The following is a 57,671-nucleotide window of genomic DNA, read 5'->3' as shown; positions in this document are numbered from 1 at the left end:
TGGTTGCCGTGTTTATCGGCGTCCGGCTGGTGCACGGCGACATGGCGCTTGAGGCCGGACTTCTGGCGCTCATCCTGGCCCCCGACTGCTACCTGCCGCTCCGGGAACTCGGCACTGCACACCACGCGAGCGACGAAGGCCGGGCCGCGCTCGCCGAAACCACCGCGGTCCTCGCGGATCCGGGAGCCTCGCCGCTGATCCCGGCTCCGGCCGCCGGAGCCGCCGCAGGAGCTGAGGGACAGTCCGCTGACCTGACCGCGGCTGGCGTCCCGGCCGGAGGGCCGCCTGCCGTCGCCGTGGACGGGCTGACGGTCCGTTTCGGCGGACGCAGGGAAGCCGCCGTCGGGCCGCTGAGCTTCACCGCAGATGCTGGCCGTATCACGGCCCTTGACGGCCCCAGCGGCGCCGGAAAGAGTACTGTCCTCGGTGTCCTCGCGGGCACCGTCGGGACGGGCGCAAGCACCGTCGTGTCGGGGCGCATCGGAGGATTCACGACGGCGGAGGTCGCCTGGGTGCCACAGCACCCTGTCATGGTGGCACCGACCGTACTGGACGAGGTCCGCCTGTACCTCGGCATTCCCGCCTACGGACCCGACGCCGCCGCGGCCGGCACTCCGGGCAGTGCTGCTACGGCCAGAATGTCCGTGAGGACTCCGGCGGGTACTTCTTCTGCCAATCCTCCGGCTGGTTCGGAGGGCGATGCGGCGGCACTGCGGTGCCTTGCCGCCGTGGCCGCGGAGCATCTGGCGGCCAAACACCCTGCCGAGTTGAGCCCGGGGGAGCTGCGGCGGGTGGCGCTGGCCCGCGGGCTGGCGCGGATCGAAGCCGGCGCCACCGTACTACTCCTGGACGAGCCGACTGCCCACTTGGACCGGAGTTCCGCCTCAGTGGTTACCGGGGCCCTCGCCGGGCTCCGCGGACGCGCCACCGTGCTCCTCGTTGCGCACGACCGGCAGACCCGGGAGCTGGCCGACAGGCTCGTCGCGGTTGCTCCACACGGCGGAGGGCACCGCGGCATTGAGCATACGGATGGCGTGGCGCCGACGGCATCCGCGGGGGGAGACACGGACATGCACGCTGCAGCAATCGTGCCGCCGTCGACCGTCCGTGCTGCGGCGGCAGCGCCTGTTGCGGTATCGGCGTCGACGGCGGCGACTGTGCCGGACCGGAGGACCGTGCCGGCCGCAGCAACCAGCATCGGACGGGCCCCGGTCGCCGAACCGGACCCGATGCGGACCGGAGCGGCGCCCGGGACGCCGGCCGCCCCATCAGCCGAGTCAGCCCCGCACGCCGGCTCGGTCGTGGCCCGGCTGCGCCGGCTGCTGGCACCGGTGGCGGGCCGTTTTGCCGCCGCCGGAGCCGTGGGCACGCTGGCGGCCCTCTTCGCCGTCGCCCTCGCCGGCCTGTCCGGCTGGCTGATCATTCGTGCCAGCGAACAGCCACCCATTCTCTACCTGCTGACGGCGATCGTCGGCGTGCGGTTCTTCGGAGTCGGCCGGGCGGGCCTGCGGTACGGCGAACGGCTGCTCCTGCACGATGCGGTCTTCGCCGCCCTGACCCGGCTCCGGGGCCGGCTTTGGGAATCGCTGAGCCGCCGCGCCCTGTCCTTGCGCCGGCTTCTGCAGGGCGGCAACGTCCTGGGCACGGTGGTGGACGACGTCGACACCCTCCGTGATCTCCTTCCCCGCGTCGTCCTGCCGCCCGTTACCGCTGTCGCTGTCGCCGTGACCGCAGTGGTCGGCATCGGCTTCCTGCTCCCGGCGGCGCTTCCGGCCGTGGCCGCAGCGGCGCTGCTGAGCATTATCGTGGCCCCCGCCCTTGCACTGGCGGCCGACCGTATGTCCGCCGGCACCGAACAGCAGCTCCGCTCCGGCGTGCTCCGAGACGTCGCCGCCGCCCTGGACGCCCGCGCAGAACTCCACGCCAACGGAGTGACCGCTCCCGTGCTGGGTGCGATCAGCAGGGCCGACCGGTCCGCGACCGGAGCATCGCAGCGGTCGGCCTGGGCGGAAGGCCTCGGCCAGTCGCTGACGGTTATGGCCTGTACCGGCGCAGCGCTGGCCAGCGCCGTATTGGCCGCCCCGCTGGTCCTTAGCGGCGCGGTCGAACCGGCGACGGTCGCCGTCGTCGTGCTCGTGCAACTCGCCTTGGTGGACCCCTACGCGGCCATCACAACGGGCGTGCGGCAGTTCCCGGCGCTGCGCGCCGTGTTGCGGCGCATCAGCGAGGCAGGAGTCCTGGACGCGGGGGCTGACAGCGGACCGGAAGGCGGCGAAGTCGCCGACGGCGGGCTGGTTCCTAGGGCGGCACGGCCCGACGGGGAGCCCGGGATCGAGCTGGTTGAACTCGAAGCCGGGTGGCCTGGCGGCGGCAACGTCTTTACCGGGCTCACGGCCGCGGCCGGCCCGGGACGGTGGCTTGCCGTCACTGGCGCATCCGGATCAGGCAAGTCCACGCTGCTCGCTGTGACCCTGGGTTTCCTCCCGGCAGCCAGTGGCCACCTGTTTTTGACCGGCCGCGCGGCCTGGTGCCCGCAGGAGGCCCATCTGTTCGACTCCACCATCCGGGGCAACCTTCTGTTGGCGCGGCCAGGGGCGGCTGTGGAGACAGAGTCCGGCCGCGGCAACACGTTTGGAGATGCCGCGCGGGGCCGGGAAGCCGCCGCGCCCTCAGGAGGCGCCGCGGCCGCCGGCGGCGGAGCGCCAGCCGGAAGTGACGAGCAGATGCGGGCTGCGCTCGACGCCGTGGGGCTCGGACCGGTGCTGGCCCGGCTTGAGGACGGCCTGGACACCCGGATCGGACCGGGCGGGGCGTTCCTCAGCGGCGGGGAACGCCAGCGCTTGGCCGTCGCACGGACGCTCATGACCGGGGCCGATGTCATCCTGCTCGATGAACCGACGGCGCACCTCGACGCGGAGGCCGGACGGCTCATGCTGGCCGAGTTGCGGGACGGCCTGAAGGACCGCACAGTGGTCCTCGTAACGCACAACCCGGACGATATCGATGTCGCTGATATCCGTCTGGACCTCGACGCCGCGGCTGCCCTTGGCAAGAATCCGGCCGCGGCGGCGGTGCTGGCGCGGGGGTAGGGAGCCCGTTAGCCTGTTGCCATGAACCGACAAGGCGATACCCTGGCCCCGCTAGATTCCCGGCTGGTTTGGCGGGCGGCAGAACAGCAGGACCTCGATGAGTGGGCCGGACTGATCGCCCGGACCGCCGCCGTGGAGCAGCCCGTCTGGTTCGAGCGCCGCGCCGATCTGGAGCAGATCCTGGAGTCGAAGAACAACCCGGTGGCGGCGAACACCATCCTCGGGTTCGATCCGCAGGGCATTGACCGGGCGTACGCCAGGGTCACCAAGAACCGCGACGGGGATAAGGCGACAGGGTCCGGTTGCGTGGATCCTGCGTGGCAGGGGAGTGGAATCGGCACCGAGCTGTTGGGCTGGATGGAACAGCGGACCAGGGAGCGCTTCGTGGAGGATGCTGCAGCGGCAGGCGGCGTGGCGGAGGCCGGAGCGGTGGAGCCGCATCCGAGGCTGCGGCTCTACATGGAGGAGAAACATCAACACCAGGCGGCTTTGTTCGCGGGCTCCGGCTACACCATTGTCCGCTACTACAACGAGATGCACCGGCCACTGAACCAGGCCTTGCCCGATGGTGTCCTGGACCCCGGACTGGAGCTCCTGACCTTCGGGCCAGCGCTCCACGAGCCCGTGCGGCTGGCGCACAATGACGCATTTCGGGACCACTGGGGCAGCGAGCCCCGGGACGAAGAGGGATGGGGTTTTGTGGTGAACGATCCGCAGGCCCGGCCGGACCTCAGCGGCGTCGTGCTTGAGCGTTCCACGGGAACGGTGGCGGGCTACCAGTTGGCCACCTACGACGCCGAGGGCGCCTTGGCCCGTGGCTACCGCGAGGGGTACACGGAGCTGCTGGGAGTGCGGCGGGATTTCCGCGGCCGTGGCATCGCGCAGGTCCTCCTGGCGGATGCCATGCGCCGCTTTGCCGCGGCCGGAATGGACGTGGCCTCCTTGGACGTCGATTCAGAAAACCCCACCGGAGCCCTCGCGCTGTACCTCAAGATGGGCTATTCGGCAGTCAACCGCAGCATGGCGTGGGACAAGGATCTGTAGTCGGCCGTGGGTTAGGGGGCGTCTGCTCGGGGGACTGCACTTGGGGCCCAGCTAGCGGACCGCGGTGCCAGCGCTAACCGTCGAGGGGCTAACCGTCCACATCGTGGAGGTGATGGACGACGTCGTGCAGGAAGTACTGCGCAAAGGTCAGGACCGTGAATACTGAGCCGTTGCTCCGGGTCCCCTTGCGGTCCCAGTCCTCCTCCGTGACGCGGGCGAAGGACGCAGCAATCTGCTCGCCCTCGGCGGTCAGTTCGGCGCCGACTTCGGCAGGATCGGCGTTGGCGTAGTCCTGTTCGATGGCTGTCCGGTCTTGGTCCCAGTCATCGAACCGGGCGTCGTCCTCGCCCAGCATGAGCGCCAAACGGTGATCGAAGAGTGTGAAGACGTCCCGGACGTGGCAGCCGTACTCGAGAACGGACCAGGTGGCCTCATCGGGCCGCTCCGCCGCGTCCGGCCGGCGGAGGGCGGCGCGCCACCGCGGGAGCATGGTGGTGATGATCCCTGGCACAGTGGCCGGGGTCGCAACGGAGGCATCGAAACCACACTCGGGGCAGGGCCGCGACAGGACCCAAGTCCAGTCCTTGGTATCCGGGATGATAGGCATTCCAGCAGTGTAAGTGCATTTGTGCCGTCGGGCATCCCTGTCACGTGCGGCATCCCGAAGCCTTGCAGCCTCCGGGGCAAAGCTCGGAAGAATCGCGACCCACTCGCGGAAGCCACTCACGGGGTTGGAATTTGGGTTCGCGCTAAGAATGTCAGACCCCCGGAGGAGACTGGTTTCATGGAAGCCGCCAGGGATTTCATTCCGTTCGGGGACGACGGGCAGGGCACGGATCGGTGCGCCGGTCGCGCTGCAGGCTGCGGCGCGGATCCCGGCACGGACCGCGGCGCAGGCGGCGGTTCGGGTCCGGCCGGGTGGTCGGGTGTGGATGTTGCCCTGGCCGCGTTGGAGGCTGTGGGGTCGACGGCGGTTCAGGATGCGGCGTTGTGGGATTTCCGGGCCGCGTCGGACTTCGCCGGGCGTGTGGAGGAGCTCTCGCGCCGGGCGGAGTTTTTGCAGCTGGTGGCGGCCGGTGCGGTGGACCGGACCAGGACGCAGTCCGCGGCGGCGGCCGCGAAGACGGGCACGTCGTGGACGACGGGCTGGCGCGACGACGCCCCCGGAACCGCGGCCGCCAGTGGCGCACCGTCCGGTACGGTGAGTGGTGCTGTGGCCGATGACGTGATCGACGGCGGGAGCGACGGCGTGCCCGGTTCCGCGGCTTCGCCCGACGCGCTCACGGGCGTGACAGCGCCCGGTGCAGTGGCTTCGCCCGATGCGCTGACCGGGGAGGGTGTGCCGTGGGATGCGGCCGGTGACGCGGCGGTGGTCGATGACGGGTACCGGAACACGGCGGAGTTCCTGCGGGCGCGGCTGCGGATCAGCGCGCCGGAGGCCAAGCGCCGGCTCGCCCTCGCCGGGGGTCTGTTGCCCCGCCGGGGACTCACCGGCCAGCCCGTCCCGGCCGTGCACGCGGAACTGGGTGCGGCGGTCGCGGCCGGGCAGGTCGCGTCCCGGGCCGCGACGATCATCACGGCGGCGCTGGAGAAGGTCCGGCACGTCTGTGACGCCGGGGCCCTGGGGCGGATGGAGCACGCCCTGACGCGCACGGCCGCGGAGAACGACGCGGACTTCCTGGCCCGGGTGGCCCGGGCCTGGGCGGATGCGCTGGATCAGGACGGCGCCGAGCCCTCCGAGGAGCTGCTGCGCCAGCTTCAGGGCGCCTTCATCCGGCGCCCGCGCCACGGACTGCACCATCTTGAGATTTTCGCGACCACCGAACAGTTCGAGTACCTCCTCACCGTCATGAACACCGGCACCAACCCCCGCACCACGGACACCGCCGGCACGACAAACGCCGCCGGGACCACGAATACTGCCCGGGCCGCCGTTGAGGGCGCGCCCGCGTCTGAGGGCTCCGCCACAGGTGGCGCTGCGGCCTCTGGCGGTTGGGCCGCCGAGCCTGCCGGCACGGCTTTCGCCGTGGGGTGGGCTCCCAGTGCGCCCGCCGGCGAGTGGCCGGCCACGAATGCCGGCGCCGGCGTGCCGACCTGTAATGCCCGGGCCGTCGGCGTGTCGACTCACGCGGATGTCCAGGCTCCCGCCCCGGTGACTCATGCCGTTCCGGACGATGACCCTGCCGGAGCGGGGCAGCCGGTGTGCGAGGAGGATCCGGGGGCGGCGGGGCTGGATCCCCGGTCCCGGCCCCAGCGGCTGCTCGACGGCCTGGTCGGTGCCTGCGGGATCGCCCTCGCGACCGGGGGCCTGCCCGCCGCGGGCGGGCTCCGCCCCCAGGTCATGGTCACCATCGACTACCGCGACCTGCTGGCCCGGCTCGGCACCACCACCGACCGCACTGCCGCCGGTGAGGCAAGCACGGCCTGCGCGGCGGGCGAAGCCGGCGCGGCGGGCGAAGCCGGTGAGGCCGCCGGCCAGAGCGGCCCGGCAGAAGCTCAGGAAACGGCCGGTGCGGCGTTCCGGCCCGCGGGAGCGGTGCGGGAAACGGGATCGCTGCTGTTCACCGGACCCGTCACCGCCTCCACCATCCGGAAGATCGCCTGCGACGCCGACATCATCCCCGTCCTGCTCGGGGGTGAGGGACGGATCCTGGACATCGGCCGGGCCTCCCGGCTCTTCCCGCCCCACCTCCGCAAAGCCCTCATCGCCCGGGACCTCGGCTGCGCCTTCCCCGGCTGCACCATCCCCGCACCCTGGTGCGAAGCCCACCACATCACGTACTGGTCCCGCGGCGGGACCACGGGCACGGAGAACGGAACCCTGCTCTGCTCCCATCACCATCACCTGATCCACAAGGAGGCGTGGACCATCCGGATCCGGACCGGGATTCCCTGGTTCATCCCGCCACCCCACATCGACCCCGGCCAGAAGCCCCGCCGCAACCACTACTTCACACCCGCCCGACCCGCCCGGGCCGCATAACCGCAACCCGGACAGAGACGGCATGATCGCGGCGATGATGCCAGCCGTGTAATCACGGACCCGGCAATGACGGCAGCGCCCGCTGCCGTTCGCGGTGGCCACGGCCCCATGACGGCGACCCGGTTGGCGACGGCGGCTCCTCATGACGCCCGCACAACCGAGTCCCGCCCGGTGGCCAGGGATCCTCACCACGGCCGCATGACGGCGGCTCGAGCAGTTTAATGAAACGGCCCCCGGGCGCGCTCGGTGGACGGGGCGAGCCGCTGGCAGTCACCGGAAATCCTGCTTCAGTTTCACGGGTACGCGCGGCGCCCGGAGGAGTAAAATTCCTTCCGGGGGGCGGGCCTGGAAAGAGAATAGCCATGCTCAAGGATCAGCAAGTCGGCGCTGTGCTACCGGCGGCGGATATCGCCCGTGCACGGGGTTTCTACCGCGACAAGCTCGGGCTTGAACCCGACAACCCGGATGCCGAGGACAACCTGCAGTACACGTGCGGCGGCGGAACCCGGTTCCTCCTGTACCAAACGCCTAACGCCGGCACCGCCAAGAACACGCAGATCGGCTGGATGGTCGACGACCTGCCGGCTGCCGTTGCGGAACTCCGGGCCAATGGAATCGTCTTCGAGGAATACGACTTCCCGGGCCTGAAAACCGAGGACGGAATTGCCACCACTCCGGACGGGAGTTCGGCCGCATGGTTCCTGGACACCGAGGGCAACATCTTGAGCCTCAACCACATGGCGTAGCCCCTACTCCACGGAACCTTGGAATGGCGCCTGCGGAAAGAGAGATTGCCGGACGCCAATCCTTCAGGTCAATCCTTCACACCGGGTCCGGCGACGGCGCCCGAGCTTATGGATCGGACGTAAAGCCCGATTGTAAGGAGCGAGCACAAAGCCCGGTCGGGCCGCGGTTTCGCGGCCCGCCCGGGGTATGTGTGGTCAGACGGCTACACCTCTGTCACGGACTGCTGACATGCGGACTACGAAACCACGGCCCTCGGAAACTGCGCGCACCTTGCGAACCAAGACGGCTACGCGTCCGTCCCGCCCGGGGTCCCGGCGGAGGCCGCAGGCACGGCCCCGGCCTCCGGTTCCTCGGACCACGCCATGCTGGGGCCAATGGCGTCGATGGCCTGGGACAGGGGGATTCCGGAACCGTCGCGGCGGCCGTGCTCGCCCGGGAGGGAGCGCGCCACGCCCGCCGAAGAGGAAGCCTTGGCGGGACCGTGGCCGGCCCAGCCGAGGAGCAGCGTGTCCTCGCCCTTGAGGAAGCGGTGGGCCCGCACTCCGGCCGTGGCCCGGCCCTTGGCCGGGTATTCGGCCAGCGCGGTGACCTTGGCAGCCCCGGGGGCGGTGCCCGGCAGGGCCCCTTCGGTCCCAGCAATGGTCACGACTACGGCGGCGGCGTCGGCGGCGTTGGCGGTCCCGAAGAACAGAACCCGGTCCCCGGCGGCCAGCTTGATTCCGGCCATGCCGCCTGCGGTCCGGCCCTGCGGGCGGACCGCGGAAGCACTGAAGCGCAGCAGTTGGGCCTGGCGCGTGATGAAGACGAGGTCGTCGTCGTCGGACCCGGCGGACGTAACACCCACCACGGTGTCCTTGTCCTTGAGCGCGATCACTTCCCAGTCCTCGCGATTCAGCGGATAGTCCGGCTGCACCCGCTTGACTACGCCCTGGGCGGTTCCGATTGCGAGGATCTGGTCCAGGGGAACGAAAGCCACAAGCGACTCACCCTTGAGGAGGGTGATGAAGTCCTTGGCCGGTACGCCGCCAGCCATGTTCGGAGTGCCCGACGTCGGCGGGAGCACGGGCATGTCCATGACCTGAAGGCGCAGCATGCGTCCCTGCGACGTCACGGCCGCGATCTCGCCGCGGGCCGATGTCTTGACCACGGAGGAGAAAACGTCATGCCGGGTCCGGGGGCCTGCCTCGGCCAGGCTTTCCTGGTTGGACGTGCGAGCGATCTGACCGGACGCCGTGAGGATGGCCCAGCAGGGATCGTCCGCGATCTCCAGCGCCAGCGGCGCCGCCTTGCCCTTGGCCCCGGTGACGGCGCCCGCGGCGCCCGCGGCGGCCGCGACGGTGGGGGAGACGGCCTCGGATTCCAGCAGCACTGTCCGCCGCGGGGTGCCGTACTTCTCCGCGATCTCGCCGAGTTCGTCTGAGACGAGGCCACGCAGCAGCGCGGGGGAGCCCAGGATGGCCTCGAGCTCGGCGATTTCCCGGCGGAGCTCCTCCTGCTCCTTCTCCAATTCGATCCGCGAGTACTTGGTCAGCTGCCGCAGCCGCAGTTCCAGGATGTAGTTGGCCTGGATCTCGGTGAGGTCGTAGATGGACATCAGCCGGGTCCGGGCCGCGGCAACCTCGTCGGAGGAGCGGATGATCTGGATGACCTCGTCAATGTCAACGATCGCGATCAGGAGGCCCTCGACCAGGTGCAGGCGGTCCTTCTTCTTGCCCAGCCGGAAGGCCGTGCGGCGGCGTACAACGTTAATCCGGTGGTCCACATAGACCGAGAGCAGCTGCAGCAGCCCGAGGGTCTGGGGCTGCCCGTCCACGAGCGTGACGTTGTTGATGCCGAAGGAGTCTTCCATCGGGGTGTAGCGGTAGAGCTGCTGGAGCACCGCATTGGGATTGAAGCCGTTCTTGAGCTCAATGACCAGGCGCAGGCCGTGCTTGCGGTCCGTGAGGTCCACGATGTCGCTGATGCCGGTGAGCTTCTTGCCGTTGACGGCGTCCTTGATCTTCTCGATCACCTTCTCCGGCCCCACCATGTAGGGCAGTTCCGTGACCACCAGGCCGGTGCGGCGGGCCGAGAGTTGCTCGATCTCCACCTTGGCTCGGGTCTTGAAGGAGCCGCGGCCCGTGGCGTAGGCGTCGCGGATGCCGTCCAGGCCAACGATCCGGCCGCCCGTGGGCAGGTCCGGGCCGGGGACGAACTTCATGATGTCCTCGAGCGTGGCGTCCGGGTTTTCGATCAGGTGCCGCGCGGCGGCGATGACCTCCACGAGGTTGTGCGGGGCCATGTTCGTGGCCATGCCGACGGCGATGCCCGTGGCGCCGTTGACCAGCAGGTTGGGGAACGCGGCCGGGAGTACGTCCGGCTGGGTCAGCTGGTTGTCGTAGTTCGGAACGAAATCGACGACGTCCTCGTCGAGGTGGTCCGTGAGGGTCAGGGCCGCAGCCGCCAGCCGGGCCTCCGTGTAGCGGGGCGCGGCCGGGCCGTCGTCGAGCGAGCCGAAGTTGCCATGTCCGTCGATCAGCGGCAGCCGCAGGGAGAAGTCCTGCGCCATGCGGACCATGGCGTCGTAGATCGCCGCGTCGCCGTGGGGGTGCAGCTTGCCCATGACCTCGCCCACGACGCGGGCGCTCTTGACGTGGCCCCGGTCCGGGCGCAGCCCCATGTCGCTCATCATGTACAGGATGCGGCGCTGCACGGGCTTCAAGCCGTCGCGGGCGTCCGGGAGGGCCCGCGAGTAGATCACCGAATAGGCGTATTCGAGGAACGAGCCTTCCATCTCGGACGTGACATCAATATCGACGATGTTCTCTACGAATGTTCCTGCGGAATCTTGGCTGGCGTCCCCTGCCGGGGGCGTGGTTTGGCGGCGTGCCATGGGGCTGGTGGGTCCTTCTGAGGGGGTGCTGAACGGGTACTGCGTAAGTTTATGACTAGGCTAAGCCTATGGTGGATCAGCCCTCGGACGGCGTATATCCGGAATATTGGGAAGCCGATGTTGTCCTGCGCGACGGCGGCACAGCACATTTGCGCCCCATCCACCCCTCCGATGCGGACGCGGTCCAGGCCTTCCACGTGGGCCAGTCCCAGAAGTCCATCTACATGCGCTTCTTCGCCTTCAAGTCCCGGCTGACCGGCAAGGAACTCAAGCGCTTCACCGAGGTGGACTATAAGGACCGGGTTGCCCTGGTGATCACCATCGGCGGCGAGATCCTGGGCATCGGCCGTTACGACCGGCTCAACGACCCGGAGGAAGCCGAGGTCGCCTTCAACATCGCCGACGCCCACCAGGGCCGCGGGATCGGCTCGATCCTGCTTGAACACCTCGCGGCCGCCGCCCGCGAAAACGGGATCCGCAAGTTCAGCGCCGAAGTGCTCCCGGAAAACCGCAAGATGCTCATGGTGTTCTCCGACGCCGGCTATGACGTCAAACGGCACTTTGACGACGGCGTGGTCAGCCTCGAGTTCAACATCGATCCCACGGACAAATCCCGGGCCGTGATGGAATCCCGCGAGCACCGCGCCGAGGCCCGCAGCATCCAGGAACTGCTGGCCCCGTCCTCCGTGGCCGTGATCGGGGCGAGCCGCAAATGGGGAACCGTGGGCTACCAGTTGCTTGAGCACATCATCGAAGGCGGGTTCCACGGCCCGGTGTACGCCATCAACCCGGAGGCCCTGGAACTGGCGGGCATGCTGTCCTTCGCCCGGCTCTCTGAGGTGCCGGGTCCGGTCAAGCTCGCCATCATCGCGGTCCCGTATGACGAAGTCCCCAAGGTCGTCGAGGAATGCGGCGCCGCCGGCGTGAAGGGAATCGTGGTCGCCACCGCCGGGTACGCGGACGACGGCGAACGCGGACTGGCCCGCCAGCGCGAACTCGTGCGGCAGGCCCGCGCCAACGGCATGCGCGTGATCGGGCCGGCCTCGCTGGGCATCGTCAACACCAACCCGGCCGTGTCCCTCAACGCCTCGATGGCGCCCGCGCTGGCCCGCCGCGGCGGCCTGGGGCTCTTCAGCCAGTCGGCCGCCATCGGCGTAGCCCTCTACGCCGCCTCCAGCCGCCGCAGGGTGGGCATCTCGACCTTCCTCTCCGCCGGCAACCGCGCCGACGTCTCCGGCAACGACCTGATGCAGTACTGGGAGGACGACGCCGACACCACGGCGGTGGGGCTGTATCTGGAATCGATCGGCAACCCGCGCAAGTTTTCCCGGCTGGCGCGACGCCTGGCCCGGACCAAACCCGTGATTGTGGCCAAGTCCGACGCCATGGGCTTGAACTTGCCGCCCGGGCACGCCGTCCGCACCACGCAGGCGCCCCCTGAAGCCCTGGACGCCATGATGCGGCAGGCCGGCGTGATCCGGGTCGAGACCATCGAAGAACTCATGGACGTCGCCCAGATCGTGTCCAGCCAGCCGCTGCCGAAGGGTCCCGGCATCGCGGTCTTCAGCAATTCGCGCGCCCTCGGCAAAGTGGTGGCGGACAGCGCCGCCGGGCAGGGTCTCGGTGTGGACCGGATCGTCGCCGACGTCGACCTCGACGCCGGCATGTCCCGCGCGCTGCCGGCCTTGCGTCGGAGCCTGCAGGAAACGCTGACGTCGGACACGGTGCACGCGGTGGTGGTGGCGCTGCTTCCGGCGCGCGGCCTCACTGTCGAAAAAATCGCCGGTGTGCTGGCGGAATGTTCCGCGGCTGCCGGCAAGCCCGTGGTTGCCGCGTTTAGCGGAATCCTTGATCCTTCCATTTACGTGGAGGGCATGGTCGGCGCCGAGCCGGAGCAGCCACAGCAGGCTCTGCTCACTCCGCCGGTACCCTGCTATTCCAACCCCGGCACGGCGGTGGCGGCACTGGCCGCCGTCGTGCGCTATGCCCAGTGGCTGGACCGGGACCAAGGCCTGTTCGTGGAACCCGAAGGCTGCCACCCGGACGCCGCCCGGGAAGAGCTGGAACAGCTGCTGCACAACGTGGGCGGGGAGCAGCTGGTCCGGCTGGACCAAGACACGGCCGCGCGGCTGCTGGGCCACTACGGCATCCGGGTGGTCCCGTCTGTCGGGTTCGAGACGGTGGAGGAGGCCGTGGCGGCGGCCGAGCGTCTCGGCTGGCCGGTGGTGCTGAAGACCACGGATCCGGCCTTGCGGCACCGGCTGGACCTTGGAGGCGTGAGGCTGGACATACATGACGCCGATTCGATGCGGCGCAACGTGCTGGAGATGCGGAAATCGCTGGAACGGTACGGCTCGCCGTCCCTGGAAGTGCAGACGATGGTGCCGGTGGGGCAGGCCTGCACCTTCCGTGCCATCGAGGATCCGTTGCTGGGGCCGGTGATCTCCTTCGGCCTGGCCGGCGACGCCGTGAACCTGCTCGACGACTGGGCCCACCGCGTGCCGCCGCTTTCCGGCTCCGACGTCCACGACTTCGTCCGGGCGCCCCGGGCCTCGAGGAAACTGTTCGGGTACCAGGGCCTTCCCGCCGTCGACGTTGCGGCGCTGGAGGACCTCGCCGCCCGGCTTACACGGCTCAAGGACAACCATCCTGAGGTCGCGCTGGTGCACTTCAACCCCGTCCTCGCCGGGCCCGACGGCGCGTCCATCCTGGCCGCCGACGTCAGGATCGCCAACGCCGCCCAACGGACGGACACCGCGCGCCGCGCAATGCGCAGTTAGGCCCCCGCCCCCATCCCCGAAGCCCCTGTTCCGGACCGCGCAGTTAGCAAGTCCCCAGCCGATCTGTGAAAATGGAGACCATGAGCTCCCAGCCTCCAACACCCAAACCCCTGGCGACTGCCCCCGGACGCCAGACCGCGCACCACCATGGCCTCCATGACCACAGCGCGCAGGGCCAGAGCCTGGAAGGGTCCCTCCAGCAGGCCGGGTTCTACCCGCGACTCGTGGCGGACGTTGTCGCCGATGCCTTGGACGGCCGCGATTGCGTGGCACACCTGGTGCACCTCGAGACGCACTTCGACCGTGCCGAGGTCCGCCGCCACATCACAGTCCTGGTGTTGACGGAGGACATGCTGGTCATCACCCATGTTGACGACCAGCAGCTTGACGAAGCCGGCGAGCAGACCGTCGCCCAGGTCTCCACCGAGTCCGTCCCCGTGACACAGATCCGCTCGGTGGTCCTCAGCTACGTCTACGCCCAGCCGCAGGACTACAAGCCCTCTGACCCGGTCCGTGAGCTGACGCTGTCCATTGCCTGGTCCGGCGGCCAGCGCCTGGACATGGGGCCGGCCAGCTGCGGGGACCCGCAGTGCGAGGCCGATCACGGCTACAGCGGCACCATCGCGCAGGAGGACATCGTCCTGCGGATCAGCGCCGAGGCCGACGGCCTGCAGGCCGTGCAGGATGCCAAGCTCTTCGCGCGCGCCCTTCGTGCCGTCAACACCGGCTCCGCGGCACCGGTCCCGCACACCGGGCCCGGTCTGCCGCCCCGACCGCGGATGGGCGTGTTCGGAAACCGCCTCAGCCGCGGTCACCAGCGCTGACATGGCTCACGTCCGTGAGCCAGAGGCTGCCCCGGTGACGGCCGCCGCCGGGTCCTCCCCGCTCCCGCCGGCCCCCGCATTTGGTCACCGCTCGATCGCCGAGGTCCTGACAAGTGCCGCGGCCAGCCTGGGGGTCCCGGGTTTCGAGAACAAACTGCACCTGCCGCCGGCCCAACGAGTCTGCGTGGTGCTGGCCGACGGTCTGGGACGCAACCTGCTGAAGCAAAAGACCGCGCACACGCCGTTCTTGCGCTCGGTCCTTCAGGCCGGGCAGGGCAGCGTCCCGGTGTCACTGGACTCGGCGTTCCCGTCCACCACCGCGGCGTCCCTTGCCAGCTTTGGGACCGGGCTCCCGGCCGGCCAGCACGGCATGGTCGGCTACGACGTCCTCGACCCCGACCAGGACCGGGTAGTGAACATGCTCGGCAACTGGGACGCCGGCGTCGACCCGCAGACCTGGCAGCCGTTCCCCACCGTATTTGAAAGGGCTGCCGACCACGTCGACGTCACGACGGTCAGCCTCCCGCAGTTCAGCACCTCGGCCATGACCCAGGCTGCGCTCCGCGGCGGACGATTCGTCACCGGCATCACCTCACACGCCCGCACCGGCGCGGCGGCCGAGGCTATGGCCGGCGCCGGGCCTTCGCTGATGTACTTCTACGTCAACGAGCTGGACAAGGCCGGGCACCGCTACGGCTGCCAGTCACCGCAGTGGGAACACCAGCTCGAGGAGCTCGATGCCACCGTGCGCCGGCTCAACGCCACTTTGCCGCCCGGAACCACCGTTCTGCTCACGGCGGACCACGGCATGGTCGATGTCCCGGAGTCGCAGCGGATCGACTATTCCGCGGATCCGGCGCTCATCGCCGGAGTGCGGCACACCGCCGGCGAGCCGCGGATGGTTCACCTGTACCTTGAGGACGGAACGGACGACGTCGCCCGTGCACGCCTGCTGGAAAGCTGGCGGTCCCGCTTCGGGGACAGAATCTGGGCCTTCACCCGTGAGGAAGCGATCGCAGGCGGGTTGTTCGGTGACGTGCGCGCGGAAGCGGCCCTGCGAATCGGGCACGTCATGATCGCGGCCCGGGATTCGCTGGCGCTCTACGATACGCGCCGGGTCCGGCCCACGGCCCTGGAAGTCGTAGGCCAGCACGGGTCCCTTACCAAGGCCGAACGGGAAGTTCCGCTGCTGTGCTTCAAGGCCGACGGTAAGAAGGCGCCCCGCCGCTAAAGCACCGCGGTTGTCCTACTGGTCGTTGCGGGTCCCAAAGACGATTTCATCCCAGCTGGGAACACTCGATCTTTTCGGCTTGGCCGGCTGGCGCTCCGGCTGGTCCGTACCGGCGTCGTTCCGGGTGGCGCCCTGGGACTCGCGGTGCTGCCGGCGCGAGCTTCCGCCGCCGATCAGTTCGTCCAGTCCAGGGCTTGCAGTCGGGTTCTTGGCCGCCGGGCGAAGTTGCGAGGCCGCAATGGTGACTTCCCGCGTCTCAGTGCTGACGCCGTCGTGCAGCTTCAGGACGTCGTCCTCTTCGGGGATGCGCGGTGCCAGGGTCAGACGCGAGAGCATCGACGGCCGGCCGTCGCGGCGGCGCGTGAAGGCATCGGTCTCGACCGGGGCGGCCGCCTCCGCCGAAGGAGTAGCTGGCTGCCCGGGGTCGCTGATATCCGGATTGACGTCGTCAGACTCAACGGCCGCGGGGACGGACTCCGGTTCAGCATCCTGCGAAATCTCAGACGCCTCGGACAGCTCCGCCAGTTCGGCTATTTCGGGCACCTCGGCGGGCCGGGGATGGGCCGCGGGGACCCCATTGGTCAGGAGCATGGCGAGGGCGTCGTCGGCGTCCTCGTCCACCCCGATACGGTGACCCCGGCGGGAACGCAACATGTCCAGCAGCCCGTCGGCGTCCTGTTCCTGGTGGATCCGGTCCTGCTGAAGCAGCATCTGATGGATGATGCTGTGCTGGCCTGTCGCCGTCCGGGCTGCGGCCTCGGCATCGGTTTCAAAGTCAAAGGGCCGGTCGGAAACGGCGGTAAGCCGGCGCGTCGGAACGGGGCCTTCGAGAGGCTCGAGTTCGCTCAGCTGCTGGGCCCAGCGGTTCGCGTTGTGCAGCGATTTCCGGGCGGGGTGGAAGGTCCACATGGCCGGCGGTTCCTCGCCGATCCCGGCCGGGCCGCCGGGCTTCGGCTCGAAGCGGGCCACCACGTTCCAGCTGCCGTCGGGACGCCGCCACGAGTCCCATTCCAGAGTTGAGGGTTCGACGCCGTAGGCCTTCAGGCGGTGCTCGACCATGTCGCTGAGCGAAGCCGGGTTGTCCCCGAATACGGACCGGTAGATGTCGTGCCCCGGGGCGGGGGAGGCCACCTCAACCTTGCGCGCCTGTTCGGCGATGTACTCGCGCTCGGCGAGGACCGGCCCCTCATAGCGCTGAACTTTTTCCAGCGGGATGCCGGACAGTTCCGCCACTTCGGTGGCGGTGGCTCCGTTCCGGATCCTGGTCTGGATATCCCGCGGAGACATGGCAATGGGTGCCGCGGCCGCGCTGTAAGCGGCCTTGGACGCCGTCCGGCTGGCTGCCGCCCGAAGTGCTTCATCGATCGGCAGCTGGAACATCTCGCCGCCGGTGCCACTCAACAGGAGATGCTCTCCGTCGTCGTGGACGCCTACAAGCCGTAGATCCTGCATACAAATCCTCCACCCTGGCATTACTAACAATCGAAACTCTGCCACCAGCGGGACGCATTTCGGGTTAGGACGGCTGGCGCGCCGTGATTTTCCGCGACTTTCCGGCGGTTTTGGCCAGTCTGCGGAAGATAACGGCAGGAAGGGAGCGGCGGGCTCTGGTGTTCGGCAGGAGCTTAAGCAAAAATGACCGACACCGGGCACAAAAACCGCATGTCCGGCGTTGACATCGGAGAACCGCTCCGGGAGCCCAGGGCCACAAGCCCGGCAGGGCCGCCGGGACCGGCGAACCATTTGATCAAATTGAGCAAAATGGTCACATCGATCGAATCGAACGAATGCGGAGTGTGAGCAACAAATAATGGCGACTGATTACGATGCGCCGCGCAAGACCGAAGAAGACCTCAGTGAGGATTCCATTGAGGCTCTGAAGGTGCGGCGTACGGAGAAGCCTTCCGCTGTGGTGGATGAAGACGAGTCCGACCTCGCCGAAGGCTACGAACTTCCCGGCGCTGACTTGTCCGGGGAGGAACTGCTGGTCCGGGTCCTGCCCGCCCAGGCAGACGAATTCACCTGTGCCTCCTGCTTCCTCGTCCGCCACCGTTCGCAGATTGCCCGCGAAAAGGACGGCCTCAAGTACTGCAAGGACTGCGAGGGCTAGGCTCCCGGCAACCGGTGCAAGTCAGGAATTGAGCGCGGCAAGCAGCTGCTCCGGGTGGCGGGTGGATGTGAGCCAGTACGGGGTGCGATCCGAGGGGTCTTCGATCTCGATCCGGACCACCGGATCCACCCAGCCGCGGATACACAGGAACGCCAGGCCGTTAAGACGTGTGCCGCGTTCCGCCGTCGCCTCCTTGCCCCGGAACGCCGTCGCCTTGCCCAGGAACCCGCGTTCGATCGTGGCCCGGCCCACCTTCAGGGTGGTCTTCGTGACGGTGATCGACGGCGTGGACAGCACCAGAAGTACAGAGATGACGACGAAGAGCACAATGGCTGCGGTGATGCCGGCCCAGATGCTGATGGGCGCCAGCATGAGGATACCGGCGCTGGAGAGCCCCGCCGACACAAGCCAGATCCAGAAGTTCGGCCAGAGCTTCTCGGCGTACAGGACAGTGGAGTCGCTCGGGGCACTCTTGGGGGCAGGCGCAGCTGCGCTGGATTCGGGCATATGCCCAGCTTTCCATCTTTCGCGGGCTATTTCATCTCGGCTTCACCCGGCTCGAAGTCCATGCCGGCCCCGCTCCTACCCGGCGGCCCGCACGCGCGGCCGGCCAGCCCGCGGGCGCGCAGGCGGCTAGGACGATACTCGTTGCTGGCGTTAGAGTGAGGGACTGTGACTGAAGAAAACACCGCCGTCGCCGGGGCCGCACCAATGGCCCGCGATGCAGAGTATGGAACGCCCACCTTGACGGTACAGCTGAAGATGCTCGACGACGGGCTCGAACCGCCGTCGTACGCGCACCCGGGCGACGCCGGCGCCGACCTTCGCGCCCGCGAGGACGTGGTCCTTGCGCCGGGGGAGCGCCGCCTGGTTCCAACCGGGGTTTCCATTGCCCTCCCTGACGGCTTCGTTGCGCTCATCCACCCCCGGTCCGGCCTCGCCACAAAGCACGGTCTGACCGTTGTGAACGCCCCCGGCACGGTCGACGCCGGCTACCGCGGAGAAATCGCGGTGACACTGCTCAATACGGACCGGGACGAGGCGATCGAGCTGCGGCGCGGCGATAGAATTGCACAGATGGTCATTCAGCGCGTGGAGTACGCACGGTTCCTCCCCGTCGAGGAACTGGACGGCTCGGTCCGGGGCGGAGGCGGCTTCGGCTCCACCGGCGGTTTCGGCGGACCGGCCTGAGTACAGGTTCCGGCCTGGCCGTGAGGATCATCCGGGATTCTGCAGTGCCGCACACGGCGCTGCAGCAAGATCAGCGGTGCAGGGAAAATTGAGCAGGCGGCTGCCGGTAGCGGACGGCCACGCAGGCAGGCGCCAGGATGGCGCCGCACGGCGGCACAGGATCACAACTAAGGAGACAACCCCATGGTTTTTGGGCGTGGCAAGAAAGCCAAGCAGGAACAGCTGACAGGGCCTGATACGGACCAGGAGGCTGTTGTTGACGGCACTGCGACTGTGGACGGCACGAAGCCTGCCGGCAACGCAGCCAAGACCGCGGGCCGGGCCTCTACGGGTCCCTTCGACGTCTCGGAAATCGAGGGCCAGGACGGCTACGTGGACCTTGGTGCGCTCCTGATCACCCCCCGCGAGGGACTCCAGCTCCGCCTGGAAGTTGAAGAGGCCACCCAGCGGGTCGTAGCCGTCACGATGGACCTGGAGGGGTCGAGCCTTCAGCTTCAGGCTTTCGCCGCCCCCCGTTCAGAGGGCCTGTGGGACGAAATTCGTGAACAAATCGGCCAGTCGGTCGGCAGCCAGGGCGGCCAGGTCGAGGAGATCGAGGGCAGCTTCGGCACCGAGCTCGTGGCCAAGCTCCCTGCAGGCGGCGCGGACGGCAGCCAGGGCTACCGCGTGGCTCGATTCATCGGCGTCGACGGCCCGCGCTGGTTCCTCCGCGGCGTCTTCGGCGGCGAGGCGGCACTGGACCGCGACTCCGCGGCCGGGCTGGAAGGGCTCTTCCGGCAGATTGTCGTCGTCCGCGGCGAGAACCCCATGCCGCCGCGCGACTTGCTGCAGCTCCGCCTTCCCAAGGACACGGCGGCCGCGCCCTCCCCGCACGCGGCCCCCGAATTCGAACAGCCCGAACGCGGACCGGAGATAACCCAGATTGGCTGAAGCCGCCGGCAAGAAAGCTACCGCCGCCGTGCCGGTCCGGGACCTGCCGGACCGCGGACGGGTGCTATGCCACGGCTTCATCGAGTCCGTCACGTACGTGCCGGCCAACCAGGTGGCCGCCTTCACCGCCATCGTGATCGATCACGACGCGCCAGCCCCGGTCTCCCGCTTCCTGGGAGCCGGCGCGAAGGGCGGCGCCGGTGCCGAAGCGGCCGGCAGCCTGCCTGCCACCGTGTCCACCCACCGCGTGCGTCCCGGCGCGCAGCGCCAGCGGCCCGCGGGCCCCAAGGACCGGCTGCGCGTCGTATGGCTGGGGCGCCGACGGATTCCCGGTGTCGACGCCGGCACAGAACTCCGGCTCGAGGGCATGGTCACCATCCGTGACGGACTGCCCACCATCTTCAATCCGCGCTACGAAATACTGTCCCGCCAGGAGGAGCAATGACCTTGCCCGAACACCCCGAGCGGGCCCCCCGGCGGGAAGACAGGGAAGCGGACCCGCGGGAGCCACGGGAAGCCGCCGGCACCGACCAGGACATTTCCCGCCCCGTCGCGTCCCAGCCGACTCTTTCGCAGCCTGTTGCTTCGCAGCCGACCGTGGCCCAGCTTGCCGGCGACTATGCGGCAAAGGCCGGCCTGCACCGGTCGAGCAACGGCAATATTGACGTGCTCAAGAGCGCCGGCGGCATCCAGGGAATCGCGGAGAGCATCCTGCCGGGCCTCGTCTTCCTGATCGCCTTCACCATAGACCGCGAGAACCTGTCGCTGGCCGTCATCGCTTCCGTGGCGGTGGCCGCCGCCTTTACCGTGGCCAGGCTCGTCCAGCGCAAGCCTCTGACGCAGGCACTGGCGGGGTTCATCGGCGTCGGGCTTTCCGCCTGGCTCGCCACCTCGACGGGAAAGGCGGAGAACTTCTATGTCCTGGGGTTCTTCACCAACATCGGCTACATCCTCGCGATGTCCATCTCCGTCGCCGTGCGCTGGCCGATCGCCGGCCTGCTCTTCGGCTTCATCCGCAACGAGGGCCTGGACTGGCGTAAAGATCCGAAGCGGGTAAAGGCTTACGGGATCGGCACGTGGGTGATTGTCTCCGTGCTGGTCCTGCGGCTCGTGGTGCAGGTGCCGCTTTACTTCATGGGGGAAGAAGGCCTCGCCGCCCTCGCCACCACCCGGCTGCTCATGGGTGCCCCGCTCTACATCCTCGGCGTCTGGATTGCCTGGCTGCTGACCCGGCCCGCGCCGGTATTGCCCGAAGCAGACGCAGCAGCCGAAACAAAATAGCTCGACCAACCGCTTGCGCTATCAGTTGTGGCTGTTCACAGTCCTGAGAAAAGCCACAACTGATAGCGCAACTGCGGTTTAAAGCCCGTCAGCCGTCGAAGCCGTCGTCTCCGGCCGGCTGGGTCACGTGGCCGTGCTGGTCCGAGGTCACCGGGTGCTGATCATCGAGCGGGGACTCGGGTGCCAGCAGGGCGCGGAGGTCGTCCTCGGCCGCGATAGTAGTCACGAAGAACAACTCGTCGCCGCCGTCGATCACGTCGTCGCGGCTGGGCGTGATGGGTGCCTGGTCGCGCAGGATCGCCACTAAGGTGGAGTCCTCGGGCCACTGGACATCGCCCACGGTCAGGCCGATCACGTGGGAATCATGCGGGACCGTGAACTCCACCAGCGAGGACACCCCGGTCTGGAGCGTCAGCAGCCGGACCAGGTCGCCGATCTCCACCGCTTCCTCCACCAGTGCGGTCATGAGCTGCGGGGTGTTAACCGCCACGTCGACGCCCCAGGAGTCATCGAACATCCAGTCGTTCTTCGGGTTGTTGACCCGGCCGACGGTCCGCCCCACGCCGAATTCCGTCTTGGCCAGCAGTGAGACTACAAGGTTGACCTTGTCGTCACCGGTGGCGGAAACCACGACGTCGGCGTCCTCGAGTTTGGCGTCCTGCAGCGTGCTCAGCTCGCAGGCGTCACCGACAAGCCAGTGGGCGCCGCGCAGTCCGCTGCGGCCGATGACCTCCGGTTTCTCATCAATCAGCAGGATTTCGTGCTTGTGGGCCAGCAGTTCACGGGCGATCGAGGATCCGACGCTTCCGGCACCGACGATGACGACTTTCACTTAGGACTCCTTGGCGGGGGACTTGGCGAGAATATGGCCGACCTCGGAGCTGCGGTCCACGTTCAGCACGGCGTGGACGGTGTCGCCGTCCTGGTAGGACATGCCGGCGGCGGGCAGGGTCCCCTCGCCGAACCGGGTCAGATACGCGACCCGGATGCCGGCCGCTTTCTCGATCGACGCGAGCGGGTGACCGATCCAGCCGGGGTTGAGGTCCACCTCGGCGAGGACCAGACGGCCCGAGGGCTCGCGGAAATCGCCGGCGACGTGCTGTTCCGGCAGGATGCGGCGCAGCACCTGGTCGGCGCTCCAGCGGACCGCGGCCACCGTGGGGATACCCAGGCGCTGGTAGATTTCGGCGCGGCCCGGATCGTAAATCCTGGCCACGACGTGGGGAACGTGGAAGGTCTCACGGGCTACCCGGGTGGCGAGGATGTTGGAGTTGTCGCCGCTGGAGACCGCCGCGAATGCGTAGGCTTCCTCGACGCCGGCCCGCTTGAGGGTCTCGCGGTCGAATCCGACCCCCGTGACCTTACGGCCGGTGAAGCCCGCACGGAGCCGGCGGAAGGCACGGTCGTCCTGGTCGATAATGGCCACTGAATGGCCGGCTTCCTCGAGCGTGTGTGCCAGGGTTGCCCCGACACGGCCACAACCCATGATCACGAAGTGCGCCACATGGGCCTCCTCTTGGTTCTGCGTCTGATACTGCGTAAAACTCTACCGGCCACGGGAGGCACGAAGGCCAAGGCCGCGGGCCTCCGGGCGGATCATTGCGCACGCCGACTTCGCCGTCATGACATCGCGTCCGAATCAGACTAGCTTTGTGTGGTGCTGACAATTTTCAATGCCGTGAAGCGGGTGCTGGTAGGCAAGCCCTTCCGGAACGACCGTCTGGCCCACACGCTCTTGCCGAAGCGGATCGCGCTACCCATTTTCGCCTCGGACGCACTGTCTTCCGTGGCCTACGCGCCGGATGAAATCCTCCTGACCCTGGCCCTGGCCGGCGTGAGTGCCGTCGCTATCTCGCCGTGGGTGGGCCTCGCCGTCATGGTGGTGCTCCTGACCGTTGTGGCCTCCTACCGCCAAAACGTCCACGCCTATCCCTCCGGCGGCGGCGACTACGAGATCGCCAACGTGAACCTGGGCAAGTATGCGGGCCTCACCGTGGCCGCCGCGCTGCTGGTTGACTACGTGCTGACCGTGGCTGTCTCCATGTCATCGGCCGCGACCTACCTGACCACCGCGGTTCCCTCCCTGCATGGCCAGCAGGCCGCAATTGCCACCATCGGCGTCGTGATCCTGGCCCTCGTGAACCTTCGCGGCATCCGGGAAGCCGGCAGCGTCTTTGCCGTACCGACCTACATCTTCATGGCCTCCATCCTTGGCATGACCGCCGTCGGCATCTTCCAGGCCGTGACCGGACAGCTGGGCCAGGCGCCGTCGGCGGCCTTCACGATCGTGCCGCAACCGGAATTCGATCAGGGTCTCGTCGGGCTGGCCGGCGCGTTCCTACTGCTGCGCGCCTTCTCTTCCGGCGCCGCGGCCCTGACCGGCGTCGAGGCCATCAGCAACGGCGTGCCCAACTTCAAGAAGCCCAAGAGCAAGAACGCAGCCACCACGCTGCTGCTGCTCGGCGTCATTGCCTCCGCCATGCTCGCCGGCATCATCTACCTGGCCAACGCCACCAAGGTGCACATCGTGCAGGATCCGGCCACGGAATTCCTCCTGAACGGCAAGCCCCTGGAGGAGGGGTACATCCAGAATCCGGCCATCAGCCAGATTGCGCAGACCGTTTTCGGCGCGGGTTCCATCCCGTTCTACATAGTGGTGGCCGCCACCGGCGTCATCCTCGTGTTCGCCTCCAACACGGCGTTCAACGGCTTCCCGGTGCTCGGCTCCATCCTTGCCCAGGACGGCTACCTGCCGCGCCAGCTGCGCACCCGCGGCGACCGGCTGGCCTTCAGCAACGGCGTCCTGGCCTTGGCGGCGGGCGCCCTGGTACTGATCATCGCGTTCAACGCCGACGTCACAAAGCTCATCCAGCTCTACATCGTAGGCGTCTTCATCTCCTTCACGATGAGCCAGCTGGGCATGATCCGGCACTGGGGCCGGGAACTGAAACTGTCCAAGGACTCCGCCGTCCGGCTGCGCATCATCAAGTCCCGCACCATCAATACAGTGGGCTTCGGCATGACCGGCCTGGTTCTGGTGATCGTCCTCATCACCAAGTTCACGCAGGGCGCCTGGATCGCGCTGCTCGCCATGTTCGTGCTGTTCCTGATCATGTGGAGCATCCGGGCGCACTACGACAACGTGGCCAAGGAACTCGCCGTGGACGAGGACTCCTCGCCGCGCGCCCTGCCCACCCGTGTGCACGCAGTGCTGCTCGTCTCCCACGTCCGCAAACCGGTGCTGCGCGCCCTCGCCTACGCCCGGGCCTCCCGCCCGTCGCGGCTGGACGCCATCACCGTGGACATCAGCCCGGAGGAGACCGAGGCGACTGTCGCCGACTGGGAGAAACTCGAAATCCCGGTGCCCCTGACGGTGCTTGCCAGCCCGTTCCGCGAAACCGTGACTCCGATCATGGAGTACATCAAGAACATGCGCCGCGATTCGCCGCGCGACCTGATCGTGGTCTACATCCCGGAGTACGTGGTCGGCAAATGGTGGGAGCAGCTGGTCCATAACCAGACCGCCCTCCGCATCAAGACCCGGCTGCACTTCGAGCCCGGTGTCATGGTGGCCAGTGTGCCGTGGCAGCTGAAGTCATCCGAAGAAGCCAAGAAACTGCAGGACATCCAATGACCCAGGACACCCGGACGCACACCCACACCGAGCTCGTCGTCGACGTCGGCCCCGTCGCCCACGGCGGGCACTGCGTGGCCCGGCATGAGGGCCGCGTCGTGTTCGTCCGCCACGGCATTCCCGGCGAGAAAGTCCGCGTCCGGCTCACCGACGACGGCCCCTCCGCCAAATTCTGGCGTGCCGATGTGGTGGAGGTCCTGGAACCGTCGCCGGACCGCGTACCGCATTTCTGGGACCTTGCCGACTCCGGCCGTTCATGGTCTCACCGCCATCCGCCGGTCGGCGGTGCCGAACTTGGCCACATCTCCCTGGCACGCCAGCGTAGCCTCAAGGCCGAGGTCCTGGCCGAACAGCTTAAGCGGCTGGCCGGCGTCGACCTTTCGCCCTCAGGGCAGATCACCGTCGAAGCCGTCGGCACTGCCGCCGGGGGCCACACCGCGGAAGGCGCAGCGGAGCGGACGGGACCTGACACAGGGGACGGCGATGCCGCCGTGGCCGGCCTGGGCTGGCGGACACGTGCCGCCTTCGCCGTGACCCCCGCAGGCAAGCTCGGCATGCACGCCCACCGCTCCGACGCCATCCTGCCGGTACGGGAGATGCCGCTGGCCGTGGATGCCATCAATGCACTCCGGCTCTGGGATATCGACCTGCAGGGTATCGAGCGCGTCGAGGTCGCCGCCCCGGCGAACGGCTCCCGGCCGCTCGTGCTGCTGGTGCCCGCTCCGGGGACCAGGTCCAAGCGGCTCAGCAGCATCCTGGCGCAGTTGCCCGACGACGTCTCGGTGGCCAGTTTGCACCCGACCACCGGCGAGGTCCTGCAACTGCGCGGCCGCACTTATGTCCAGGAATCTGCGGCCGGCCACGACTACCGGGTCACCGGCGACGGCTTCTGGCAGATCCACCGGGACGGCCCGGACACGCTCGTCGGGGCCGTCACCGGCTTCCTGCACGACGGCGGTTACCTCGCGCCTGGCTCTGTGGTGGCTGACCTCTACGCCGGGGCCGGGCTGTTCACGGCGCCCCTGGCCGATGCCGTGGGCGTGACGGGCTCCGTGCTGTCGGTGGAGGGGGCGCCGGGAACCAGCCGCGATGCGCGCAAGAACCTGCACGACGCCGCCCAGGTGGAAATTGTCCAGGGCCGCGTGGAGCGGGTGCTGCGGCAGAAACCCCGCAACTTTGACGCCCTGATCCTGGATCCGCCGCGTGCCGGGGCCGGCAAAGCGGTGGTCAAACAGCTGATCGACGCCGGTCCCCGGGCTATCGCGTATGTGTCCTGCGATCCGGCGTCGTTCGCCCGCGACCTCGGCTATTTCCGGCAGGGCGGCTGGGGGATGGCGGCGCTGCGCGCCTTCGACCTCTACCCGCACACCCACCACATGGAGACTGTGGCGTTACTGACTCCCCAACCGTGATGCTACTAGGATGGGCGTAGTAGTCCGTCGTCGCGCTCCATCACACCTGCTGTTAGTGAGACGGCTGTTCCCTGCGTTCCGTACCTGCATCGCGTGCAACCATGTACTGGTGCCTGTATTAGTTAGGCAGACCTAACTAGCAAGGGTTCAGCGGCGCGACAAAGATGAAACTGTTGCGAGAGGAGTCCTGCGATGAGCATTGTGGACAGCTTCGGTTCAAAAGGCAAACTTAATGTAGCCGGAACCGAATACGAAATTTTCCGGTTGAACTCCGTCGAAGGTGCAGAAAACCTTCCGTTCAGCCTCAAGGTATTGCTTGAAAACCTGTTGAGGACCGAGGACGGTGCCAACATCACGGCCGACCACGTCCGTGCACTGGCAGGCTGGGACCCCAGCGCCGAGCCCGACACCGAAATTCAGTTCACGCCGGCGCGCGTGATCATGCAAGACTTCACCGGCGTGCCCTGCGTGGTTGACCTCGCCACCATGCGTGAGGCTGTCAAGGAGCTCGGAGGTGACCCGAAGCGGGTCAACCCGCTGGCACCGGCGGAAATGGTCATTGACCACTCCGTCCAGATTGACGCCTTCGGCAACTCCGGCGCACTGGAGCGCAACATGGAGATTGAATACCAGCGCAACGGTGAGCGCTACCAGTTCCTGCGCTGGGGCCAGACGGCATTTGATGACTTCAAGGTTGTCCCCCCGGGCACCGGCATCGTGCACCAGGTCAACATCGAGTACCTGGCCCGCACCGTCATGACCCGTGAAGTTGACGGCGTGGTCCGGGCGTACCCGGACACCTGCGTCGGCACCGACTCGCACACCACCATGGTCAACGGCCTGGGCGTGCTGGGCTGGGGCGTTGGCGGCATCGAGGCCGAGGCCGCCATGCTCGGCCAGCCCGTCTCCATGCTCATCCCGCGCGTCGTGGGCTTCAAGCTGACCGGGTCCATCCCGGCCGGCGCCACCGCCACCGACGTCGTCCTCACCATCACCGAGCAGCTGCGCCAGCACGGCGTGGTGGGCAAGTTCGTGGAGTTCTACGGCGAAGGCGTCGCGGCTGTGCCGCTGGCCAACCGCGCCACCATCGGCAACATGAGCCCCGAGTTCGGCTCCACCGCCGCGATGTTCCCGATCGACGACGTCACCCTCGACTACCTGCGCCTCACCGGCCGGTCCGAAGAGAACGTCGCCCTCGTCGAGTCCTACGCGAAGGAACAGGGCCTCTGGCACGATCCTTCCAAGGAGATCAAATTCTCCGAGTACCTCGAGCTGGACCTGTCCACGGTTGTTCCGTCGATCTCCGGCCCGAAGCGCCCGCAGGACCGCATCATCCTCACCGAGTCCAAGGCCCAGTTCCGCGAGGACCTGCGCAACTACGTGAAGGAAGACCTCGCTGGCGGAAGCGTCGACGAAGCAATCGACGAGAGCTTCCCGGCGTCCGACTCGCCGTCCTTCACGGGCTCGGCAAGCCACGTCACGGACCAGGCCCCGCACGCCCACGGCCCGAAGTCCAACGGACGCCCGTCCAACAAGGTCAGCGTCACCACCGCCGACGGCCGCGAGTTCGAACTGGACCACGGTGCAGTCTCGATCGCCTCGATCACGTCCTGCACCAACACGTCCAACCCGTCTGTGATGCTGGCCGCCGCACTGCTGGCCCGCAACGCCGTCGACAAGGGCCTGACCTCCAAGCCGTGGGTCAAGACTTCGGTCGCCCCCGGTTCCAAGGTTGTCACGGACTACTACAACAAGTCGGGCCTGACCCCGTACCTGGAGAAGCTCGGCTTCTACATCGTCGGCTACGGCTGCGCCACCTGCATCGGCAACTCCGGTCCGCTGGACGCCGAGATCTCCGAGGCCATCCAGGCCAACGACCTCTCGGTCACGGCTGTGCTCTCCGGTAACCGCAACTTCGAAGGCCGGATCAACCCGGACGTGAAGATGAACTACCTGGCTTCCCCGCCGCTGGTCATCGCCTACGCCCTGGCCGGTTCCATGGACTTCGACTTCGACAACGACGCCCTGGGCCAGGACGAGGCCGGCAACGACGTCTTCCTGAAGGACATCTGGCCGAACCCGGTCGAGGTCCAGCAGGTCATTGATTCCTCGATCGACAAGGAAATGTTTGCCCGCGGCTACGAGGGCGTCTTCGAAGGCGACGACCGCTGGAAGGCACTCGACACCCCGGCCGGTGACACCTTCGCCTGGGACGAAAAGTCCACGTATGTCCGGAAGCCCCCGTACTTCGAGGGCATGAAGGCCCAGCCGGAGCCGGTCCAGGACATCACCGGTGCGCGCGTGCTGCTCAAGCTCGGCGACTCCGTCACCACGGACCACATCTCCCCGGCCGGTTCTTTCAAGTCGGACACCCCGGCCGGACAGTACCTGCTGGCCAACGGTGTGGAGCGCAAGGACTTCAACTCCTACGGCTCACGCCGTGGCAACCACGAGGTCATGATCCGCGGCACGTTCGCGAACATTCGCATCAAGAACCAGCTCCTGGACGGCGTCGAGGGCGGTTTCACCCGCGACTTCACCCAGGCCGACGGTCCGCAGGCCTACGTCTACGACGCCGCGCAGAACTACCAGGCCGCGGGCACCCCGCTGGTGGTCCTGGCCGGCAAGGAGTACGGCTCCGGCTCGTCCCGTGACTGGGCAGCCAAGGGCACGGCACTGCTGGGCGTCAAGGCTGTTGTTGCCGAGAGCTACGAGCGCATCCACCGCTCCAACCTGATCGGCATGGGCGTCCTGCCGCTGCAGTACCCGGCGGGCCAGAACGCCGCCAGCCTGGGCCTGACCGGCACGGAAACCTACGCGGTTGAGGGCGTCACCGCCCTGAACGAAGGCACCACGCCGAAGACGCTCAAGGTCACCGCCACGGCCGAGGACGGTTCCGTCACGTCCTTCGACGCGGTCCTGCGCATCGATACCCCGGGCGAAGCGGACTACTACCGCAACGGCGGCATCCTGCAGTACGTGCTGCGCCAGATCTCCGCGAACTAGCGGAGGTCCTCCCGCCGGGAGGAACAGCAGTAGCGGCCCCGGCCGGTCATTGACCGGCCGGGGCTTCTGCGTTCCTTCGGTGTTCCTGCGCCGTTCCGGCAGCGGGCGTTCCCCGGAGGCGTTAGAGTTAAAAGGCATGTCTACCACCCGAAGGAGGGGCCGTTGGGAATCTTGGACACCATCCGGAATCCGCAGGACCTGAGTAAGTTGTCCGGGGCGCAGCTGGATCAGCTGGCAGCCGAGGTCAGGGATTTCCTGATCGGCAACGTCTCCCAGACGGGAGGGCACCTGGGCCCGAACCTCGGCGTCGTCGAGCTCACCATCGCGGTACACCGGATCTTCGATTCCCCCCGCGACAGCATTGTCTTTGACACCGGTCACCAGTCCTACGTCCACAAACTCCTCACCGGCCGCCAGGATTTCAGCACCCTCCGCCAGCAGGGCGGCCTCTCGGGCTACCCGGACCGCGGAGAATCCGAGCACGACATCGTCGAAAGCTCGCACGCGTCCTCGTCACTGTCCTGGGCCGACGGCATCTCCCGCGCCCGGCAACTGACCGGCGACGGCGACCGCTTCGTCGTCGCGGTCGTGGGCGACGGTGCCCTGACCGGCGGCATGGCCTGGGAGGCCCTCAACAACATCGCGGCGGACAAGAAGCGCCGCGTCGTCATTGTGGTCAACGACAACGGACGCTCCTACGCCCCGACCGTCGGCGGGTTCGCCGACTACCTTGCATCCCTGCGTCCCACCATCGATTCCCTCCGCGCCGCCCCCGCCTATGAAGGCACGCTCGAATGGTGGAAGCGCAGGCTGCAGAACGGCGGCCCCGCGGGACAGTTCACCTACAAGAGCCTGCACGCCATGAAGAAGGGCCTCAAGGACTGGTGGGCTCCGCAGGGCATGTTCGAGGACCTCGGCATGAAGTACATCGGCCCCGTGGACGGCCACAACCTCCAGGCCATGGAAAATGCCCTCTCCACGGCGAAGAACTATGCCGGGCCCGTGATCGTGCACGCCATGACGGAAAAAGGCCACGGTTACGCTCCGGCCCGCGCCCATGAAGCGGACCAGTTCCATGCGGTCGGGATCATCGACCCGGAGACCGGCGCCCCCGCCGAGGCCGGTGGCGCCAAGTCCTGGACCGCCGTGTTCGCCGATGAGATCGCCGACATTGCCGACGAGCGCACGGACATCGTCGGCATCACCGGGGCCATGCTGATCCCGGTCGGGCTGCACAAGTTCGCGGCCCGGCACCCGGACCGCGTGTTCGATGTCGGCATCGCCGAGCAGCACGCCCTCACCTCGGCGGCCGGAATGGCGTTCGGGGGACTGCACCCGGTCGTCGCCGTCTACGCCACGTTCCTGAACCGTGCCTTCGACCAGCTGCTGATGGACGTGGCACTGCACAAGGCAGGCGTCACGATCGTCCTTGACCGGGCCGGGGTCACCGGGCCCGACGGCGCGAGCCACCATGGCATGTGGGACATGGCCATGGTCCAGATCGTCCCCGGCCTCCACCTCGCCGCACCCCGCGACGCCACCCGGCTGCGGGAGGAACTGCGCGAGGCCGTGGCCATCGAAGACGCCCCCAGCGTGATCCGCTACTCCAAGGGCAGCGTCGGCGCCGAGGTCGAGGCGCTCGAACGCCTGGCCGACGGCGTCGATGTGCTCGCCCGCCGCCCCGCAGGCTCCACGGAGAACGACGTCCTGATCGTGAGCGTCGGCGCCATGTCCGAACTCGCGCTGGACGTCTCCAACCGGCTCGGAGCCCAGGGGATCAGCTCCACGGTGGTGGATCCCCGCTGGGTCCTCCCGGTCCGGCGGTCCATCATCGACCTCGCCGCGAACCACCGCCTGGTCATCTGCATCGAGGACGGTGTGCGCGCCGGCGGCGTCGGCTCGCGGATCCGCCAGGAGATGCGCGCCGCCGGAGTGGACACCGCCCTCAACGAGGTCGGCCTCCCCGTCGAATTCCTCGATCACGGCACCCGCAAACAGGTCCTCGAACGCGTCGGGCTGACCGCCCAGCAGATCACGCACGACGTCGTCGCCCAGGTCCTGGGCACCAAGGTGCCGTTCGCGCGTCCCTTGCCCGGCCACGAACACCCCAGCACCGGCAGCCTGCCGCTGCTGTAGCCAGCACGTCTGTTGAGCACGACCCCGTACGGCCCACCCTTGGCGGCGCCGTGCGGCCCAGGAAGGAACTGGCATATGAGTGGAATTATCCGGGTTTACAAACGCGACGAAGAGGGCACCCTGCAGTTCAGGGAGGCCTGGTTTGACGAGGACTACAGCCAGTTCGTGATGAACCACGGCGTCGTCGGGCACCAAAGCAAAACCGACGAGACCGACGTCGAAGACGCCGAAGTTGCCGAGCGCCTCATGGACGCCTTCGCGGTGCAATGCGCCGAGGACGGCTACGCCGAAATTCCGGACGAAGAACAGTTCTGGGTGGTGGCCCAGTACGCCCTGAAGACCAAGGAGGGGACCAGCCGCGACAAGTACCTCGAGGAGAAAGCCAAGGACGCCCTCATCAGCCATCTGGCCTGGCGGGGCCTGGGGATCGTGGACCGGAGCGAGTTTTCAGATGGCCGGCTCAACATCTTCTGCCTCACCCCGGACGTCAACAAGACGGTCAACGCCATCAAGGTCTGCATCCGGGGCGAGGACCTGGACTTCACCAAGCTGAGCATTGGGGCCGCGCCGTTTGGCGAAGAGACCTTCAAGCTCAAACACTCACCGAAACCGGCCAGCAGCTTCACGCTCTAGCCAACACCGGCAAGGAGCCCTGCACGGCTCGCATCAGTTTGGGGGCAACCGACTGAAAGGCAACGCAATGACGCGAAAATCCTCTCAACCAGGCAGCACGCCGCTCCCCGCGGGACTGGCGGCGCCGGCGCGCAAGTCGCTCGCGCACGCGGGGGTGGAAACCCTCGAGCATCTCGTGGAGCTTGGCCGTCGCCGGCTTGCCGGGATGCCGGGCGTCTGCCCGCGCACCCTCGCGCAGCTCCAGGATGCCATGGACGAGCACGGCCTGGAACTGCCCGCGGGATAGCCGTGACGGCGGCGTTGGACGGGACGCCCGACCGGCCGTTATAGGGTAAATCCATGACTGAATACCGCCGTGTGGGAAATTCCGGACTATCCGTCTCGGCCGTGGGACTTGGCTGCAACAACCTGGGCCGGCCCGGGACTGTGACGGAATCGCAGGAGGGCACGGACGCCGTCGTGCACGCCGCCCTGGACGCCGGGATCACCTTCTTCGACGTCGCGGACAGCTACGGCCGGGAACCCGGACTCAGCGAGACAATGCTGGGCAGGGCCCTTGGCTCACGCCGGGACGACGCCGTGATCGGCACGAAATTCGGCATGGACATGCGCGGCGCCAACGGCGAGGACTTCGGCGCCCGCGGATCCCGCCGCTACATCATCAAGGCCGCGGAATCCTCGCTGCGCCGGCTCGGCACGGACTGGATCGACCTCTACCAGTTCCACACCCCGGACCCGCTGACGCCCATCGATGAGACGCTCTCAGCCCTCGAGGACCTCGTGACCAGCGGCAAGGTCCGCTACATCGGGCACTCCAACCGGGCCGGCTGGCAGATCGCCGAGGCCGAGTTCGTGGCCCGCGCCCGCGGGGGAGTGCGTTTCATCTCCAGCCAGAACCACTACAACCTGCTGGACCGCCGTGCGGAGCTTGAGGTGACCCCCGCCGCCGAGGCCTACGGCCTGGGCGTCCTGCCGTATTTTCCCCTCGCCAATGGCCTGCTCACCGGCAAGTACTCCGCCGGCCGCGCTCCCGAGGGCTCCCGGCTCAGCCATACCCGCACCAACCTCGTGAACGACGCCGACTGGGAACAGCTGGGTGCCTTCGGCGACTTCGCTGCCGCGCGCGGTCTCACCGAGGTCCAGGTCGCCTTCTCCTGGCTGGCCGCGCAGCCGTCCGTCAGCAGCGTCATCGCCGGTGCCACCACGCCGGAGCAGGTGCGCCAGAACGCCGCCGCCGTGGCCTGGAAGCCAAGCCCTGCCGAACTCGCCGAGCTGGACGACCTCTTCCCGCGCACGCCCAAGGTGGCACTGTTCTGACCAATCAAGCCTCGAACGATCCGGCGCTGAATACCCAATCGATCCTCATGGACGTCGACACCGGGATCGACGACGCGCTGGCCCTGGTCTATCTGCTGTCCCGGCCCGACGTCCGGATCCAAGCCATCACCTGCACCGCCGGGAACGTCGGGGCGCGGCAGGTGGCGTTGAACAACCTGGCCCTGCTGGAGTTGTGCGGCCGCCAAGGCATCGAGGTGGCCATCGGCGCCGAAGTTCCGCTGGAAATCCCGCTGGTCACCACCGAGGAGACCCACGGGCCGCAGGGAATCGGCTACGCCGAGCTGCCGGCGCCGGTCCAGCAGATCTCGGCGCGGCACGCCGTCGACGTCTGGGTGGAGGAGGTGCGGGCACATCCGGGGGAGATCACCGGACTGATCACCGGCCCGCTGACCAACTTTGCCCTCGCCCTGCGCCGCGAACCGGGGCTCCCCCTGCTGCTCAAGGGGCTCGTCATCATGGGCGGCAGCTACTACTACCAGGGCAACACCACCCCGACGGCCGAATGGAACACCTCGGTGGACCCGCACGCCGCCAAGGAAGTGTTCGCCGCCTACCGCGGGCTGCCCGAGGACAAGCTGCCGATCGTCTGTGCGCTGGAGACCACCGAGCGGATCGAGATGCAACCGGAGCACTTGCGGCGCTTGAGCGAGGCCGCGGGCGCCCCGGAGCCTGAACTGGTCCTCCCGGAGCAGCCCGAGGGCCTGCGCAGCCGGTCCGGGAACCCGCTCGTCGCCTGCCTGTCCGACGCCCTGCGCTTCTACTTCGAATTCCACCGGCTCTACGACCAAGGCTATGTGGCGCACGTGCACGACGCCTTCGCGGCATGCGTTGCCGCGGGACGCACACCGTTCACCACCCGCCCGGCCACGGTCCACGTCGAAACGGACTCTCCGCTGCTGATCGGCACCACGGTGGCAGACTTCCGCGGGCTCTGGGCGCTGCCGCCCAACGCCAGGATTGTGTCCGATAACCACCCCGAGCACTGCTTCGACGAACTGATTTCCTCAATTGGTGCCCTTGGACGCGCCGTGGGTGCGCGGTCGCCGGGCACCTGAGGCGTTCCGCCTGAGGCGGGGCGGCCAGTGGGTTCCCGTGCGGGTCCGCGGATCGCTAGGATGGTAGCTGCGCCGAGGTGACATGAGGCGGATGTTGTCGCACCCACCCAAAGGAACACCTCCCATGTCACAGCCAGCTCTTACGGTCACGGACCCTGGACAGGCGGCCGGCCGCGGTCGCCGCCTGCTCGAAATCGCCGGCGCCGCATCCATCGCCGCCACCTACGTCTTCCTGGTGCTAACCCAGCCCGCTGACATTGCCAACGGCCCGGCAAGTTTCTCGGCCCTCGTGGCCCTCGGGGGCTTCCTGCTCGGCGCTGTGCTGCTGATTGTCGCCGTCCTGCCGGTCCTTCCCACTTCCACTCTGGTCCTCATCCCTGTGGCACTTGTCCTGAACGTGGTCCTCGGACAGCTCATGGGCAGCACCGGCCTGCCGTTCTACATCGACGCGATCGGCACCGTGCTGATCGGGGTCCTCGCCGGCCCCGCCGCCGGCGCCGCCACGGGCGCGCTGAGCAGCATCGTCTGGTCCTTCTTCAACCCCACGGTCCTGCCGTTCGCCGCCGGCGCCGCCCTCATCGGCTTCCTCGCCGGCATGGCTGCCCGCATCGGCCTGTTCCGCCGCTTCTACCTCGCACCCGTGGCCGGCTTCATCACCGGCATCCTCGCCGGCGTCGTCTCCGCCCCGATCGCCGCCTTCGTCTTTGGCGGCACGTCCGGCCTCGGCACCGGTGCGATCGTCAGCGCTTTCCGCGCCATGGGGGACACCCTCCTGGCCGCCATCACCAAGCAGGCCCTGATTTCGGACCCCATGGACAAAGGGATCGTCTTCACCATCGCGGCGCTGCTGGCCTACGCCTTGCCCCGCCGCACCACGTTCCAGTTCCCCTTCGTACGGCGCTTCCGCGTGCTCGCGGGCAAAGCCCCGTCGGCGCCCGACGCCTGAACAATGACGCTGTGACACTGCGGCCCTGATCCTATGACCCTGCGCCTTCACCCCTTCACCGCGCTGACTGCGGCGGCCTGTACTGCCGTCATCACGACGGCGGCAGCCAGCTGGCCGCTGTCCGTGGCCGTCGGACTCGCCTCCGCGGTCCTCGCGGTGCGCCGTGGAGTCGCGGGGCGGGTCCTGTCCGCCGCGGCGGTGATCCTGGTGCCCCTGTTCCTGTCCTTGCTGGTGCTGCACGGTCTCTTCTTCCCCGAAGGCCACACTGTCCTCGCTGCGTGGGGACCGGCACGGGTCACCGCCGAGGGCCTGCGATTTGCGCTGGAGCTCGGGACCCGGACCGCCGCCTGCGTCCTGGTGTTCCTCCTCTTTTCCTTCACGGTGAGCGTTCCGGACCTCGTCTCGGCCCTCTCGGCCCGCCGGATCCCGCCGCAGTTCGGGTTCGTCCTGGCCTCCACCCTGACCCTCCTGCCTGCCGTCGCGGGCCGCCTGGAGCGGATCCGGCAGGCCCAGGAAACGCGCGGGATGGTGATCCGCGGCGGCCTGTGGTCGCGCGCCGGCGCGCTGCGCCTGCAGATGATTCCGCTGGTTCTGGCCCTGATGGACGACGCCGGCAGCCGCGCCCAGGCGCTCGAGGCCCGCGGGTTCGGCAGCCCGGGACCCCGCACCAGCTACCGCGACGTCGCCGACCCGCCTGCCCAGCGGCTCTTCCGGGCCGCAGCATTCGTGCTCGCTGCCGCAGCCGTCGCTGCGCGGCTCGTTGTCTCCTGGCCTGCCGGAGGCCCGTCGTGACGGCGGCCACCCGCACGGCTCTCCGGGCGCGGATTGATGCCTTCACGTTTCATGGCGAGAGCCGGCCGGCGCTGCGCGATGTAACTCTCTCGGTCACGCCCGGCTCCCTGACCGCCGTCCTGGGCGGCTCCGGGAGCGGAAAGTCCACGCTCGGAAAACTGCTGGCAGCCTGGCTGCGTGCCGGCCCCGCGGGGGAGTTCCGCGGCAGCCTCGAGCTCGACGGCACCCGGCTGGATTTTCACGGCGCGCCCGACGACCCGCGGATCAACCCGGCCGAATGGTCCCGCCGCGTGGCCTTTGTCCCGCAGGACGCCGCCTCGATGCTTTCCACGGTGCGCGCCACAGTCGCCGAGGAGCTGGCCTTCGGCCTGGAACTCCGTGCGACGCCACGGGCGGACATGCTCCGCGCAGTCGAACGCACCGCCGCGCGGACCGGCCTGTCCGGGCTACTGGACCGCGACCCGGCCACGCTCTCCGGCGGAGAGCTGCGCAGGCTCGCAGTGGGCTGCGCGGTCATCGCTGAACCGGACATGCTCATCCTTGACGAGCCGATGGCTTCCCTGGATGCCGCCGGGTCCGCCCGGATCGAGGAGCTGATCCGCGGACTCTGTGCCACCGGCACCGGCGTCGTCCTGCTGAGCCAGGCGGCCGACCGGCTTGCCGGCGAAGCCATGCACTGGACCGTCCTCGACGCCGGAACCGTCACCGCCGCGGGGGTGCCGGCACAGCTGATCGGCTCGGCCGCGCTGGAGCACGCCGGGGTGCTTGTGCCCGGAGTTCTCCGTCCTGAGGCTGCAGCAGTCCCCGGTCAAGCCCCGGCGCCTCCCGCCGCACCGGGCCCCGGGCCGGCACGGCTCGAACCAGGCCTTGAACTACGCGGGGTCGGGTTCGGCTACAGCCAGGACCAGCGGCGCGGGACCGGTCCCCGGCAACGGGTCCTGCGGGACGTGGACCTCGCCGTTCGCCCGGGCGAGATCATCGCCGTGACCGGTCCCAACGGCGCCGGCAAATCGACGCTCCTGCGGCACTTCAACGGACTGCTGCGGCCCACCGAGGGAGACGTCCAGGTCTGCGGACGCAGCATCGCCGGCGTGCCCGTAGGAACGGTCGCGGCCTCGGTCGGCCTGCTGTTCCAGCACCCCCGGGACCAGCTCTTCGAACGGACTGTCCTACGGGAAGCGGCATTCGGCCTCCGGCAGCTCTTCGGCAAAGCCGAAGCCGAGGACAGGGCACGGGCGGCCCTGGCCGGCGTCGGGCTTTCCGCTGCTGCCGGGGCGGTCCACCCGGCCGAACTCTCCGCCTCACAGCAGCGGTTGCTCGCCCTGGCCACGGTCCTGGCCCGCGAACCGGCAGTCCTGGCCCTGGACGAGCCCACCGTGGGGCTGGACCGGCACGGACTCGAACGGCTCGGCAGGGCCGTCGAGGCCGCGGCGGCGCGGGGGACCGCCGTCGTCATGGTCACCCACGACCTCTCCTACGCCCGAGCCACCGCGCACCGGATCCTTGAGCTCGACGGCGGTTGCCTGCGGGAGCTCTGACGGGCGGGGGCTTGCGACCCTACCGGGCGGTCGGCCAGTAGCCGAGCATTGGGCGGATGACCACCACACCGGACGCCGCCCCGACCACGAGTGCCGCAGTCCCGGCCGTCCTGACGATTTCGTCCGGGATATGGCTGGTGATCGGGGCCGTAGGAACCCTCTGGACACTGATGGGGTTGCTCATGATCCTGGCCTTCGGCGGGATGGTCGCCCCGGAGACGTACTTCCCGGCCCTGGCGCTCAGCGTTGCCAGTGCCGCCGCGTTTGTGGCCGGTGCTGTGTTCGCCCTGCTCCTGAGACGGGGCCGCCGGCTGGCACGCATCGTCCTGTCGGCGTATCCGGTGATCCTTCCGGCGCTCTTCTTCGCCCGTGGCGGTCCGTCGGCCGGCGAAGTGCCATGGCGGGACGTTCTGTTGTCTCCCATCGGTGCGGTGGGTGTGGTGGCGGTCGTGGCCACGGTACTGATGTGGCTGCCGCCGGCCAACGCCTATTTCACGCGCTGCGCTGCGCAAACGCTGGAAACATCATCCGGTTCGGAGACCCCGCCCTACCGGGTGCCACCAACCGTGGTGGCATCGGTCTGGATCCTGGTCGTCGCCGGCGTTGTTGCCGCGCTGCAGGCGGTGCTGGGGCTGGTCCTCCTTGCGGGAAGTATTAGTTCAGGCGGAAACACGACTCCGGCGCTGGTGCTTTGGTTGACGCTTGCCTCGGTGGCGGCTGCAGACCTCGCCTGTGCCAGGGCGGTCCGGCGTGGAAAGCCGTTCGTTCGGCCCATCGTGACCCTCGTTCCGCTGGCGGGCCTTGCCCTCGTCGTACTGGCAACGCTCGCCGGTTTAGCGTCCATATCCGCCGAGAATCCGGCCACCCCGGCCGGCCTGCTGTCAGGGATCCTCCTGACGGTCTCCACCCAGGGTCTGCCGCTCATCGCCGGCCTGGTTCCCGCGGTCCTTGTCTGGCTGCCCTCTGCCGGTCGACACTTCCGCCGCCTCGCGGTGGCTGTTCCGGCAGGCACAGGAGGCCTTGACACGGCGCCGCCACCGCCCGCAGCCGGGTAAGCTGCGGACAGCGGCGGCTCTGCGTGGCCTTGGGATCCGGGGCCGGTCAGGCGGCGGGCTCGGAGGCTACGCCCGGGGCCAGGAACTTCTTGCCGTTGACCCGCTCCGAGGCGCCCACCCGGTCCAAATACGGGGTGATGCCACCCAGGAACATCGGCCAGCCTGCGCCAAGGATCATGCCGAGATCGATGTCCTCCGGACCGGCCACGACACCCTCCTCGAGCATGAGCCCGATTTCCTCCGCAAGGGCGTCCTGCGTGCGGCGCAGGACTTCGTCCGCGGTGGACGGGCTGCTGCCGAAGGACATCAGCGCGAGGGTCTCGGCCGGGATGACTGGCTTGCCGTCCGCACCCGGAGCCCAGATGGACTTCACGCCGTTGTCGATCAGCGCCTGCAAGTTCGCCGAAACCCGGAACCGGTCCCCGAAGGCCGCGTGCAGCGACTCCTGGACGTGCTGGGCCACCGGCAGGCCCACCATGGCGCCAAGCACAAAGGGAGTCATCGGCAGGCCCATCGGCCGCAGCGCGTTGTCTGCGACCTCGGCCGGGGTGCCCTCGTCGAAGGCGGCGGTTACTTCGCCCATGAGGCGCAGCAGAACGCGGTTGACCACGAATGCGGCGGCATCCTTGACGAGAACGGCGGACTTCTTCAGCCCCTTGGCGAGCTCGAAGGCGGTGGCCAGCACTGCGTCGTCGGTCTTCGGTGCGCGGACAATTTCCAGCAGCGGCATCACTGCCACGGGGTTGAAGAAGTGGAACCCGACGAGCCGCTCCGGGTGTTCGAGGTCCGCGGCCATTGCCGTGACGGACAGCGACGAGGTGTTGGTCGCAAGGATGCACTCGGGCGACACGATCGCCTCGACCTCCTTGAAGACCTGCTTCTTGACGTTGAGTTCCTCGAAGACGGCCTCGATCACGAAGTCGGCGTCCGCGAAGGCTTCCTTGGACACCGAGCCGGTTACCAGCGCCTTGGTGCGGTTTGCGGCGTCGGGGCTGATCCGCTTCTTGGTCAGCAGCTTGTCCACCTCGGCGTGCACGTAGCCAACCCCCTTGTCCACCCGGGCCTGGTCGATGTCCGTCATCACCACCGGCACCTTGAGCTGGCGGGCGAAGAGCAGGGCGAGCTGGCTTGCCATCAGGCCCGCCCCCACCACGCCCACTTTGCCCACCGGGCGGGCCAGCTTGCGGTCCGGGGCGCCGGCAGGGCGCTTCGCGCGCCGCTGCACGAGGTCCAGGAACGCGTAGACGGTCGAGCGGAACTCGGGGGTCTGCATGAGGTCCGCGAGGGTGTCGCACTCGAGTTCGGCGGACTGCGCCTGCGTCAGGGTCCGGTTGGCTTCCATGACATCGAGGACCTTGGCCGGCGCGGGGGAGGCATTGGACGTCTTGGCCTCGACAAAGGCCCGGCCCTTCGCGACGGCGGCCGCCCAGCGCGCTGCGACCTCCGGAGCGGCGGGGTCGACGGCGTTGGCCCGCTCCGGCGCCACGGCGCCGGCAATGACCTTCGCGGCCCAGGCGACGGACTGCTCAATGAAGTCCGCGGGCTCGAACATGGCGTCCGCCACGCCGAGCTCAAAGGCCTGCGGGCCGGTGAGCGTGCGGTTGTTGCTCAGCGGGTTTTCGATCATGACCTTGAGCGCGTTCTCCGGCCCGATCAGCCGCGGCAGGATGTACACCCCGCCCCAGCCCGGAATCAGCCCGATGAAGGCTTCCGGCAGCGCCAGCGCGCCGGCGCCCGTGGAGACGGTCCGGTAGGTGGACTGCAGCGCGATCTCCAGGCCGCCGCCCAGGGCCAGGCCGTTGATGAACGCGAAGCTGGGGACGCCGAGATCGGCCAGGGTGGCGTAGACGTCGTGGCCCAGCTGGGCCATCCAGAGGCCCTGTTCGCGCGCGCTGACCGACTTGACCGTGGACAGGTCCGCGCCCGCCACCAGGAAGTACGGCTTGCCCGTAACGCCCACGCCGGCAATCTCGCCGCGGGCAGCGCGCTCCTTCAGCCCCTCCAGGACCATCCCGAGTTCCACGAGGGTGTTGGGCCCGAGCGTGGTGGGTTTGGAGTGGTCCAGGCCATTGTCCAGCGTGATGAGCGCAAAGGTGCCGGGGCTGGTGCCGCTGACGGCTGGCAGCTCGATGTCCTGGACGTAGGAGTGCGTGACCGTCTCGTTCGGGAAGAGATCGGCAAGCTTGCGGAAATCAGCGGCGCTCATGCTGTGGCTCCAGTCGTGGTGGTGGCGGATTCGGAGATTGTGTATTCCGTGCCGTAATCCGGGTGGTGCGGGTTCTCCCAGATGACGGTGGCGCCCATGCCGAGGCCAATGCACATGGTGGTCATGCCGTACCGGACCGTGGGGTCTTCTTCGAACTGCCGGGCCAGCTGGTTCATCAGTCGGACCCCGGAGGAGGCCAGCGGGTGTCCCACGGCGATCGCGCCGCCGTAGCGGTTGACGCGGGGGTCGTCGTCGGCGATCCCGAAGTGGTCCAGGAAACTGAGGACCTGGACGGCGAAAGCCTCGTTGATCTCGAAGAGGCCGATGTCCCCGATGCCGAGGCCGGCGTTCTTCAGTGCCTTCTCGGTGGCCGGGACCGGGCCGATGCCCATGACCTCGGGTTCGACGCCGGCGAAGGCGTAGGACACCAGGCGCATCCTGACCGGCAGGCCGAGTTCCTCCGCGGCGTCCGCGGAGGCCAGCAGGGCGGCGGTGGCGCCGTCGTTGAGTCCGGCGGCATTGCCGGCCGTGACCCGGCCGTGGGTACGGAATGGGGTCCGCAGCGCGGCGAGGTCCTCCACCGTCGTGCCCGGGCGCGGCGGCTCATCCACCGTGTTCACCATCCAGCCCTGGCCCGGCTTCATCGTGGCCACCGGCACGAGGTCGGGCTGGATCTGGTCCCTGGCGTAGGCAGCGGCCAGCTTGTCCTGGGAAGCGACGGCGTAAGCGTCGGTGCGTTCCTTCGTGATGGCCGGGAAGCGGTCGTGCAGGTTCTCGGCCGTGTTGCCCATGTTCAGGGCCGCCGGGTCAACGAGCCGCTCCGACATGAAGCGCGGGTTGGGGTCGGCGCCGGCGCCCATCGGGTGGTTGCCCATGTGTTCCACGCCGCCGGCAATGACGACGTCGTACGCGCCGAAGCCGATCCCGCTTGCCGTCGTGGTCACGGCGGTCATGGCGCCGGCGCACATGCGGTCGATCGCGAAGCCGGGCACGGTCCGCGGGAGCCCGGCGAGCAGGGCGGCGGTGCGGCCGATGGTCAGGCCCTGGTCGCCCGTCTGGGTGGTGGCGGCGATCGCGACTTCGTCGATCCTTTCCGCCGGAAGCGAGGGGTTGCGGCGCATCAGTTCGCGGATGCACTTAACCACGAGGTCATCGGCGCGGGTGCCGGCATAAATGCCTTTTTCGCCCGCGCGGCCGAAGGGGGTGCGGACGCCGTCGACGAAGACGACCTCGCGAATGGCGCGGGGACCCACGGTGCGGGGACTCGCGCTGTTGGTCTTCCCGCTGCTGGTTGTTCCGCTCGTGCTGGCTGGGCTCACGTGGTGCTCCTCATTGAGACATGGGTGCCGGATCCGCGCCTGCGGCAAGGCCTGGTGCAGGCCTTGCCGCAGGCAGGAGGAATCCGGGCGACATCATGCATCATGTTACTCGCCAGTAACATAGCTGGCAAGGAGGCGGGGGAGCCGCGTTCGAGGTCTACCGTGAGGGGTGGACTATCCGGCGGAACCGGATGGCACCTCCGCGGAGGCTTTCGGCTCCTTGGCGGGCAGCGGCTCGGGGTGCAGGAAGGCCTCGGTGATGAGCGGAGCGGTGATTTCGATCTGCCACTGGCGTGCTCCGAGGTTCGCGAGCTCCTCGGCCACGCCTTCCTCGCTGAGTTCGGCCGGCGGACGCCACGCGACCCGGCGGAGGTAGTCAGGCGTCAGGAGGTTTTCCACGGGCAGATTCAGTTCCTCGGCCCTGCCCTGAAGCTTGGGGCGGGCCGTGGCAAGCCGCGCGGCGGCCTCAGGGTCCCTGTCCGCCCAGACGCGCGGCGGCGGGGGAGCGTTGGTGGGCAGGTGCAGCGGGGGAAGGTCTTCCAGGGCCCTGGCGGTAGCGATGCAGCGCAGCCAGCGGGGCGCCTCGCGCTGGGCAGCGCGGCCATGGAACCCCTTGGTGCCAAGGAGTTGCGGGACCGTGGTGGGCATGGCCTTGGCGGCGGCGACGAGGGCGGAGTCGGGGATCAGCCGGCCGGGGGCGACGTCGCGCTTCTGGGCCAGGGAATCGCGCTCCAGCCACAGCTCCCTGACCGCGGCCAGCTGGCGGCGGTCCCGGATCTGGTGCAGCCCGGAGGTCTTGCGCCACGGGTCAACGCGCGGCGGGGCCTGTCCGGCCTCAAGGATGGCGGCGAATTCCTGTTCGGCATACTCCAGCTTGCCGTCCGCGACGAGGAGTTCGATGAGTTCCTCGCGCAGCTCGGTGAGGACTTCGACGTCGAGGGCGGCATATCGCAGCCAAGGTTCCGGCAGCGGTCGGGTGGACCAGTCGGCGGCGGAGTGTTCCTTGGCCAGACCGAAGCCCAGGAGCTGTTCGATCACGGCGGCGAGGCCCACCCGGGGCAGCCCGGCCAGCCGCGCGGCGAGCTCGGTGTCAAAGAGCTTGTCCGGCCACATGCCGAGTTCGGACAGGCAGGGGAGGTCCTGGCTGGCGGCGTGCAGGATCCATTCGACGCCGCGCAGGGCGTCATTGATAATGCTCAGGTCCCCGAACGGTTCGGGATCGATCAACCAGGTCCCGGAGCCTTCGCGCCGGATCTGGACGAGGAAGGCGCGCTGGCCGTAGCGGAAGCCCGAGGCCCGTTCCGCATCCACGCCCGCGGGCCCGTGGCCGGCGGCGAGGGCCGCGGCGCAGCGTTCGAGTCCGGACTGGGTTTCGATGACCAGAGGCACGCCGTCACGGGGGGCGTCGAGGTCGATCACTTCAGGGACCAGGCTGTCGAAGCCTTCCACCGTGATGTGGGCTGTGGTGTCAGCGGCCTCTGTCGTATTGTGAACGGCGCCGGCCGTGCTGATTTCCGGATTTTGAGGGGTCATGGTCTCTACAGTTTACCGACAACATGGCGTATAAGGCCGTGACCGTGGCCGAATAAACGCCTCACGCGTGTCCGCGGGGGCGCCGGGGAAGGGGGGTGACACCCTCGGGCAGGGGCGGCAGCCCGGCGAAGGTGCAGACCATGTCTGACCACGCCTCCAGGTGCGAGGTGATGTCCGGGGTGGCGGGGGTCCAGGAAGCCCGGAGTTCGATGTCGATCGAATCCGGCCGGTCCGACAACGTTCCAAAGCTCTCTGAGAGCACCCTCGTGGCCGTGCCGCCGGCGGAGCGATAGGGCGCCTGGTGGTTGTCCAGCGCCTCGACCAGCCAGGTCCACGCCACCGATCCCAGCAGTTCGTCGTTGCCCATCTCAGGTTCCAGCTGGGCGCGGATGTAGGTGACGATCCGGAACTCCCCGTCCCACACGGCCGAGCCGTCGGGATCGTGGAGCAGGATGAAGCGGCCGGTGGCGAGTTCGACGTCGTCGCTGCCGGACGCACGCGCCAAAGCCGCGGCGGCCGGCCCGTGGACCGCGCTGCCGGCGGATTCGCCCGGGCCGATCACTTCTGCGCCCAGGGCGACGGCGAACGGTGCCAGCCGTGACGGCGCGGGAATTTCGTCCAGGTGAAGTTCGCTGCGGCACCGAGCCTGTCGAAGGGTCCCCAGGGCGAAGAGGAAATCTGCCGGAACCTGATCGAGGGAGCTCACCTTGGAAGATTATGCAACGGCCGTGCCCCTGCCCGGCAGGCTCGCCGCCGGACAGGGGAAGCAGTGCAGGGCTCAGGCAGCTGCGAGCTCGCGCTTGATGGCCGCAATGAACGAATCAACGTCTTCCTCGGTGGTGTCGAAGGAGCACATCCAGCGGACCTCACGGGCCGCCTCATTCCAGTCGTAGAAGCGGAAGGACGTACGCAGCCGGTCTGCGACACCGGCAGGCAGGATGGCGAAGACGCCGTTGGACTCGGTCTTCTGGCTCAGCGTGACGCCGGGGATCGTCTCGACGCCGGCGCGCAGCCGGGCGGCCATGGCGTTGGCGTGCGAGGCCGACCGCAGCCACAGATCCCCCTCGAGCAGGGCAATGAACTGCGCTGACATGAAGCGCATCTTCGAGGCCAGCTGCATGTTCATCTTGCGCAGGTAGATCAGGCCGTGGGCGGCATCCGGGTTCAGCGCGATGACAACCTCGCCAAACAGCAGGCCGTTCTTGGTGCCGCCGAAGGAGAGGATGTCCACGCCGGCATCGCGGGTGAAGGCCCGCAGCGGAACGCCGAGGTGCGCGGCGGCGTTGGCCAGCCGGGCGCCGTCCATGTGCAGTTTCATGCCCTTGGAGTGGACATGCTCCGCGATGGCCCGGACCTCCTCCGGGGTGTAGCACGTGCCGAGTTCGGTGGTCTGGGTGATGGAGACGGCCAGCGGCTGGGCGCGGTGCTCATCGCCCCAGCCCCAGGCTTCCTGGTCGATCAGGGCAGGCGTGAGCTTGCCGTCGGTGGTGGGGACCTGCAGGAGCTTGATGCCGCCGATCCGCTCCGGTGCGCCGTTCTCGTCCATGTTGATGTGGGCGGTGGAGGCGCAGATTACGGCACCCCAGCGCGGCAGCAGCGACTGCAGGGACAGGACGTTGGCGCCGGTGCCGTTGAAAACGGGGAAGCACTCGATGCCGTCGCCGAAGTGGTCTTCCATCAGCTTCTGCAGGCGGGCGGTGTATTCGTCCTCGCCGTAGGAGACCTGATGGCCTTCATTGGCGGCAGCCAGGGCCGCGAGGACCTCAGGGTGCACGCCGGAGTAGTTGTCCGAGGCGAAGCCGCGGACGGAGGGATCATGGAGCCGCACCGCAGTGCTGGCAGGGGCAGTTTCAACTGTGCTGGTCATCGCTTTGCTCACGCTTTCAGTCTAAGAGGTCGGCCCGCAAGGGCTAAGTCCGGTCGCTAAGTCCGGAGACGGCGCTAAGTCCGGGGGGCAGTTCAGTGGCTGAGCAGCAACCGCTGGCCGTTCAGTTCCCCGGCGGGAGTGCTGAAGAGCCCGACGGCGGCAGCCGCCAGGTCTGCGACGTCCGTGAAGCCGGGGAATTTGCGCTCGGGGGCCTTGGCCCGCATCGCAGGGTCAACGAGGGCCTTCACCACGAAGATGACGGCGGCGCTGCTCAGTCCCGTTTTGTCTTGGCCGGTGGCGTGCTGCACCGGGCCGGCTGGCTCGGTGCTTCCTGTGCCGTCGGCCGCGGGCCGGGCCCGCCGAAAGCCGTCCGCGACCGCCAGCGTCCAGGCTTCGGCTGCGGCCTTGGCCGCGGCGTAGCTGGCGCCGCCGGCCGTCGGGGCGCTCACGGCCGTTGAGGACACCATGGCGAAGCGCCCGGTGTCCGAGGCTGCGAGGTCATCGAAGAAGACACGGCTGACGTTCCGCAGGGTGGTGACGGCGTTGCGTTCCAGGAAGTCCCAGTCCTCGTCGCTCTGGTCCGTGATGCCTTTCGCGCCGCGCCAGCCGCCCACGAGGTGGATCACGCCGTCGACGCTTCCTGCCAGGCCCGCGACGCTCGACCGCAAGGCGCGGACGTCAGACAGGCTGGCGAGGTCGCAGACAAGCGGCGTGACGCCGCTGCCGGCGTCGGCAGCGGCGGCCTCGATCCGGGCGGCGTCCGAGCCGACGGTGAAGACCGCATGGCCCGCGTCGCGCAGGGCGCGGGCCGTCGCGATTCCCGACGGCCCGCTGCCCCCCGTGACCAGCACGTTCAAAGTGCGTCCGGCACTCATCCGGCGTTCAGGGCCTCGGCGCCGCTGCCGCTGGTTTCTCCGGTGTCAGAAGACCCCGTGATGCCGGCGGTGGATTCAATGACCGGCCGCATCTTCTTCTCGAGGGCCTCGTAGAACATGGAGAGCGGGAACTCGTCGTCCAGGACCTGGTCCGTGAGGCCGCGCGGCGGGCCGGCCAGCGGGAGGGCGTCCGGACCCTTGGCCCAGACCGACGCCGGGTTGGGCGTGACCGTGCCGGAGATGAGTTCGTAGGCGGCGAGCCAGTGGGCCATCTTCGGACGGTCGATCGAACGCCAGTACAGTTCCTCGATGCGGGCGCCGAGTTCAACCACGACGTCGGCAACTTCGTCCCAGTCGATGCTGAGCTTGCTGTCGGTCCAGTGCAGGACGTGGTGCTGGTGCATCCACGCGAAGAGCAGCTGGCCGCCGAGTCCGTCGTAGTTGCGGACGCGGGTTCCGGTGATCGCGAAGCGGAAGATGCGGTCGAAGATCACGGCGTACTGGACGAGCTTGGCGTGACGGCGTGCCTCAGGGTCGGCGTCCTCGTCCTTCTCGATCTTGACCGACTCGCGGAAGGCGGTGAGGTCGCAGCGCAGTTCCTCGAGCGAGTAGAGGAAGAACGGCATGCGCTGCTTGATCATGAACGGGTCGAAGGGCAGGTCGCCGCGCATGTGGGTGCGGTCATGGATCAGGTCCCACATGACGAACGTTTCCTGCGTCAGCTTCTGGTCCTCCAGCAGTGCTGCCGCGTCGTCGGGAAGCTGCAGCGAGGTGATGTCCGCAGCAGCGCGCAGGACGCGGCGGAAGCGGGCAGCCTCGCGGTCGGCGAAGATCGCGCCCCACGTGAAGGTGGGGGTCTCGCGGACGGCGACGGTCTCGGGGAAGAGCACTGCGGAGTTGGTGTTGTAGCCCGGCGTGAAGTCGAGGAAGCGGATCGGGACGAAGAGCTTGTTGGAGTATTCGCCCTGTTCCAGGCCGCCGATGAACTCGGGCCAGATGACCTCGATCAGCACGGCCTCGACCAGGCGGTTGCTGCTGCCGTTCTGGGTGTACATCGGGAACACGACGAGGTGCTGGAGCCCGTTGACGCGGTGCTGCTGCGGCTGGAAGGCCTGCAGGGAATCCAGGAAGTCCGGCACGCCAAAGCCGCCATCGGCCCAGCGGCCGAAGTCGGTGACGAGCAGTTCAAGGTAGCGGGCGTCGTGCGGGAAGGACGGTGCCAGGGCCGAAATCGCTGCGGTGATGGTTGCGACGTACCCGGCCGCGGCTTCGTGGGCTGTGGTTTCCGGGACGGATCCGTCCTGGATCTGAAGGGCCTGCAGTGCGGTGGCGGCAGCCTTGAGCCGCAGCCATTCCTGGTTGCTGGCCGTGATCTGGGCGGGGGCGGTAAGAGCGGTCGTGGTCATCGTCGACGGTCGCCTTTCTAGTAGCTGTGGTGCGTGTCGCTGGATCTAAATCGAGCGTAGCAAGCAAACAGCAGCTCTAATGCAAAATTGCCTCGAGCATAAGAAAGACTGTGGCAAGTGATTCTGAAAGACTGTTCCAGCGGAAGAAGAGGGAGGGCTGCGGGGCCCACCGGCGGCGTTTCGGCACCGGCGGGCCCGGCAGGCGGGCTTACTTCCCGGCGTCGTCCGCGGGTACGAGCTTCAGCGAAACGGAGTTGATGCAGTACCGCTGGTCCGTGGGGGTGCCGTAACCCTCGCCGTCGAACACGTGGCCCAGATGGGAATCGCACGTGGCGCAGCGGACTTCCACCCGGTCCATGCCCATGGTGCGGTCGTGGATATAGCGGACTGTGCCGTCGGCAAGCGGCGCCCAGAAGGACGGCCAGCCGCAGTGCGAGTCGAACTTCTCATTGCTCGTGAAGAGCTCGGTGCCGCACGCCCGGCACTGATACACGCCCCGGGTGTGGGTGTCCCAGTATTCGCCGGTGTAGGGCCGTTCGGTGCCGGCCTGGCGCAGCACCCGGTACGCCTCAGGGGTCAGTTCCTCGCGCCACTGGGCATCCGTCTTTTCGACCTGGTTGTGTTCGAGCGGCGTGGTGGCGGTGCTGCCGTCGGGCTCGGCGGAGGGCACTGCCAGGGGCATGGGTTTGGGCCTGTTCTTGAAGATGCTCATAGCCTCAATAACGCTTAGGAGTCCCCGATAAATCCCGAACCGGCGTACAGATGCAGGACGGGCAGGCCCAGCTTGTCCTGTGCCTTGGTGGCCCAGTCGGTGTGGAAGGTGTCGGCGACAGCGTGCGGGCGGGTGATCACCACGGCCTGCCCGGCGCTGAGTTCCTTGACCTTGGCGACCAGGCCATCCACGGCCTTGCCCTCGACGATTTCGCCCGAGACTCCGCCGCCGAGGCCGGCCAAGGCAGCAAGGGACGCTGCCAGGGTGTCGGCGGCTTCGGCCCGCTCCTCGGCGGGGTCGGAATGCGCCGTCAGTTCGCGGAAGGCTTTGGAAACTTCGAGCATGGAAAGGTTTTCCAGGAAATCCACCATCAGGTGCCGCTCGGTATTGGCCGGGACCAGGATCAGCAGGGGCGCATCGCCGCCCGCAATCAGGGTTTCGATGTTGACGCGGTCATCCGCACCGAGGGGCTCTTCTGTCAAAATGACGATTGGATCACTCATGACCCCAGCCTAGTCGCGCTCGTGTCGCCGTGCATGGTTCTGTCCCGGCGCGCACCATGCCGTGTCCCGCTGGCGTGCCTCCGCCGCGTGTCGGCCCGGCCCGTGTGTCCGCTCCGCCGTGTCCCCACTGGCGGGGAACTACCTGCGCGGTGCTGCGGGAGTAACCCCCTTCTTCGTGAAGGGCCATAATGCCGTCGTTGTCGGACCGTTCAGTCAGAATGGTGCCATGGCATCCTCCTTGCGCCTCCCGCCGGATCTCTCCCGGACCGCCACACGCGGAGCGGCAACCACTGTTGCCGCAGCCTCTGCAGCGGTCCCTGCTCCATCCGCCGCTGCCGGGCCGTCCGGAAGCGCCAAGTGGGCGGTCGGGGGGATCATCGGAGGCAGCGCCGCTGCGGGCGTCCTCGCCGCCGGATCATCCGCCCTCGCGCTGTATTTCGCCCGCCGTGTCATCACCCCTGCCAGGTTCCGCGACGCGGACCAGGAAGTGCTGGCCGTGATCCGGGAGGGCCGTGGGCTGCAGGTCATCCTGGCCGCTACCCCGGATGCCACGGTGGACGGGGTGTACGGGTTCTTCTTCGACGGCGGCCGGGGCCACGCGCGGATCGGCCGGATCCTCTCCTACTCGCCGGCCGAACGCACCGTGCTGCGGGAAGTCGAGACCGTCTACAGCGGGGACATTTCCACCGCCCGCCGCGGCTGGTGGAGCGGGGCGGCCTATCCGGATCCGGCCGCCATCGGCCTTTCGGCGGAGGACGTGGTGATCGACGTCGAGGGCGGAACCGCGCCGGCATGGCTGGTGCGCGCCGTACCGGCCCCGGAAGACACGGTGTCGGACGTCTGGGCGATCATGGTGCACGGGCGCGGCGCCTCACGGCAGGAGGGCCTGAGGGCCGTCCGGACCGCTCGGGACCTGGGCATGCCCAGTCTGCTGATCTCCTACCGCAACGACGGCCTGGCTCCGTCAGCCAGCGACGGGCGCTACGGGCTGGGCTCCACCGAATGGCGCGACGTCGAAGCCGCCATTGACTTTGCCTTGGAGCAGGGCGCCCGCGAGGTCGTCCTGTTCGGCTGGTCGATGGGCGGCGCGATCTGCCTCCAGACGGCCGACCTCTCGCGGCACCGGCAGCTGATCCGGGCGATGGTCCTGGACGCCCCCGTGATCAACTGGGTCAACGTGCTGGCCCACCATGCGGAGCTGAACCGGATCCCGTCGTCGGTGGGGCGGTACGGGCAACTGATGCTCAGCCACCCTCTGGGCCGGCGGCTGACCGGGCTGGCCGCCCCGGTAGACCTCAAGGCGATGGACTGGGTGTCGCGGGCCGTGGAACTGCGGACGCCGACCCTCATTGTGCACAGCGTGGACGACGAATACGTCCCGTACGGGCCCTCTGCCGAGCTCGCCGAGAAGAATCCCGAGATGGTCACGTTCGAGTCCTTCAACACCGCTCGGCACACCAAAGAATGGAATGTGGATCCGGAGCGCTGGGAGCGGCAGGTCATGGCCTGGCTCCGGCAGCAGCTGGCGCCCCGTGTCAATCCCGGGGACCAGGAGCCGGCGGCCGGGCACTCCACGCCGGGCTGACAGGTGGCGGCGGTGATTCACGCCAACACTGCCGTGATGTGCCGCGCGATCGCCGGGAGAGTTAGTCGTGCCGGGTGCCGATCCTCGCGGTGCGGGCGGCCGTAAGCCGAATGAGCTCGGCCGGATCCAGCTCGATGTCCAGGCCGCGCCGGCCGCCCGAGACCAGGATGGTCGCCAGCGCCAGGGCACTGTCATCCACCACGGTGGGGGAGGACTGGCGTTGCCCCAGTGGCGAAATGCCGCCGAGCACGTAGCCGGTACGTCGCTGCGCGGCGGCGGGGTCCGCCATTGCGGCCTTCTTGCCGCCCAGGGCCGCAGCCATCGCCTTAAGGTCCAGATTTCCGCTCACGGGCACGACGCCGACGGCGAGCCGGCCATCGACGTCGACCATCAGGGTCTTGAAGACCCGGGTGGGGTCGATGCCCAACATCTCCGCGGCCTCGAGGCCATAGCTCGCTACGGCAGGATCATGCGCGTAGGGGTGCGCGACAAAGGGAACCCCGGCGGCCGCGAGTGCCGCGGTGGCCGGAGTTCCCTGGGATGCCTGTTTTCGGGCCATAGCGGCTGATTGTCCTTAGCTGATTGTCTAAGCGCCGCAGGTCAGGACTGCGCCGGCGCGTGCTGGGATCCGGAGGCAGCGACTTTGCGCTTGATCCGGCCCAGCATGGCGGTCATTCCGCGCATCCGCAGGGGAGTGATGGCCCGGGTGAGGCCGAGCTGTTCGGGCATATCGTCCGGGACGGCCAGGATTTCCGCAGCGCTGAGGCCGTCGAGTCCTTCATGGAGCACGCCGGCGAAGCCGCGGGTAGTCGGGGCTTCCTTGGGCGCCTTGAAGTAGAGCCGGACGCGCTCCGGCGCGCCGCCGTCGGCCGGTTCTGTCTCAATGGTGAGGAAGAGCGGCGTCTGGCACTCCACCACCTGCTCGAGCAGTTCCGGGTGGTCCTGGAGCCGCTCCGGAAGCTCCGGTAGTCCCTGCGAGAACTCAAGGAGCAGTTGAAGCCGCTCGGGTTCAGTCAAGGCCTGGAAGTCGTCAACAATTTCCGCCAGCGCGGCGGGGAGGGCAGAAGCATTCATCACTCCCAGCTTACGCACGAGCGGCAATTGTGTCCCGGTCGCAACCGCCGGCGCCGAACCTAGCGACCGGCCGGGACCGTTCCGCGTTCGGCGCCCTTGACGATCGGGACGCGCACGGCGTTGCCCCATTCGGTCCAGGAGCCGTCGTAGTTGCGTACGGTGTCGAAGCCCAGCAGGTACTTCAGCGCAAACCAGGTGTGGCTGGACCGCTCGCCAATCCGGCAGTACGCCACGACGTCGTCGCCTTCCTTGAGCCCGGCCTCGCCCAGGTACAGGGCCTCGAGCTCGCTGCGGTCGCGGTAGGTGCCGTCCTCGGCGGCTGCGCGGGCCCAGGGGATGGAGGCCGCGGTAGGGATGTGCCCGCCGCGCAGGGCGCCTTCCTCCGGGTAGGCCGGCATGTGGGTGCGCTGGCCGGTGTATTCCTCAGCGGAGCGGACATCGATCAGCGGCTTGCCGAAGTGGGCAAGGACGTCCTCCTTGAAGGCGCGGATCGGGGCATCGTTGCGTTCCACCACGGGGTAGGTCCCCGGAGCCGGAACCGTGGTTTCGGTGGTGAGGGCACGGCCCTCGGCGATCCACTTGTCGCGGCCCCCGTCCAGGAGCCGGACGTCCTCGTGGCCGAACAGCGTAAACACCCACAGGGCGTACGCGGCCCACCAGTTGGACTTGTCGCCGTAGATGACCACGGTGCTGTCCCGGGAAATTCCCTTGGCCGCGGCCAGGGCGGCGAAGGCTTCACCGTCAATGTAGTCGCGCGTGACCTCGTCGTTGAGATCCGTGTGCCAGTCGATCTTGACGGCGCCGGGGATGTGGCCGGTTTCGTACAGCAGCACGTCCTCGTCCGACTCGACCACCACGAGCTTGCCGCCGTCGAGCGCGCCGGCATCAATTGCAGCGGCGAGCCAGTCGGTGGATACCAGGCGCTCGGGGTGTGCGTACGCGGCGAACTTTTCGTTCTGCTCAACGGGGTAGGACATGGTGATGGCCTTTCACTGAAACGGTCAGGAGGCCGGGCGCGGAAAAGAGTGCGCGGCGCCAGCCTGTTACAACACTAGTCACGGCCCCGCGGGATTGCTCCACCGGGTTCACACGGGGAAATGTGGTCTTGCTCACGCCGGCCGCCCGTTCGCATCCGCGCACACGGGGCGGCCTTCCCTTGCCGGTATTCTTGCTGGGGACAAGAGACCAGCAGAACGGACCACCTTGGTACACATCGAACAGCTCGCCGCCCGCACGCCGGCAGTTTCCGTGGACGAACTCCTCAATGGGTTCTATCCTTCGCCGCGGTTTGGTGAGGTGTCGTTTTCGAGCTACCGTCCCGATCCCGCCCAGCCCAGCCAGGCGCACGCGGTCCACGCCCTTCAGCACTTCGCCGCTGGTGTGGGCGCGCGCGACGGCGATGGCCTGTTCAAGCGGCTCTTCGGCAAGAAGGACACCTCCCGGGCGGGGATCTACCTCGACGGCGGATTCGGCGTCGGCAAGACCCACCTGCTGGCATCGCTGTGGCACGCCGCCCCCGGCCCCAAGGCCTTTGGCACCTTCGTCGAGTACACCAACCTCGTCGGCGCGCTGTCGTTCCGCAAGACCGTGGAGGCCCTGAGCCACTACAAGCTCGTGTGCATCGATGAGTTTGAGCTCGACGATCCGGGCGACACCGTGCTGATGTCCCGGCTCATGCGCGAACTCGCCGACGCGGGCGTCAAGCTCGCCGCGACGTCGAACACCCTGCCGGGTTCACTCGGCGACGGACGCTTTGCCGCCGTCGACTTCCAGCGCGAAATCCAGGTGCTCGCAGACCAGTTCGACGTCGTAAGGATTGACGGCGAGGACTTCCGCCACCGCGGCCTGCCGGCAGCGCCCGCTCCGCTGCGCAATGATGACCTGACCCACCACATGCAGGCCGAATTCGACGGCAAGACCGTGGCCCGCGACGAGTTCAGCACCCTGATCAACCATCTGGCCGGCGTGCACCCGAGCCGCTACCGCCAGTTGCTGGACGGGATCGAAGGCGTCGTGTGGAAGAACGTGCACACGATCACCGAGCAAGCCGTGGCCCTGCGGTTCGTGGTGCTGGCAGACCGGCTGTACGACAAGGACGTGCCCATCCTGGCCAGCGGCGTGCCGTTCGACAAGCTCTTCACCGAGGAAATGATGACCGGCGGGTACATGAAGAAGTACTTCCGCGCCGTTTCCCGGCTTACCGCGCTTGCCCGTGAGGGCCAGAACCACGAACCGTCTTAGCCCCCAATCGGCTTAGTCGAGGACCGGCGTAGGCGCGGACCCGCCTGGGCCGGTATCGTCTCGAGTCTGAACCGTTCGCAGCCGGAACGCGGCGACGTGGTGACACTCCGACGTCGAAACCCCGCCAAGGCGAACCCCTCCACGCGAAGCAACGCGGAGTCACTTCGAGCCCATACTGAGCTTCCGGATGGGCTCGAAGATCCCCGCGTTGCTTCGTTTGGCGTCGTTAAACGCCGAAGGTGCCGGCGCCGCCTCTCGGCGGGACCGACACCTCGCTGACGTACCTGGGTCAGAGGCCCTGCTGCCGGGTTTCCCCGGCTACAGGAGGCTCATCCGCGACGAGGGGCCGCTCGACGACGGGGGCCGTGGTCGGCCTGTCGTCTGCTTGATCCACGAAGTCGGAAGCACCCTTCTGCACTGCATCGACCTTGTCGGCGTACTTGCCGTCGGTCTTCGAGTCGACGAAATCGCCGGCCTTTTCGATGCCGTCCTTGATGGCCTGTTCGTTGCCACCAATGACTTGCTGAGCCTTGCCCTTCAGATCGTCAAGTAAACCCACGGGCACCTCCCTTCGGTCGCGGAGCCAGATCGCTCCTCCGGCTTCCGATACTAACGGCCCGTAGGGGTCATGCCAAGGGCCAGCCCGTTCTCGGGGAACTCCTGTCAAGGGCCTTGTGGCCCGGTCCGGCAGGGCCCGCCCAGATCAACGCCCGATACCGATAATCCAGCTAACATCCAGGACGCCACAAGGGCACGAAAAAAGCAGCTCCAGGGGAGCTGCTTGATGGTGGGCGATACTGGGATCGAACCAGTGACCTCTTCCGTGTCAGGGAAGCGCGCTACCGCTGCGCCAATCGCCCGCAACCGGAAGAATCCGGAGTGGATTTGTGTCAATCATTTACACAAGAGAGCGGACGACGAGATTCGAACTCGCGACATCCACCTTGGCAAGGTGGTGCTCTACCAGCTGAGCTACGTCCGCAATATGAAGTCCATGCCGGCTTGGCCGGTGGTACTGCATCAAGCAAGTTACCTTGCTTTGGTGGGCGATACTGGGATCGAACCAGTGACCTCTTCCGTGTCAGGGAAGCGCGCTACCGCTGCGCCAATCGCCCATTTCATCCGGCCTAAACCGGAAACCATGGTTTTCACCGAGGTGGGTACGGGATTCGAACCCGTGTATACGGCTTTGCAGGCCGCTGCCTCGCCTCTCGGCCAACCCACCGTGTAAGCAGGATTCCGAAGAACCTTTGCCGTGACAGTGTCCTGCGAGCGGACGACGAGATTCGAACTCGCGACATCCACCTTGGCAAGGTGGTGCTCTACCAGCTGAGCTACGTCCGCATTATTGGGGTGCATTTCCTTGCCGCATTCGGCATTTCCTCGCGTTCCAACGAGTAAGAACTCTATAGGAGGTTCTGGGAATCTACAAATCGAGGCCCGATGACCCCGACTCAATGGCCCTACTTCCTTGATTTCTAGGGGATTTTACGAATTACAGGGCTGTAATTAGCTTCGCAGGCATACCGTGGCGGCGATGAAAGCGGTCCACCGTTTGGGCTCGGGCTCGGGCTTGGAGTCTCCGGGTTGGGAATTGGGTGGGCGGCTGCGTGCTCGTGGGGGACTCCGTGCCTGCGGGTGTCGGTCCCAGGGTCCAGGGCGACCCGGCGTGCGGAGTTTCAGGGTGCAGGGGGACCCGGCGTCCGGGGCCCGGGCTGGTAAGGCGGCGCTGCAGTCGGGGAGTAAAGGTTCGCCTGTGCTGGTGACGCGTTGCTGGGAGCCGGGCGAGGTGCTGCTCGCGCGGGCAGTGGTCTGGCGTAGTGGCCGACCCTTGGTAACGACGGGCGTGACCCCGGTCGAGGGGTCGTCATCGGCGCCGATTTCTAAAATCCGGCCGGGTGGGCTAGCATTCAATGTCGTTGGGGCGATTGGCGCAGTGGTAGCGCGCTTCGTTCACACCGAAGAGGTCACTGGTTCGAACCCAGTATCGCCCACCAACGAAATGGTCCGTTCCGCTGACATGCGGGGCGGGCCATTTTGCTTTTCATCGTTGTCTGACCCCCGTGAAAGAGTCTTTACATGACTGCTCCACTCCTCGCCCACGCCACTGACTATGGCCGGATGTACGCACGCTCCACATCGGCACAATTCTCCGTCCCGTCAATCACTACGGTGATTGGCCAACAGCCCCACGGACTCGATGGCTGGTTCGGCTACATGGGGGCCAACAGCCTTGCCCAGGATCCCGAACTTCCTGGCATTCTGGGGAGCCCAGGCAAGCTGCGCCAGGCAGTCAGCCGGGCAGCCAAGGCAGCGGAGAGCTACCGGGACGAGGCCGCCAAGCGCGGCGACCGGGTCCACAACTACTGTGAGCAGGTTGCGCTGCGCGCGCTCGGCCGGCCGCACCAGAGGAAGGAAACCCGCGAAGCCCTCGCCGCCAATGGTGAGGAAGCCTTCGCTGCGCGATTCGATGAATGGTGGGAGCTCTTCCAGGTTGAACCCATCGCCCCAGAGATCACGGTGTGGAACAAGACGGTCGGCTATGCCGGCACCCTGGACCTCGTGGCGAAGATCAACGGCCGGACCTGTCTCATCGATTACAAGACCAAGGGCACCAGCCGGGACGGCACCGTCAAACCGCTCGATGACAAGGTCGTGATGCAGCTCGTCGCCGGTATGAAGGCGGAAGAAAGCCTCGTGGATCCCGTGGCGGGGGAGTGGGAAGCATGGCAGCACGGCGAATCGCCAATCCTCCTGGCAGTGGCAGTAGGCGAGACGGAAGTCCGTCCGCAGCGGGCCAATCCCGACGTCCTGAAACACCACTGGTGGAAATTCTGCGCTCTGCGCCGCGTCTGGGAAATGTCGGCCGACACCGCCACTGCCGGGGCGGCATTGCTCCCGCTCGCGCCTCCCGTGAAGCGCTGAGCCGGCGCTGCTGAGGCCGGCCCCGAGCTCTCTCGGGCTAACTCTTCCTATCGGGGGCACCCCATGCAGAAGTGGCTCATGGCTCGCCGCCGTGTCACTGCCCCGGCTCCAGCACAGCGCCAGCAACTGCCACCGCCGGTAATTTGCCCGCTGGGGCGCGGGGTCGCATGACATGTTGCCTTGCGTGGCAAGGATGGCATTTTGCGGAAGTCTCCCGCGCGCTGCCGTCGTTCCGGCGCCCACTTGGCTGGGAAACCGCAGTCGCATCCCAGTTTCCTGTCGAATAGCTGCGATGAAGTGTTGTTGAGGTTTTGTCGGGATGCCGAACCCTAATCGCCGGGGGGATGCCGTTGTCATCAGGGCTTGCGATTTCACCGCGCGCACTTTGGCCCGGGTGATGCAGCCAATGCCCCAGACTGCCGTCGTGGAACCTGGTCAACTGCCCGGGATGCCGCGCGGGCGTCCGTCAGAAGGCCGTAACCGGGAGCCGCCTTCGCTGCCCGGCTACCGCGACCGCGTGGTCTGCGATTACGTGGTCGTAACTCGGCCCGGGTAACGCAGCGACTGATCCTGCTCGCCGTCGTGCGGCCGTGCCAAGGGGCCGTGGCCACCGCGGACGGCAGCCGTGCTGCCGTTACCCCTGGGTGTGCGATCACGTGGTGGCACGTTGGCCTGTATGACGCCGTCGCTGCCCGAATCACGCCGTGAATGCCGGGTCCGTAATGACACGGGTGGCTCGGATCGGATCATGCCGTCTCTGTTCGGGTTGCGGTTATGCGGCCTGGGCGGGTCGGGCGG

The 57,671-nt window shown here is 68.0% G+C and carries 46 protein-coding genes and 6 tRNA genes (1 of these 52 running past the window's edge); 28 read left to right on the top strand and 24 right to left on the bottom strand.

Annotated features, from left to right (window positions below; translation table 11 throughout):
* Together cydD and C9424_RS17725 are read left to right on the top strand one after the other, a co-directional pair.
* A protein-coding gene (gene cydD, locus C9424_RS17730; RefSeq protein ID WP_116768197.1) for a thiol reductant ABC exporter subunit CydD crosses the window boundary here: on the top strand, positions 1-3,089 show its 3' portion. The gene continues 745 nt to the left of window position 1, outside the view; 3,089 of the gene's 3,834 nt are visible here — the last part of the coding sequence; its start codon lies off the left edge, out of view; it ends in the stop codon at positions 3,087-3,089.
* A gap of 21 nt (positions 3,090-3,110) precedes the next feature.
* Positions 3,111-4,133, top strand: a complete 1,023-nt coding sequence (locus C9424_RS17725) for a GNAT family N-acetyltransferase (protein ID WP_116768196.1) — start codon at positions 3,111-3,113, stop codon at positions 4,131-4,133.
* A gap of 88 nt (positions 4,134-4,221) precedes the next feature.
* On the opposite strand, the gene C9424_RS17720 is transcribed toward C9424_RS17725, so the two are convergent.
* A complete protein-coding gene (locus C9424_RS17720) occupies positions 4,222-4,740 on the bottom strand; it encodes a DinB family protein (RefSeq protein ID WP_116768195.1) in 519 nt (172 codons plus the stop codon).
* 177 nt (positions 4,741-4,917) lie between these two features.
* Between C9424_RS17720 and C9424_RS21975 the strand changes: the two genes are divergently transcribed.
* Together C9424_RS21975 and C9424_RS17705 are read left to right on the top strand one after the other, a co-directional pair.
* Positions 4,918-7,116: an HNH endonuclease signature motif containing protein gene (locus C9424_RS21975; RefSeq protein ID WP_237563536.1), complete on the top strand. Its 2,199-nt coding sequence runs from the start codon at positions 4,918-4,920 to the stop codon at positions 7,114-7,116.
* Positions 7,117-7,478: 362 nt separating this feature from the next.
* The gene (locus C9424_RS17705) at positions 7,479-7,862 is read left to right on the top strand and encodes a VOC family protein (RefSeq protein ID WP_116768194.1); all 384 of its coding nucleotides are present in this window, start codon (positions 7,479-7,481) and stop codon (positions 7,860-7,862) included.
* A 287-nt stretch (positions 7,863-8,149) separates the two neighbouring features.
* Here the strand turns inward: C9424_RS17705 and C9424_RS17700 are convergent, their stop codons facing one another.
* On the bottom strand, positions 8,150-10,735 hold the full coding sequence (locus C9424_RS17700; RefSeq protein WP_202615916.1) for a DNA gyrase/topoisomerase IV subunit A: 2,586 nt from the start codon (positions 10,733-10,735) through the stop codon (positions 8,150-8,152).
* Positions 10,736-10,803: 68 nt separating this feature from the next.
* Between C9424_RS17700 and C9424_RS17695 the strand changes: the two genes are divergently transcribed.
* The 3 genes from C9424_RS17695 to C9424_RS17685 all read left to right on the top strand — a co-directional run bounded on the left by C9424_RS17695 (position 10,804) and on the right by C9424_RS17685 (position 15,570).
* Complete coding sequence (locus C9424_RS17695; RefSeq protein ID WP_116768193.1) at positions 10,804-13,515, top strand: bifunctional acetate--CoA ligase family protein/GNAT family N-acetyltransferase; 2,712 nt, start codon at positions 10,804-10,806, stop codon at positions 13,513-13,515.
* Between the two features lie 80 nt (positions 13,516-13,595).
* A complete protein-coding gene (locus C9424_RS17690; protein WP_091255674.1) occupies positions 13,596-14,339 on the top strand; it encodes a DUF5998 family protein in 744 nt (247 codons plus the stop codon).
* A 1-nt stretch (position 14,340) separates the two neighbouring features.
* Positions 14,341-15,570, top strand: coding sequence for an alkaline phosphatase family protein (locus C9424_RS17685; RefSeq protein WP_116768192.1), 1,230 nt, complete (start codon positions 14,341-14,343; stop codon positions 15,568-15,570).
* A 15-nt stretch (positions 15,571-15,585) separates the two neighbouring features.
* On the opposite strand, the gene sepH is transcribed toward C9424_RS17685, so the two are convergent.
* Positions 15,586-17,022, bottom strand: coding sequence for a septation protein SepH (gene sepH, locus C9424_RS17680; protein WP_116768191.1), 1,437 nt, complete (start codon positions 17,020-17,022; stop codon positions 15,586-15,588).
* A 358-nt stretch (positions 17,023-17,380) separates the two neighbouring features.
* On the opposite strand from sepH, the gene C9424_RS17675 reads away from it, so the two are divergent.
* Complete coding sequence (locus tag C9424_RS17675; RefSeq protein ID WP_091255680.1) at positions 17,381-17,680, top strand: DUF4193 domain-containing protein; 300 nt, start codon at positions 17,381-17,383, stop codon at positions 17,678-17,680.
* Between the two features lie 21 nt (positions 17,681-17,701).
* Here C9424_RS17675 and C9424_RS17670 read toward each other — a convergent pair whose 3' ends face one another.
* A complete protein-coding gene (locus C9424_RS17670) occupies positions 17,702-18,187 on the bottom strand; it encodes a DUF3093 domain-containing protein (protein ID WP_116768190.1) in 486 nt (161 codons plus the stop codon).
* Between the two features lie 165 nt (positions 18,188-18,352).
* On the opposite strand from C9424_RS17670, the gene dut reads away from it, so the two are divergent.
* From dut to C9424_RS17650, 4 genes are all read left to right on the top strand, one after another.
* Positions 18,353-18,871 (top strand): dUTP diphosphatase, encoded by a 519-nt coding sequence (gene dut, locus C9424_RS17665; protein WP_116768189.1) that lies wholly within the window; start codon positions 18,353-18,355, stop codon positions 18,869-18,871.
* A gap of 183 nt (positions 18,872-19,054) precedes the next feature.
* Positions 19,055-19,801 carry a DUF3710 domain-containing protein gene (locus C9424_RS17660; protein WP_116768188.1) on the top strand — a complete coding sequence of 249 codons (747 nt, stop codon included), beginning with the start codon at positions 19,055-19,057 and terminating at the stop codon, positions 19,799-19,801.
* A complete protein-coding gene (locus C9424_RS17655; protein ID WP_116768187.1) occupies positions 19,794-20,246 on the top strand; it encodes a hypothetical protein in 453 nt (150 codons plus the stop codon). The genes C9424_RS17660 and C9424_RS17655 overlap by 8 nt, the downstream gene beginning before the upstream one ends.
* Complete coding sequence (locus tag C9424_RS17650; protein WP_116768186.1) at positions 20,243-21,082, top strand: DUF3159 domain-containing protein; 840 nt, start codon at positions 20,243-20,245, stop codon at positions 21,080-21,082. Before C9424_RS17655 ends, C9424_RS17650 begins: the two co-directional genes overlap by 4 nt.
* Positions 21,083-21,170: 88 nt before the next feature.
* Here the strand turns inward: C9424_RS17650 and C9424_RS17645 are convergent, their stop codons facing one another.
* Complete coding sequence (locus C9424_RS17645; protein ID WP_091255690.1) at positions 21,171-21,914, bottom strand: potassium channel family protein; 744 nt, start codon at positions 21,912-21,914, stop codon at positions 21,171-21,173.
* Entirely contained in the window at positions 21,915-22,586 is a 672-nt protein-coding gene (locus tag C9424_RS17640; protein ID WP_116768185.1) for a potassium channel family protein, read from the bottom strand.
* A 153-nt stretch (positions 22,587-22,739) separates the two neighbouring features.
* Here C9424_RS17640 and C9424_RS17635 point away from each other — a divergent pair, with 153 nt between their 5' ends.
* From C9424_RS17635 to C9424_RS17580, 12 genes are all read left to right on the top strand, one after another.
* Positions 22,740-24,716 carry an APC family permease gene (locus C9424_RS17635; protein WP_202615915.1) on the top strand — a complete coding sequence of 659 codons (1,977 nt, stop codon included), beginning with the start codon at positions 22,740-22,742 and terminating at the stop codon, positions 24,714-24,716.
* Positions 24,713-26,128, top strand: coding sequence for a class I SAM-dependent RNA methyltransferase (locus C9424_RS17630; protein WP_116768183.1), 1,416 nt, complete (start codon positions 24,713-24,715; stop codon positions 26,126-26,128). Before C9424_RS17635 ends, C9424_RS17630 begins: the two co-directional genes overlap by 4 nt.
* A gap of 192 nt (positions 26,129-26,320) precedes the next feature.
* Complete coding sequence (locus tag C9424_RS17625) at positions 26,321-29,134, top strand: aconitate hydratase (protein WP_116768182.1); 2,814 nt, start codon at positions 26,321-26,323, stop codon at positions 29,132-29,134.
* Positions 29,135-29,296: 162 nt separating this feature from the next.
* Positions 29,297-31,270 (top strand): 1-deoxy-D-xylulose-5-phosphate synthase, encoded by a 1,974-nt coding sequence (gene dxs, locus C9424_RS17620; RefSeq protein ID WP_116768181.1) that lies wholly within the window; start codon positions 29,297-29,299, stop codon positions 31,268-31,270.
* Between the two features lie 75 nt (positions 31,271-31,345).
* On the top strand, positions 31,346-31,903 hold the full coding sequence (locus C9424_RS17615; protein WP_116768180.1) for a hypothetical protein: 558 nt from the start codon (positions 31,346-31,348) through the stop codon (positions 31,901-31,903).
* A gap of 67 nt (positions 31,904-31,970) precedes the next feature.
* Positions 31,971-32,189: a hypothetical protein gene (locus C9424_RS17610; protein WP_116768179.1), complete on the top strand. Its 219-nt coding sequence runs from the start codon at positions 31,971-31,973 to the stop codon at positions 32,187-32,189.
* 53 nt (positions 32,190-32,242) lie between these two features.
* Positions 32,243-33,220: an aldo/keto reductase gene (locus C9424_RS17605; protein WP_116768178.1), complete on the top strand. Its 978-nt coding sequence runs from the start codon at positions 32,243-32,245 to the stop codon at positions 33,218-33,220.
* A gap of 47 nt (positions 33,221-33,267) precedes the next feature.
* Positions 33,268-34,296 carry a nucleoside hydrolase gene (locus C9424_RS17600; protein WP_116768177.1) on the top strand — a complete coding sequence of 343 codons (1,029 nt, stop codon included), beginning with the start codon at positions 33,268-33,270 and terminating at the stop codon, positions 34,294-34,296.
* A gap of 124 nt (positions 34,297-34,420) precedes the next feature.
* Entirely contained in the window at positions 34,421-35,242 is an 822-nt protein-coding gene (locus C9424_RS17595; RefSeq protein ID WP_116768176.1) for an ECF transporter S component, read from the top strand.
* Positions 35,243-35,275: 33 nt separating this feature from the next.
* Positions 35,276-36,034 (top strand): energy-coupling factor transporter transmembrane component T, encoded by a 759-nt coding sequence (locus tag C9424_RS17590; protein ID WP_116768175.1) that lies wholly within the window; start codon positions 35,276-35,278, stop codon positions 36,032-36,034.
* On the top strand, positions 36,031-37,572 hold the full coding sequence (locus tag C9424_RS17585; RefSeq protein WP_116768174.1) for an ABC transporter ATP-binding protein: 1,542 nt from the start codon (positions 36,031-36,033) through the stop codon (positions 37,570-37,572). Before C9424_RS17590 ends, C9424_RS17585 begins: the two co-directional genes overlap by 4 nt.
* 56 nt (positions 37,573-37,628) lie before the next feature.
* A complete protein-coding gene (locus tag C9424_RS17580) occupies positions 37,629-38,627 on the top strand; it encodes a hypothetical protein (RefSeq protein ID WP_133247535.1) in 999 nt (332 codons plus the stop codon).
* Between the two features lie 46 nt (positions 38,628-38,673).
* On the opposite strand, the gene C9424_RS17575 is transcribed toward C9424_RS17580, so the two are convergent.
* From C9424_RS17575 to C9424_RS17535, 9 genes are all read right to left on the bottom strand, one after another.
* On the bottom strand, positions 38,674-40,833 hold the full coding sequence (locus tag C9424_RS17575; protein WP_116768172.1) for a 3-hydroxyacyl-CoA dehydrogenase NAD-binding domain-containing protein: 2,160 nt from the start codon (positions 40,831-40,833) through the stop codon (positions 38,674-38,676).
* Positions 40,830-42,071 (bottom strand): thiolase family protein, encoded by a 1,242-nt coding sequence (locus C9424_RS17570; RefSeq protein ID WP_237563538.1) that lies wholly within the window; start codon positions 42,069-42,071, stop codon positions 40,830-40,832. The genes C9424_RS17575 and C9424_RS17570 overlap by 4 nt, the downstream gene beginning before the upstream one ends.
* Positions 42,072-42,326: 255 nt before the next feature.
* Entirely contained in the window at positions 42,327-43,685 is a 1,359-nt protein-coding gene (locus C9424_RS17565; protein WP_116768171.1) for an HRDC domain-containing protein, read from the bottom strand.
* A 61-nt stretch (positions 43,686-43,746) separates the two neighbouring features.
* A complete protein-coding gene (locus C9424_RS17560) occupies positions 43,747-44,391 on the bottom strand; it encodes a DUF3000 domain-containing protein (RefSeq protein ID WP_116768170.1) in 645 nt (214 codons plus the stop codon).
* Between the two features lie 72 nt (positions 44,392-44,463).
* The gene (locus tag C9424_RS17555; protein WP_116768169.1) at positions 44,464-45,552 is read right to left on the bottom strand and encodes a threonine aldolase family protein; all 1,089 of its coding nucleotides are present in this window, start codon (positions 45,550-45,552) and stop codon (positions 44,464-44,466) included.
* Positions 45,553-45,644: 92 nt separating this feature from the next.
* The gene (locus C9424_RS17550; protein ID WP_116768168.1) at positions 45,645-46,427 is read right to left on the bottom strand and encodes an SDR family oxidoreductase; all 783 of its coding nucleotides are present in this window, start codon (positions 46,425-46,427) and stop codon (positions 45,645-45,647) included.
* Positions 46,424-47,833 carry a DUF6421 family protein gene (locus C9424_RS17545; protein ID WP_116768167.1) on the bottom strand — a complete coding sequence of 470 codons (1,410 nt, stop codon included), beginning with the start codon at positions 47,831-47,833 and terminating at the stop codon, positions 46,424-46,426. Before C9424_RS17545 ends, C9424_RS17550 begins: the two co-directional genes overlap by 4 nt.
* A 208-nt stretch (positions 47,834-48,041) precedes the next feature.
* Complete coding sequence (msrB, locus tag C9424_RS17540) at positions 48,042-48,545, bottom strand: peptide-methionine (R)-S-oxide reductase MsrB (protein ID WP_116768166.1); 504 nt, start codon at positions 48,543-48,545, stop codon at positions 48,042-48,044.
* Positions 48,546-48,559: 14 nt separating this feature from the next.
* Complete coding sequence (locus tag C9424_RS17535) at positions 48,560-49,048, bottom strand: hypothetical protein (RefSeq protein ID WP_116768165.1); 489 nt, start codon at positions 49,046-49,048, stop codon at positions 48,560-48,562.
* Between the two features lie 226 nt (positions 49,049-49,274).
* Between C9424_RS17535 and C9424_RS17530 the strand changes: the two genes are divergently transcribed.
* Complete coding sequence (locus tag C9424_RS17530; protein WP_116768164.1) at positions 49,275-50,633, top strand: alpha/beta hydrolase family protein; 1,359 nt, start codon at positions 49,275-49,277, stop codon at positions 50,631-50,633.
* A gap of 61 nt (positions 50,634-50,694) precedes the next feature.
* On the opposite strand, the gene ybaK is transcribed toward C9424_RS17530, so the two are convergent.
* The 3 genes from ybaK to C9424_RS17515 are packed head-to-tail and all read right to left on the bottom strand — an operon-like array spanning position 50,695 to position 52,684.
* Positions 50,695-51,192, bottom strand: a complete 498-nt coding sequence (ybaK, locus tag C9424_RS17525) for a Cys-tRNA(Pro) deacylase (RefSeq protein ID WP_116768163.1) — start codon at positions 51,190-51,192, stop codon at positions 50,695-50,697.
* 41 nt (positions 51,193-51,233) lie between these two features.
* Positions 51,234-51,707 (bottom strand): SufE family protein, encoded by a 474-nt coding sequence (locus C9424_RS17520; RefSeq protein WP_202615914.1) that lies wholly within the window; start codon positions 51,705-51,707, stop codon positions 51,234-51,236.
* A 59-nt stretch (positions 51,708-51,766) separates the two neighbouring features.
* On the bottom strand, positions 51,767-52,684 hold the full coding sequence (locus tag C9424_RS17515) for a sulfurtransferase (RefSeq protein ID WP_116768162.1): 918 nt from the start codon (positions 52,682-52,684) through the stop codon (positions 51,767-51,769).
* 226 nt (positions 52,685-52,910) lie between these two features.
* On the opposite strand from C9424_RS17515, the gene zapE reads away from it, so the two are divergent.
* Entirely contained in the window at positions 52,911-53,948 is a 1,038-nt protein-coding gene (gene zapE, locus C9424_RS17510; RefSeq protein ID WP_116768161.1) for a cell division protein ZapE, read from the top strand.
* Positions 53,949-54,237: 289 nt separating this feature from the next.
* Here the strand turns inward: zapE and C9424_RS17505 are convergent, their stop codons facing one another.
* The 6 genes from C9424_RS17505 to C9424_RS17480 all read right to left on the bottom strand — a co-directional run bounded on the left by C9424_RS17505 (position 54,238) and on the right by C9424_RS17480 (position 55,292).
* Positions 54,238-54,507, bottom strand: coding sequence for an antitoxin (locus tag C9424_RS17505; protein WP_091255742.1), 270 nt, complete (start codon positions 54,505-54,507; stop codon positions 54,238-54,240).
* 226 nt (positions 54,508-54,733) lie between these two features.
* Positions 54,734-54,808: transfer RNA gene (locus C9424_RS17500), tRNA-Val, on the bottom strand.
* 49 nt (positions 54,809-54,857) lie between these two features.
* A tRNA-Gly gene (locus C9424_RS17495) sits at positions 54,858-54,930 on the bottom strand.
* A gap of 58 nt (positions 54,931-54,988) precedes the next feature.
* A tRNA-Val gene (locus C9424_RS17490) sits at positions 54,989-55,063 on the bottom strand.
* A 39-nt stretch (positions 55,064-55,102) separates the two neighbouring features.
* Positions 55,103-55,173, bottom strand: a tRNA-Cys gene (locus C9424_RS17485).
* Positions 55,174-55,219: 46 nt separating this feature from the next.
* Positions 55,220-55,292: transfer RNA gene (locus tag C9424_RS17480), tRNA-Gly, on the bottom strand.
* Between the two features lie 578 nt (positions 55,293-55,870).
* Here C9424_RS17480 and C9424_RS17475 point away from each other — a divergent pair.
* Positions 55,871-55,945: transfer RNA gene (locus C9424_RS17475), tRNA-Val, on the top strand.
* Between the two features lie 82 nt (positions 55,946-56,027).
* A complete protein-coding gene (locus C9424_RS17470; RefSeq protein WP_116768160.1) occupies positions 56,028-56,873 on the top strand; it encodes a cytochrome in 846 nt (281 codons plus the stop codon).
* Positions 56,874-57,671 lie beyond the last annotated feature (798 nt).

It is taken from the genome of Arthrobacter sp. H-02-3 (assembly GCF_003097355.1).
Taxonomy (GTDB): Bacteria; Actinomycetota; Actinomycetes; order Actinomycetales; family Micrococcaceae; genus Arthrobacter; species Arthrobacter humicola.
Note: the sequence above shows the minus strand (reverse complement) of the source record. Positions and strands in the feature narration are given on the sequence as shown.

Excerpts from the sequence above, each read along its gene's own strand:
- C9424_RS17725 (WP_116768196.1), top strand. The coding sequence starts at position 3,111 with ATGAACCGACAAGGCGATACCCTGGCCCCGCTAGATTCCCGGCTGGTT.
- C9424_RS17720 (WP_116768195.1), bottom strand. The coding sequence starts at position 4,740 with ATGCCTATCATCCCGGATACCAAGGACTGGACTTGGGTCCTGTCGCGG.
- C9424_RS21975 (WP_237563536.1), top strand. The coding sequence starts at position 4,918 with ATGGAAGCCGCCAGGGATTTCATTCCGTTCGGGGACGACGGGCAGGGC.
- C9424_RS17705 (WP_116768194.1), top strand. The coding sequence starts at position 7,479 with ATGCTCAAGGATCAGCAAGTCGGCGCTGTGCTACCGGCGGCGGATATC.
- C9424_RS17700 (WP_202615916.1), bottom strand. The coding sequence starts at position 10,735 with ATGGCACGCCGCCAAACCACGCCCCCGGCAGGGGACGCCAGCCAAGAT.
- C9424_RS17695 (WP_116768193.1), top strand. The coding sequence starts at position 10,804 with ATGGTGGATCAGCCCTCGGACGGCGTATATCCGGAATATTGGGAAGCC.
- C9424_RS17690 (WP_091255674.1), top strand. The coding sequence starts at position 13,596 with ATGAGCTCCCAGCCTCCAACACCCAAACCCCTGGCGACTGCCCCCGGA.
- C9424_RS17685 (WP_116768192.1), top strand. The coding sequence starts at position 14,341 with ATGGCTCACGTCCGTGAGCCAGAGGCTGCCCCGGTGACGGCCGCCGCC.
- sepH (WP_116768191.1), bottom strand. The coding sequence starts at position 17,022 with ATGCAGGATCTACGGCTTGTAGGCGTCCACGACGACGGAGAGCATCTC.
- C9424_RS17675 (WP_091255680.1), top strand. The coding sequence starts at position 17,381 with ATGGCGACTGATTACGATGCGCCGCGCAAGACCGAAGAAGACCTCAGT.
- C9424_RS17670 (WP_116768190.1), bottom strand. The coding sequence starts at position 18,187 with ATGCCCGAATCCAGCGCAGCTGCGCCTGCCCCCAAGAGTGCCCCGAGC.
- C9424_RS17660 (WP_116768188.1), top strand. The coding sequence starts at position 19,055 with ATGGTTTTTGGGCGTGGCAAGAAAGCCAAGCAGGAACAGCTGACAGGG.
- C9424_RS17650 (WP_116768186.1), top strand. The coding sequence starts at position 20,243 with ATGACCTTGCCCGAACACCCCGAGCGGGCCCCCCGGCGGGAAGACAGG.
- C9424_RS17630 (WP_116768183.1), top strand. The coding sequence starts at position 24,713 with ATGACCCAGGACACCCGGACGCACACCCACACCGAGCTCGTCGTCGAC.
- C9424_RS17625 (WP_116768182.1), top strand. The coding sequence starts at position 26,321 with ATGAGCATTGTGGACAGCTTCGGTTCAAAAGGCAAACTTAATGTAGCC.
- C9424_RS17615 (WP_116768180.1), top strand. The coding sequence starts at position 31,346 with ATGAGTGGAATTATCCGGGTTTACAAACGCGACGAAGAGGGCACCCTG.
- C9424_RS17610 (WP_116768179.1), top strand. The coding sequence starts at position 31,971 with ATGACGCGAAAATCCTCTCAACCAGGCAGCACGCCGCTCCCCGCGGGA.
- C9424_RS17605 (WP_116768178.1), top strand. The coding sequence starts at position 32,243 with ATGACTGAATACCGCCGTGTGGGAAATTCCGGACTATCCGTCTCGGCC.
- C9424_RS17600 (WP_116768177.1), top strand. The coding sequence starts at position 33,268 with ATGGACGTCGACACCGGGATCGACGACGCGCTGGCCCTGGTCTATCTG.
- C9424_RS17595 (WP_116768176.1), top strand. The coding sequence starts at position 34,421 with ATGTCACAGCCAGCTCTTACGGTCACGGACCCTGGACAGGCGGCCGGC.
- C9424_RS17590 (WP_116768175.1), top strand. The coding sequence starts at position 35,276 with ATGACCCTGCGCCTTCACCCCTTCACCGCGCTGACTGCGGCGGCCTGT.
- C9424_RS17580 (WP_133247535.1), top strand. The coding sequence starts at position 37,629 with ATGACCACCACACCGGACGCCGCCCCGACCACGAGTGCCGCAGTCCCG.
- C9424_RS17575 (WP_116768172.1), bottom strand. The coding sequence starts at position 40,833 with ATGAGCGCCGCTGATTTCCGCAAGCTTGCCGATCTCTTCCCGAACGAG.
- C9424_RS17565 (WP_116768171.1), bottom strand. The coding sequence starts at position 43,685 with ATGACCCCTCAAAATCCGGAAATCAGCACGGCCGGCGCCGTTCACAAT.
- C9424_RS17555 (WP_116768169.1), bottom strand. The coding sequence starts at position 45,552 with ATGACCAGCACAGTTGAAACTGCCCCTGCCAGCACTGCGGTGCGGCTC.
- C9424_RS17550 (WP_116768168.1), bottom strand. The coding sequence starts at position 46,427 with ATGAGTGCCGGACGCACTTTGAACGTGCTGGTCACGGGGGGCAGCGGG.
- C9424_RS17545 (WP_116768167.1), bottom strand. The coding sequence starts at position 47,833 with ATGACCACGACCGCTCTTACCGCCCCCGCCCAGATCACGGCCAGCAAC.
- msrB (WP_116768166.1), bottom strand. The coding sequence starts at position 48,545 with ATGAGCATCTTCAAGAACAGGCCCAAACCCATGCCCCTGGCAGTGCCC.
- C9424_RS17535 (WP_116768165.1), bottom strand. The coding sequence starts at position 49,048 with ATGAGTGATCCAATCGTCATTTTGACAGAAGAGCCCCTCGGTGCGGAT.
- C9424_RS17530 (WP_116768164.1), top strand. The coding sequence starts at position 49,275 with ATGGCATCCTCCTTGCGCCTCCCGCCGGATCTCTCCCGGACCGCCACA.
- ybaK (WP_116768163.1), bottom strand. The coding sequence starts at position 51,192 with ATGGCCCGAAAACAGGCATCCCAGGGAACTCCGGCCACCGCGGCACTC.
- C9424_RS17520 (WP_202615914.1), bottom strand. The coding sequence starts at position 51,707 with ATGAATGCTTCTGCCCTCCCCGCCGCGCTGGCGGAAATTGTTGACGAC.
- C9424_RS17515 (WP_116768162.1), bottom strand. The coding sequence starts at position 52,684 with ATGTCCTACCCCGTTGAGCAGAACGAAAAGTTCGCCGCGTACGCACAC.
- C9424_RS17470 (WP_116768160.1), top strand. The coding sequence starts at position 56,028 with ATGACTGCTCCACTCCTCGCCCACGCCACTGACTATGGCCGGATGTAC.